This window comes from Rhodoferax sp., from assembly GCF_023701345.1.
Lineage (GTDB): Bacteria > Pseudomonadota > Gammaproteobacteria > Burkholderiales > Burkholderiaceae_C > Rhodoferax.
The window spans coordinates 1-55,126 of sequence record NZ_JAMPXE010000003.1 but is presented as its reverse complement, the minus strand read 5'-3'; the positions used below and the strand labels follow the sequence as shown (position 1 = coordinate 55,126).

61 protein-coding genes and 1 pseudogene (1 of these 62 cut by a window edge) are annotated in these 55,126 nt (G+C 55.2%); 36 read left to right on the top strand and 26 right to left on the bottom strand.

Features of this window, described 5'->3' with window-relative positions; genetic code table 11:
- Both NDI87_RS01135 and NDI87_RS01130 read right to left on the bottom strand, forming a co-directional pair.
- On the bottom strand, positions 1-1,048 hold the 5' portion of the coding sequence (locus NDI87_RS01135) for a tannase/feruloyl esterase family alpha/beta hydrolase (RefSeq protein ID WP_296272957.1). It extends 773 nt beyond the left edge of the window; 1,048 of the gene's 1,821 nt are visible here — the first part of the coding sequence; it begins with the start codon at positions 1,046-1,048; its stop codon lies off the left edge, out of view.
- Positions 1,049-1,355: 307 nt separating this feature from the next.
- Positions 1,356-2,234: an AraC family transcriptional regulator gene (locus tag NDI87_RS01130; RefSeq protein ID WP_296272956.1), complete on the bottom strand. Its 879-nt coding sequence runs from the start codon at positions 2,232-2,234 to the stop codon at positions 1,356-1,358.
- A gap of 607 nt (positions 2,235-2,841) precedes the next feature.
- Between NDI87_RS01130 and NDI87_RS01125 the strand changes: the two genes are divergently transcribed.
- The 3 genes from NDI87_RS01125 to NDI87_RS01115 all read left to right on the top strand — a co-directional run bounded on the left by NDI87_RS01125 (position 2,842) and on the right by NDI87_RS01115 (position 7,093).
- On the top strand, positions 2,842-4,590 hold the full coding sequence (locus NDI87_RS01125; RefSeq protein ID WP_296272955.1) for a GMC family oxidoreductase N-terminal domain-containing protein: 1,749 nt from the start codon (positions 2,842-2,844) through the stop codon (positions 4,588-4,590).
- Positions 4,591-4,642: 52 nt separating this feature from the next.
- Entirely contained in the window at positions 4,643-6,094 is a 1,452-nt protein-coding gene (locus NDI87_RS01120; protein WP_296272954.1) for an aldehyde dehydrogenase, read from the top strand.
- Between the two features lie 96 nt (positions 6,095-6,190).
- Positions 6,191-7,093 carry a transporter gene (locus tag NDI87_RS01115; protein WP_296272953.1) on the top strand — a complete coding sequence of 301 codons (903 nt, stop codon included), beginning with the start codon at positions 6,191-6,193 and terminating at the stop codon, positions 7,091-7,093.
- A 111-nt stretch (positions 7,094-7,204) separates the two neighbouring features.
- On the opposite strand, the gene NDI87_RS01110 is transcribed toward NDI87_RS01115, so the two are convergent.
- Both NDI87_RS01110 and NDI87_RS01105 read right to left on the bottom strand, forming a co-directional pair.
- Positions 7,205-7,387, bottom strand: a complete 183-nt coding sequence (locus NDI87_RS01110; RefSeq protein ID WP_296272952.1) for a 4-oxalocrotonate tautomerase family protein — start codon at positions 7,385-7,387, stop codon at positions 7,205-7,207.
- A gap of 34 nt (positions 7,388-7,421) precedes the next feature.
- Positions 7,422-8,051 (bottom strand): NADPH-dependent F420 reductase, encoded by a 630-nt coding sequence (locus tag NDI87_RS01105; protein ID WP_296272951.1) that lies wholly within the window; start codon positions 8,049-8,051, stop codon positions 7,422-7,424.
- Positions 8,052-8,199: 148 nt separating this feature from the next.
- Between NDI87_RS01105 and NDI87_RS01100 the strand changes: the two genes are divergently transcribed.
- Complete coding sequence (locus tag NDI87_RS01100; protein WP_296272950.1) at positions 8,200-8,328, top strand: hypothetical protein; 129 nt, start codon at positions 8,200-8,202, stop codon at positions 8,326-8,328.
- A gap of 105 nt (positions 8,329-8,433) precedes the next feature.
- Here the strand turns inward: NDI87_RS01100 and NDI87_RS01095 are convergent, their stop codons facing one another.
- Positions 8,434-9,339: a LysR family transcriptional regulator gene (locus NDI87_RS01095; protein ID WP_296272949.1), complete on the bottom strand. Its 906-nt coding sequence runs from the start codon at positions 9,337-9,339 to the stop codon at positions 8,434-8,436.
- 162 nt (positions 9,340-9,501) lie between these two features.
- On the opposite strand from NDI87_RS01095, the gene NDI87_RS01090 reads away from it, so the two are divergent.
- Together NDI87_RS01090 and NDI87_RS01085 are read left to right on the top strand one after the other, a co-directional pair.
- Positions 9,502-9,936, top strand: a complete 435-nt coding sequence (locus tag NDI87_RS01090) for a DoxX family protein (protein ID WP_296272948.1) — start codon at positions 9,502-9,504, stop codon at positions 9,934-9,936.
- Positions 9,937-10,054: 118 nt separating this feature from the next.
- Complete coding sequence (locus tag NDI87_RS01085; RefSeq protein ID WP_296272947.1) at positions 10,055-10,615, top strand: NADPH-dependent FMN reductase; 561 nt, start codon at positions 10,055-10,057, stop codon at positions 10,613-10,615.
- Positions 10,616-10,664: 49 nt separating this feature from the next.
- On the opposite strand, the gene NDI87_RS01080 is transcribed toward NDI87_RS01085, so the two are convergent.
- Positions 10,665-11,780 carry an NAD(P)-dependent alcohol dehydrogenase gene (locus NDI87_RS01080; RefSeq protein ID WP_296272946.1) on the bottom strand — a complete coding sequence of 372 codons (1,116 nt, stop codon included), beginning with the start codon at positions 11,778-11,780 and terminating at the stop codon, positions 10,665-10,667.
- Between the two features lie 54 nt (positions 11,781-11,834).
- On the bottom strand, positions 11,835-12,458 hold the full coding sequence (locus NDI87_RS01075) for an NAD(P)-binding domain-containing protein (protein ID WP_366028098.1): 624 nt from the start codon (positions 12,456-12,458) through the stop codon (positions 11,835-11,837).
- 132 nt (positions 12,459-12,590) lie between these two features.
- Between NDI87_RS01075 and NDI87_RS01070 the strand changes: the two genes are divergently transcribed.
- Positions 12,591-13,532: a LysR family transcriptional regulator gene (locus tag NDI87_RS01070; protein ID WP_296272944.1), complete on the top strand. Its 942-nt coding sequence runs from the start codon at positions 12,591-12,593 to the stop codon at positions 13,530-13,532.
- Between the two features lie 113 nt (positions 13,533-13,645).
- Here NDI87_RS01070 and NDI87_RS01065 read toward each other — a convergent pair.
- Positions 13,646-13,956: pseudogene (locus tag NDI87_RS01065) on the bottom strand (Tn3 family transposase); the annotation flags it as partial.
- Positions 13,957-14,052: 96 nt separating this feature from the next.
- Here NDI87_RS01065 and NDI87_RS01060 point away from each other — a divergent pair.
- Complete coding sequence (locus NDI87_RS01060; protein ID WP_296272943.1) at positions 14,053-14,625, top strand: antibiotic biosynthesis monooxygenase; 573 nt, start codon at positions 14,053-14,055, stop codon at positions 14,623-14,625.
- A gap of 142 nt (positions 14,626-14,767) precedes the next feature.
- On the opposite strand, the gene NDI87_RS01055 is transcribed toward NDI87_RS01060, so the two are convergent.
- The 5 genes from NDI87_RS01055 to NDI87_RS01035 all read right to left on the bottom strand — a co-directional run bounded on the left by NDI87_RS01055 (position 14,768) and on the right by NDI87_RS01035 (position 18,942).
- Positions 14,768-15,814: an alpha/beta fold hydrolase gene (locus NDI87_RS01055; protein ID WP_296272942.1), complete on the bottom strand. Its 1,047-nt coding sequence runs from the start codon at positions 15,812-15,814 to the stop codon at positions 14,768-14,770.
- Positions 15,815-15,834: 20 nt separating this feature from the next.
- Positions 15,835-16,530, bottom strand: coding sequence for a phospholipase (locus NDI87_RS01050; protein WP_296272941.1), 696 nt, complete (start codon positions 16,528-16,530; stop codon positions 15,835-15,837).
- Between the two features lie 10 nt (positions 16,531-16,540).
- Positions 16,541-17,362: a class III extradiol ring-cleavage dioxygenase gene (locus NDI87_RS01045; protein ID WP_296272940.1), complete on the bottom strand. Its 822-nt coding sequence runs from the start codon at positions 17,360-17,362 to the stop codon at positions 16,541-16,543.
- A gap of 68 nt (positions 17,363-17,430) precedes the next feature.
- Positions 17,431-18,261: an isochorismatase family protein gene (locus NDI87_RS01040; RefSeq protein WP_296272939.1), complete on the bottom strand. Its 831-nt coding sequence runs from the start codon at positions 18,259-18,261 to the stop codon at positions 17,431-17,433.
- 48 nt (positions 18,262-18,309) lie between these two features.
- Complete coding sequence (locus NDI87_RS01035) at positions 18,310-18,942, bottom strand: NAD(P)-binding domain-containing protein (protein ID WP_296272938.1); 633 nt, start codon at positions 18,940-18,942, stop codon at positions 18,310-18,312.
- A gap of 137 nt (positions 18,943-19,079) precedes the next feature.
- Here NDI87_RS01035 and NDI87_RS01030 point away from each other — a divergent pair, with 137 nt between their 5' ends.
- A complete protein-coding gene (locus NDI87_RS01030) occupies positions 19,080-19,991 on the top strand; it encodes a LysR family transcriptional regulator (RefSeq protein ID WP_296272937.1) in 912 nt (303 codons plus the stop codon).
- 304 nt (positions 19,992-20,295) lie between these two features.
- Positions 20,296-21,114, top strand: a complete 819-nt coding sequence (locus NDI87_RS01025; RefSeq protein WP_296272936.1) for an IclR family transcriptional regulator — start codon at positions 20,296-20,298, stop codon at positions 21,112-21,114.
- Positions 21,115-21,216: 102 nt separating this feature from the next.
- On the opposite strand, the gene NDI87_RS01020 is transcribed toward NDI87_RS01025, so the two are convergent.
- Both NDI87_RS01020 and NDI87_RS01015 read right to left on the bottom strand, forming a co-directional pair.
- Positions 21,217-22,422, bottom strand: coding sequence for a CoA transferase (locus NDI87_RS01020; RefSeq protein ID WP_296272935.1), 1,206 nt, complete (start codon positions 22,420-22,422; stop codon positions 21,217-21,219).
- Positions 22,412-23,176, bottom strand: coding sequence for a hypothetical protein (locus NDI87_RS01015; RefSeq protein ID WP_296272934.1), 765 nt, complete (start codon positions 23,174-23,176; stop codon positions 22,412-22,414). Before NDI87_RS01015 ends, NDI87_RS01020 begins: the two co-directional genes overlap by 11 nt.
- Positions 23,177-23,509: 333 nt before the next feature.
- Here NDI87_RS01015 and NDI87_RS01010 point away from each other — a divergent pair, with 333 nt between their 5' ends.
- From NDI87_RS01010 to pcaF, 10 genes are all read left to right on the top strand, one after another.
- Entirely contained in the window at positions 23,510-23,932 is a 423-nt protein-coding gene (locus NDI87_RS01010) for a VOC family protein (RefSeq protein WP_296272933.1), read from the top strand.
- Positions 23,933-23,965: 33 nt separating this feature from the next.
- A complete protein-coding gene (locus NDI87_RS01005) occupies positions 23,966-25,024 on the top strand; it encodes a TRAP transporter substrate-binding protein (protein WP_296272932.1) in 1,059 nt (352 codons plus the stop codon).
- A 127-nt stretch (positions 25,025-25,151) separates the two neighbouring features.
- Positions 25,152-27,032, top strand: coding sequence for a TRAP transporter large permease subunit (locus tag NDI87_RS01000; protein WP_296272931.1), 1,881 nt, complete (start codon positions 25,152-25,154; stop codon positions 27,030-27,032).
- 21 nt (positions 27,033-27,053) lie between these two features.
- The gene (locus NDI87_RS00995; protein WP_296272930.1) at positions 27,054-27,956 is read left to right on the top strand and encodes an NAD-dependent epimerase/dehydratase family protein; all 903 of its coding nucleotides are present in this window, start codon (positions 27,054-27,056) and stop codon (positions 27,954-27,956) included.
- A gap of 29 nt (positions 27,957-27,985) precedes the next feature.
- On the top strand, positions 27,986-28,756 hold the full coding sequence (locus NDI87_RS00990; RefSeq protein ID WP_296272929.1) for an SDR family oxidoreductase: 771 nt from the start codon (positions 27,986-27,988) through the stop codon (positions 28,754-28,756).
- 77 nt (positions 28,757-28,833) lie between these two features.
- Positions 28,834-29,154 (top strand): antibiotic biosynthesis monooxygenase family protein, encoded by a 321-nt coding sequence (locus tag NDI87_RS00985; protein ID WP_296272928.1) that lies wholly within the window; start codon positions 28,834-28,836, stop codon positions 29,152-29,154.
- Positions 29,154-29,705, top strand: a complete 552-nt coding sequence (locus tag NDI87_RS00980) for a hemerythrin domain-containing protein (RefSeq protein WP_296272927.1) — start codon at positions 29,154-29,156, stop codon at positions 29,703-29,705. Before NDI87_RS00985 ends, NDI87_RS00980 begins: the two co-directional genes overlap by 1 nt.
- Positions 29,706-29,802: 97 nt before the next feature.
- A complete protein-coding gene (locus tag NDI87_RS00975; protein ID WP_296272926.1) occupies positions 29,803-30,963 on the top strand; it encodes an acyl-CoA dehydrogenase family protein in 1,161 nt (386 codons plus the stop codon).
- Between the two features lie 20 nt (positions 30,964-30,983).
- On the top strand, positions 30,984-33,026 hold the full coding sequence (locus NDI87_RS00970) for a 3-hydroxyacyl-CoA dehydrogenase NAD-binding domain-containing protein (RefSeq protein ID WP_296272925.1): 2,043 nt from the start codon (positions 30,984-30,986) through the stop codon (positions 33,024-33,026).
- Between the two features lie 14 nt (positions 33,027-33,040).
- Positions 33,041-34,255 carry a 3-oxoadipyl-CoA thiolase gene (gene pcaF / locus NDI87_RS00965; protein WP_296272924.1) on the top strand — a complete coding sequence of 405 codons (1,215 nt, stop codon included), beginning with the start codon at positions 33,041-33,043 and terminating at the stop codon, positions 34,253-34,255.
- A 73-nt stretch (positions 34,256-34,328) separates the two neighbouring features.
- On the opposite strand, the gene NDI87_RS00960 is transcribed toward pcaF, so the two are convergent.
- From NDI87_RS00960 to NDI87_RS00940, 5 genes are all read right to left on the bottom strand, one after another.
- Complete coding sequence (locus NDI87_RS00960) at positions 34,329-34,946, bottom strand: 3'-5' exonuclease (protein ID WP_296272923.1); 618 nt, start codon at positions 34,944-34,946, stop codon at positions 34,329-34,331.
- A gap of 180 nt (positions 34,947-35,126) precedes the next feature.
- Positions 35,127-35,750, bottom strand: coding sequence for a hypothetical protein (locus NDI87_RS00955; protein WP_296272922.1), 624 nt, complete (start codon positions 35,748-35,750; stop codon positions 35,127-35,129).
- 262 nt (positions 35,751-36,012) lie between these two features.
- A complete protein-coding gene (locus NDI87_RS00950; RefSeq protein WP_296272921.1) occupies positions 36,013-36,375 on the bottom strand; it encodes a histone protein in 363 nt (120 codons plus the stop codon).
- Positions 36,376-36,883: 508 nt separating this feature from the next.
- Positions 36,884-37,483, bottom strand: coding sequence for a response regulator (locus NDI87_RS00945; RefSeq protein WP_296272920.1), 600 nt, complete (start codon positions 37,481-37,483; stop codon positions 36,884-36,886).
- On the bottom strand, positions 37,480-39,630 hold the full coding sequence (locus tag NDI87_RS00940) for an ATP-binding protein (RefSeq protein WP_296272919.1): 2,151 nt from the start codon (positions 39,628-39,630) through the stop codon (positions 37,480-37,482). The genes NDI87_RS00945 and NDI87_RS00940 overlap by 4 nt, the downstream gene beginning before the upstream one ends.
- Positions 39,631-39,816: 186 nt before the next feature.
- Here NDI87_RS00940 and NDI87_RS00935 point away from each other — a divergent pair, with 186 nt between their 5' ends.
- A complete protein-coding gene (locus NDI87_RS00935) occupies positions 39,817-41,286 on the top strand; it encodes a DASS family sodium-coupled anion symporter (RefSeq protein ID WP_296272918.1) in 1,470 nt (489 codons plus the stop codon).
- 33 nt (positions 41,287-41,319) lie between these two features.
- Here NDI87_RS00935 and NDI87_RS00930 read toward each other — a convergent pair whose 3' ends face one another.
- The 5 genes from NDI87_RS00930 to NDI87_RS00915 form a co-directional block, all read right to left on the bottom strand.
- Positions 41,320-41,643: a hypothetical protein gene (locus NDI87_RS00930; protein ID WP_296272917.1), complete on the bottom strand. Its 324-nt coding sequence runs from the start codon at positions 41,641-41,643 to the stop codon at positions 41,320-41,322.
- On the bottom strand, positions 41,526-41,810 hold the full coding sequence (locus NDI87_RS17455; protein ID WP_366028112.1) for a HipA domain-containing protein: 285 nt from the start codon (positions 41,808-41,810) through the stop codon (positions 41,526-41,528). The genes NDI87_RS00930 and NDI87_RS17455 overlap by 118 nt, the downstream gene beginning before the upstream one ends.
- Before the next feature lie 107 nt (positions 41,811-41,917).
- The gene (locus NDI87_RS00925) at positions 41,918-42,298 is read right to left on the bottom strand and encodes a HipA domain-containing protein (RefSeq protein WP_296272915.1); all 381 of its coding nucleotides are present in this window, start codon (positions 42,296-42,298) and stop codon (positions 41,918-41,920) included.
- Positions 42,258-42,869 (bottom strand): HipA domain-containing protein, encoded by a 612-nt coding sequence (locus NDI87_RS00920; RefSeq protein WP_296272912.1) that lies wholly within the window; start codon positions 42,867-42,869, stop codon positions 42,258-42,260. Before NDI87_RS00920 ends, NDI87_RS00925 begins: the two co-directional genes overlap by 41 nt.
- Positions 42,870-43,101: 232 nt before the next feature.
- Positions 43,102-43,464: an XRE family transcriptional regulator gene (locus tag NDI87_RS00915; RefSeq protein ID WP_296272911.1), complete on the bottom strand. Its 363-nt coding sequence runs from the start codon at positions 43,462-43,464 to the stop codon at positions 43,102-43,104.
- A 695-nt stretch (positions 43,465-44,159) separates the two neighbouring features.
- On the opposite strand from NDI87_RS00915, the gene hisB reads away from it, so the two are divergent.
- The 11 genes from hisB to tatC all read left to right on the top strand — a co-directional run bounded on the left by hisB (position 44,160) and on the right by tatC (position 50,336).
- Entirely contained in the window at positions 44,160-44,798 is a 639-nt protein-coding gene (hisB, locus tag NDI87_RS00910; RefSeq protein WP_296272978.1) for an imidazoleglycerol-phosphate dehydratase HisB, read from the top strand.
- Between the two features lie 7 nt (positions 44,799-44,805).
- Positions 44,806-45,489 (top strand): imidazole glycerol phosphate synthase subunit HisH, encoded by a 684-nt coding sequence (hisH, locus tag NDI87_RS00905; protein WP_296272909.1) that lies wholly within the window; start codon positions 44,806-44,808, stop codon positions 45,487-45,489.
- A 60-nt stretch (positions 45,490-45,549) separates the two neighbouring features.
- Positions 45,550-46,290: a 1-(5-phosphoribosyl)-5-[(5-phosphoribosylamino)methylideneamino]imidazole-4-carboxamide isomerase gene (hisA, locus tag NDI87_RS00900; RefSeq protein WP_296272908.1), complete on the top strand. Its 741-nt coding sequence runs from the start codon at positions 45,550-45,552 to the stop codon at positions 46,288-46,290.
- A 15-nt stretch (positions 46,291-46,305) separates the two neighbouring features.
- A complete protein-coding gene (gene hisF, locus NDI87_RS00895) occupies positions 46,306-47,106 on the top strand; it encodes an imidazole glycerol phosphate synthase subunit HisF (protein ID WP_296272906.1) in 801 nt (266 codons plus the stop codon).
- Positions 47,107-47,138: 32 nt separating this feature from the next.
- Positions 47,139-47,531 carry a phosphoribosyl-AMP cyclohydrolase gene (gene hisI / locus NDI87_RS00890; RefSeq protein ID WP_296272904.1) on the top strand — a complete coding sequence of 131 codons (393 nt, stop codon included), beginning with the start codon at positions 47,139-47,141 and terminating at the stop codon, positions 47,529-47,531.
- Positions 47,528-47,923, top strand: coding sequence for a phosphoribosyl-ATP diphosphatase (locus NDI87_RS00885; RefSeq protein ID WP_296272902.1), 396 nt, complete (start codon positions 47,528-47,530; stop codon positions 47,921-47,923). The genes hisI and NDI87_RS00885 overlap by 4 nt, the downstream gene beginning before the upstream one ends.
- Before the next feature lie 53 nt (positions 47,924-47,976).
- A complete protein-coding gene (locus NDI87_RS00880) occupies positions 47,977-48,345 on the top strand; it encodes a hypothetical protein (RefSeq protein WP_296272977.1) in 369 nt (122 codons plus the stop codon).
- Positions 48,342-48,716: a histidine triad nucleotide-binding protein gene (locus NDI87_RS00875; protein WP_296272900.1), complete on the top strand. Its 375-nt coding sequence runs from the start codon at positions 48,342-48,344 to the stop codon at positions 48,714-48,716. The genes NDI87_RS00880 and NDI87_RS00875 overlap by 4 nt, the downstream gene beginning before the upstream one ends.
- A gap of 67 nt (positions 48,717-48,783) precedes the next feature.
- Entirely contained in the window at positions 48,784-49,023 is a 240-nt protein-coding gene (gene tatA / locus NDI87_RS00870; protein ID WP_296272898.1) for a Sec-independent protein translocase subunit TatA, read from the top strand.
- Positions 49,024-49,065: 42 nt separating this feature from the next.
- Positions 49,066-49,539 carry a Sec-independent protein translocase protein TatB gene (tatB, locus tag NDI87_RS00865; RefSeq protein ID WP_296272896.1) on the top strand — a complete coding sequence of 158 codons (474 nt, stop codon included), beginning with the start codon at positions 49,066-49,068 and terminating at the stop codon, positions 49,537-49,539.
- Positions 49,539-50,336, top strand: a complete 798-nt coding sequence (gene tatC, locus NDI87_RS00860; protein WP_296272894.1) for a twin-arginine translocase subunit TatC — start codon at positions 49,539-49,541, stop codon at positions 50,334-50,336. The genes tatB and tatC overlap by 1 nt, the downstream gene beginning before the upstream one ends.
- A 24-nt stretch (positions 50,337-50,360) precedes the next feature.
- Here the strand turns inward: tatC and NDI87_RS00855 are convergent, their stop codons facing one another.
- Complete coding sequence (locus NDI87_RS00855) at positions 50,361-51,503, bottom strand: trypsin-like peptidase domain-containing protein (RefSeq protein ID WP_296272892.1); 1,143 nt, start codon at positions 51,501-51,503, stop codon at positions 50,361-50,363.
- Between the two features lie 182 nt (positions 51,504-51,685).
- On the opposite strand from NDI87_RS00855, the gene NDI87_RS00850 reads away from it, so the two are divergent.
- The 4 genes from NDI87_RS00850 to NDI87_RS00835 form a co-directional block, all read left to right on the top strand.
- The gene (locus NDI87_RS00850; RefSeq protein WP_296272890.1) at positions 51,686-52,444 is read left to right on the top strand and encodes a Nif3-like dinuclear metal center hexameric protein; all 759 of its coding nucleotides are present in this window, start codon (positions 51,686-51,688) and stop codon (positions 52,442-52,444) included.
- Between the two features lies 1 nt (position 52,445).
- Positions 52,446-53,534, top strand: coding sequence for a 4-hydroxythreonine-4-phosphate dehydrogenase PdxA (gene pdxA / locus NDI87_RS00845; protein WP_296272888.1), 1,089 nt, complete (start codon positions 52,446-52,448; stop codon positions 53,532-53,534).
- Between the two features lie 69 nt (positions 53,535-53,603).
- Positions 53,604-54,221 carry a ubiquinol-cytochrome c reductase iron-sulfur subunit gene (gene petA / locus NDI87_RS00840; protein WP_296272886.1) on the top strand — a complete coding sequence of 206 codons (618 nt, stop codon included), beginning with the start codon at positions 53,604-53,606 and terminating at the stop codon, positions 54,219-54,221.
- Between the two features lie 11 nt (positions 54,222-54,232).
- On the top strand, positions 54,233-55,126 hold an 894-nt coding region (locus NDI87_RS00835), incomplete at its 3' end, for a cytochrome bc complex cytochrome b subunit (protein WP_296272885.1).

Below are 55,126 nucleotides of genomic sequence, written 5' to 3'. Positions count from 1 at the left end.
CGGTGTTAATCGTCTTGCCGCTACCGAGGTCTGATGCCGGATCGGTATAACGGCCATCGCGCGTCTGGCCGTACCAGATCTTGTTGATAACCTTGGCTTCCGCCAATGTCACGCAGCTGGCTGCATCGCTGTTGGTTCCAGCCGTTGTGCCATCGATGAGCGTGGAGGTTGAGCAAACCGCAGCCGTGTCCTTTGCAGGGTCATATTGGCACGAGAGCGGGTCGAGCAACAGTCCAATGTTCAGCGTGTCGCACGCGGCAACCGCGCGGGAGCTGACCGCACTGAGCTTGGCTGGCGCGACGGGACCACCCAGGTCCTGCTGCATCACACTTTGCGTGAACAGCTCGCCCAGGATGAACTTGGGCCAGTTGAACGCTGGCGCACCGGCCAGCAAGCCATCATAGTCATCCGGGTACAACTGGGCGATCTTCCAAGCTTGGCGACCGCCCGTGGAGAAACCATCGAAGTAAGCGTATTTTTGCTGTTTGCCATAGTAGGCCTTGACCAACTCCTTGGTTTTGACAGCCGTGACGTGCATGCTGCGTTCGGAAAAGTCTTTCCATAGTTCGGTATTTGCCGTGCCATCGGCTTTCATGGCCCATTCGCCCTCACCGCCGCCGGCATTGGCAATGCCCGTGCCACCGGGGCCGCCTTGCATCCCGGAATGGCCACCATCGGAATGGCTAACAACGAAACCTTTGCCCACGGCCTGGTTCAGCTTCTGGTCGCCCTGGCCTGCGTTCTGGCCTAGGCGCGTGATATCGGTGTGGTAGCCACCCATCCAGCCGCCGCTGCCGTAAGTGCGGATGCGCTCGTTCCAGTTGGTGCTTGTAGGCAAATAAACCTCGATACCCACGCCCCGAGAATAGGAGGGCTCGGTCGTCGGCTCGGACGTATTGCCACCCTTGACCAGTAACTTGACCAAGCACAAGTCAGCAGCTGCTTTGATCGCACTGGCATCCGCCACGGGCGAGTTGGGGAGTTTCAGCAGGGCATCTTTGGTGAAAGGCTGGGCAAGCAACACCTCCGTGTCGGTGGAGCTGCCCAAAGCCGTCTTGATGCTGGCGGTATCGCAACTAGGCAATGAGACGGTTGTGGCGGTGTCGCTGCCACCGCATGCTGACAACATCATGGCAACACTGGCCGCGCTGGCTGCGGCCCATCGGCCCAGGTTCAAATGCAGGGCGGCGTGATTCTTGGTGGCAAGCGGGCCACCGGCTAAATAAAAGGTCATGAAAACTCCTCAAATTAATGTGCGATCAAAAAACCATTGACCGGATATTGAGAATATGAGTTCAGACCTCTACCGTCTTTCAAAAAACATTGACAAGCTGTCGAAATCGTGCTGTTAAGACTTAGGGTTTTCGAGCATCCGCAGGAGTTGTTCCCGCATATCGCCGAAACGCCTGGGTGAAGTGCGATTGACTGGAAAAGCCCAGCGCCAAGGCTATTTCCACGATTGGCATTGACGAGGTTGTGATGAGCTTAGTGGCCGCTTCCATGCGGCGCCGAATCACATACTGATGGGGTGATGCGCCCAAGGTCGCCTTGAAGGCGCGAGAAAAGTGGTGAGGGCTCAATCGCGCTTCAAGAGCAAGGTCGATTACGCTGATGTCGTCGCCAAGATGGGTGTCTATGTAATCCAGAACAACGCGCCTGCTTGCGTACGACAGATGCCCAACTGAAGTTTTGGGTGACCTTTTTACTGCATAAAACTCCGCCAGGCGCCCTAAGAGTGCCGACGACAGCCCTTCTACATACAGTGCACCACTGGGAGCGCCGCGCTCAGCCTCGTCGAACAACTCCTGTACCAGCCATTGAAACTTCGGGTCAAATAACTCATGTGTTGTGCGAACAGACAGGTCATCTGCTTCTGGCAGGAGGCGGGCTACATCGATTGGATCGATATATACGCCTACTGTCTGACCATTTTGCCCAGCCCAGCGGGCGCTGTCACGTTCAAAGTCACCTGAGTAAAGCTCCAACATGCCAGGTCTGGTGGACAGCTCGATTGTCTTGGCTCCAAAACGGTACCACCGACGACCAGTCCCACGAATCGCCAGCATCAGCATCGCCGATTGAACGCACGCTGGCCCCGTCTCAGCGGCGGCTGGTATGACGTTATGGGTCAAGCGCAGGCCGCGCCAGCCCTGGGGCACGCATAAAACTGGCTGGCCTGCCTCGTTGGTCACCGCAGTGGTCGAATCACAGATAAGCTTTGGAACGCTTTGCATCGTTGCTGTTGTCAGAATAAGACCTCGCTGCATCTAACGTGTCCGCGAGGCACGAAACTGAATTTAACACTTCTACACCCCGTACTCAACATCCCTTCGACACCAGTGGCACATTGCTGCTCAAAGTTTATCCAATGGCAATGCCTGATTTCTAGGCTGAACGACCGCCTTGGAAATGTTGATTTTGGCAAATGAAAGTGATCGTACAACCACCACGAATACCCGATGCTGCTCAAACGTGGATGCCCACTTTGATGAAATAGTCGTCTCAACGCTGATGTCGTCCCATGGTTGTTAAAGGCCGGTCTGGATGCTGGACTGGTAATTGGTTGATTCATATAGCTCATCTTGCACCTAACTTTTTGGTGTCTACCCGTGCGTACCCACCACGCAGGCTGTGTTCCGCCGCAGATATTGGCTTGAGTCCCGAAGTGATACAGGCCTGACGTGCCTGCAGTTGTTCTCAAATGGAACAGCCAGACCCTAGGGAAATCCCGAAGTATTTGAAACCGTAGCAAGTTTTTAAAGTTGGTATTCGGTGGCGCAGTGTGTGTGTATGGCAAGCGCCACTGGAGACAACTCTTCTACCACTACCAAATCAAATCGCATGACTATGACTACCGATTCAATAAACCAAAATGCCCCCTCGGATGGCTTGCTGGAGCAGCTTGAACGCGCCCTGATTGCCGGTCGTATGAGTCGCCGTGGCTTTATGCGTGCAGCCACCGCAGCCGGCTTCGCCACCGTGGGATTACACGCCCTGGCGGACGAACTCGATGCCATTCGCGCTAACCAGAATGAACGCAGCGCCAAGCTGCAAGCTGCTTACGACTATGTGGTGGTGGGCGCCGGTTCAGCGGCCTGTGCGTTGGTGGGCAGGCTGGCAACACGCAAGGACGCCTCCATTCTCATGATCGAGGCTGGCGACTGGGACGTGGCACCGTCGGTGATGGACCCGAGTGTCTGGTTCACCAACCTGGGCTCGGAACGGGATTGGAAGGACGTGGCCCTGTCCGCACCCAGCACCAACAACCGCGCCATTCCTGAACACATGGGGCGCGTGGTGGGTGGCGGCAGCAGCATCAACGCCACCATTTGGGCTCGCCCTTTCAAGGCCGACCTGGAGTTCTGGGCGGAGGCCAGCGGTGATCGCGCCTGGGGCTACGAGTCTGGTCTGGAAATATTCCGTCGCGTGGAAAACTGGCAAGGTGCGCCCGATGCGCGGTACCGTGGCAGTAACGGCCCCGTCTGGTGCCAGCCGGCAAAGGACCCGCACCCTGTTGCACCCGCCATGCTTAAGGCTTGTCGTGCCTTGGGCTACCCGGTGTTTGCCGACCAGAACGGCGCGCGTGAAGAAAGTGGAACTGGTTTCGCTCTGATGAACCAGATCATTCGTGACGGACGCCGTCAGAGCATGGCGCGTTCGTACCTGTACCCGGTCCTGTCGCGTCCCAATGTCACCGTTCTGGTAAACACCCATGTGGACCGTCTGACCTTTTCTGGCACCAAAGTCACTGGCGTGCAGATTGCTACACCAAGTGGTGTCAAGAACATCAGCGCCAACACCGAAGTGATTGTCAGCGCGGGTGGGATTAACACACCCAAGCTGCTGATGCTCAGTGGTATTGGCGACGAAGCGCAGCTGCGCCAGCATGGCATCAAGACACTGGTCAATGCCAAGGAAGTGGGACGCAATTTTCAGGATCACATTCTGCATGGCGGTTGCATCTGGGAGCCCAAGGAACATATTCCCCATCGCAACAGCGCGGCCAACGCAGCAGGCTTTCTCAAGAGCCAGGCATCGCTGGTATCGCCCGATGTCAACCTGGTGCAGATCGAGCTGCCCTATGCCAGCGATGTGGTTGGCAAGGAGTATTCACCTCCCGGCACCAGCTGGGCGCTGTGCGCCGGCCTGGTGGCGCCCAAGAGTCGTGGCGAGATCCGCCTGAGCTCGTCTAACCCTGCCGATCGCCCAGTGGTTGATGCCCGCTTCATGAGCCATCCGGACGATGTCAAGGCGCTGGCCTTTGGCATTGAGGTGTGCCGCGAGATTGGCAATTCAGCGGCCATGAAGGACTTCGTCAAGCGCGAAGTGGCGCCCGGCAAGACATTGACGGGCAAGGCTATGGAAGACTTTGTGCGCAACGGCGCCACCACCTACTTCCACCAGTCCGGTTCCTGCCGCATGGGCAAGGATGCGGAGGCTGTGGTGGACAGCAAGCTGCGTGTGAATGGTGTGCAGGGACTGCGCATTGCCGACAGCTCCATCATGCCGCGCATTGCCGGTGTGGCCACGATGGCGACTTGCGCCCTGATTGGCGAACGCATGGCCGACATCCTGACCCAAGGCGCCTGAATCCGCGCACACCAAGCGAACAACCCCGAACCATTAACCCAAGGAATACATCATGGAATCCCAACTCATTATTGACAACCAGACCGTGGCCGCCAAGTCCGGCGCCACATTCACCCGCAACCACCCCCACTCCGGAGAAGTGGTGACCCATGCCGCCGCGGGTGGCGTGGAGGATGCGGTGGCTGCGGTCAACTCGGCTCAGACCGCATTCCTGAGCTGGCGCCACAGCGCGCCCTCGGAGCGCCGTCGCCTGTTGCTCAAAGCCGCTGATGTGCTGGAGTCCAAGACGCCGCAATTCATCGAAGCCATGGGCGCCGAAGTGGGCGCCTCCGGACTGTGGGCCGGTTTTAACGTGCACCTGGCCGCCAACCTGTTCCGCGAGGCCGCCGGCATGGTGACCCAGATCCAGGGCGAGACCATTCCCACCGACAAGCCCGGCACACTGTCCATGACGGTGCGCCAGCCTGTTGGCGTGGTGCTGAGCATCGTGCCATGGAATGGCCCGGTGGTGCTGGCCGCCCGTGCCATTGCCTACCCGATTGCCTGCGGCAACACTGTGGTGTTCCGCGCCTCGGAAGCCAGCCCCAAGACCCACACGCTGGTGGCCGATGCCCTGGTGGAAGCCGGCTTCCCGCCCGGCGTGCTGAATGTGGTGACCAATGCACCCAAGGATGCACCAGAAGTGATCGATGCGCTGATTGCGCACAAGGCCGTGCGCCGCATCAACTTCACTGGCTCCACCCGTGTCGGTCGCATCATTGCGCAAAAGGCGGCCACCCAGCTGAAGCGCTGTCTGCTGGAGTTGGGCGGCAAGTCGCCCCAGGTGGTGCTGGACGATGCCAACATCGACGAAGCCGTGAAGGCCGCCGTGTTTGGCTCCTTCCTGTACCAGGGCCAGATCTGCATGTCCACCGAACGCCTGGTGGTGGACGAGGCGGTTGCTGATGAGTTTGTCGCCAAGTTTGCGGCCCGCGCCAAGGAACTGGTGATGGGTGATCCGCGTGTCAATCCGTCCTGCGTGATCGGCCCGATGGTGGCCAGTGAATCGGGAGCGCGCCTGAACGCCATGATTGACGATGCGTTGGCCAAGGGGGCCACCCTGGCCTGCGGTGGCAAGGCCGACGGCGCGATCATGCCCGCCACCATCGTGGACCATGTCAAACCCGGCATGAGCATTTATGGCGATGAAACCTTCGGCCCCATCACCACCGTGGTGCGCGTCAAGGGTGTGGAAGAGGCGGTGGCCGTGGCCAACGACAGCGACTATGGCCTGTCAGCGGCCGTGTTCGGGCGCGATGTGACACGGGCACTGGATGTGGCCATGCGCATTGAATCGGGCTCTGTGCACGTCAACGGCTCCACCGTGCAAAACGAGGCCCAGGCCCCTTACGGCGGAACCAAGAACAGCGGCTATGGCAAGTTTGATGGCCGCGCTGTGATCGATGAGTTCACCGAACTCAAGTGGATCACCATTGAGCCATCAGTGCAGAACTATCCGGTCTAACTAAATTATCCATCCCGCCAGTCCATCGGCTGGCATTGACTCATCGTCCCGCGTCGGGCGAGGGGCTCATCGTTTCAAAATAAACAGGAGATATCAATGAATACTTGCAACAATCTGAAATTGACAAAACTTGCCGCATCGATCCTGCTGGTGACATTGGGTAGTGCCGCGCAGGCGACAGAGGGCGGCGGTGGCGTCTACCCCAACGGCAACGAAAACTATATGGCTGGCGCATTGCCGCCCCCTGGAACCTACTATTTGACGTATGCATCCCACTATCAAGCGTCAACATTGCGCGACAACAGTGGCAACAGGATTCCCCTGGACTTTGATGTCCAGGCGGATGCCTTGGCATTGCGAGTAGTTCATGTCACGGAGCAGAAGATATTTGGTGGCCAACTGCTGTTCCATGCGGTCGCGCCGCTGGTCAACCTCAAGGTGCGGGTCGGAGGGAGCAACGACAGTTCGTCTGGTCTCGCTGACATGGTGTTCGGCACGGGCTTGGGCTACCACGCGTCAGACAAGCTCCACTATGTGTGGGCCGTGGACGTCACGGCACCCACGGGGAGTTATGACAGCAACAAGATGGCCAATCTCAGTCGGAACTACTGGAATATTGAGCCCGTATTTGCTTTAACCTATGTTCAGCCATCAGGTTTCAATGCGGATGTGAAGGTCATGTATGACTTCAACGGTATCAACCGCGCGACCAACTACCGTTCCGGTCAGGAGCTTCACGCCGACTATTCGGCGGGATGGGCACTGGGCAACGGTTGGACGGTGGGTGTTGGTGGCTTCGTCTACCGGCAAATCACGGATGACCAACAAAATGGTGCGACCGTTGCCAATAACAAAGGCCGAGCTTATGCAATCGGCCCTTCCATCAAATATGACAGCGGAAAAGGGTGGTTTTTGACGGCAAAGTTTGAGAAGGAATCTGGTGTAGTGAACCGTGCTGAAGGGTCAACTTTCAGGATCAAAGCTCTGCTGCCGTTCTAGATGATGTTCATCACCCTGCGTCCCAGCATAAGGAGGCAAGGTAAAAAAGGTGAGTACCGGCGCGATGCATGTGCAACGCGCCGGTAAGAAAGCACTTACTGGCAATCGGCGTCAGTCGCCAAACAGTTTGCCTTCTCCGGCCCAGTCCGAGGGCGCCACGTCTTCGAAGATGACGTAGATGTACTTCGGATCGGTTCCGGTGTTGCGGACAATACTTTCTGTGATTTCAGCAGCGACTGCTTGTTTGGTGGGGGTATCTTTACCTTCAAACCATGTGACACGTACGACGGGCATGACGATCTCCTTGCGTTAAAAAAAAGTGGCGTTATCAGGCACCGACCCAAGTCGGTGCAATGCCGGTTCCGCGGCCGGCGCCGTAACCGAAATAAATGTTCAGCCCAGCCAAAGGCTCCAAGTAGCGTGCGTTCTTCAGGCCGCCGGCATCGGCAGTGGCAAAGCCCAGGCTCTCAGCCAGTGCCTTGACGGATTGCTTGGCGGGTTCAGAGTCGCCCGCGTAGAAAACCGTTGCCTTGTTGCCGTCCGCCAAAGTTGCACCCTGCGCAAGTACCTGTGCGAACAGCGTGTTGAATGCCTTGACCACATGGGCGCCTGGAATGGCCTTGGCGATCTCTTCAGAGGCCGAAGTGTTATGACCCAGGGTCAAGCCCATGTAGTCCGCTGTCAGCGGATTGGTGATATCAACCACCACTTTGCCTTGCAGGTTGCCAACGGACTGCAATGCGGTCACCGCATCTGCGTATCCAGTGGCCAAAATGACCAAGTCCTTGCCTTCTGCAGCCGATGCCGACGTTACCGCCTTAACACCAGGATATTGAGCGGCCAATGTGGCGGCCTTGGACGTGTCGCGTGCGGTAACGCTGACTTCATGACCTGCTGCGCTGATTTGCTTGACGAAGGCCGAACCCATGTTGCCGGCACCGATAACGAGAACTTTCATACGATTTCCTTTCAATGGTTAATGAGTAAATTCACTGCCTTCGCACACAGTTTGAAGGCATGGGTGAACTGTATTTGTTTCAATGAAGAAGATAAATATGCTAATACGACATTAACTATTCCGATATTCACAACAAATGGATAAATTTATGGAAATGAAGACCTTTGCTGTCGTGGTGGACGGCGGCAGCTTTGTGCAAGCTGCCGATGCCTTGGACTGCAGCCGCCGTACTGGGCAACTGCGGTCCGAATGCACGATCAACCCTGCCGCCGGTTGACTGGCAGCTTGAAGCTCGCGTCGAAGACTCTTCGATTCGATTTCGCCGCTTTTATTCCCCAGATGATTTCCACCTATCTTTATCTGTTTGTACGAAGCAATGAGATCAGGACAGTCTCGCAAGCATGTCATGTAGCAAGTCGATGAAGACTCTTGTGTGCATCGGCAGCAATCGACGCCCATGTGTGACAGCCCAGGCTGTGGCGGTGGGCAGTTGCCATTGCGGCAGAACGCGTTGCAGTAGTCCTTGGCTGACCAAAGGCAAGGCGAAACGCTCAGACATGCCAAAGATTCCCGTTCCGCCCATGGCTAGCGCGCTTTGCAGTGAAATGGAGTTCGCCGCTACTGGGCCACGAGGCATTACCTCGCAGTGCTCATCCCCCCGACTGAGCGACCAGGGTTGGCTTTCGCCGTTGCTCCCAATGAGTGACAGACCAACATGGTTCGCAAGATCGCCAGGACCCTCAGGTATTCCGTGATGGGACAAATAGGCGGGGCTCGCGAACAGCCCATGCGGTAGCACGGTCAGTGGTCTGGCGACCAAGTTGGCATCGTCGGGCAGCCGGCGAGCAATGCGTACAGCGAGATCGAAACGTCCCTCCCGCATATCCACGCGATGGGGCGATATGTCCAGTTCCAAGTGGACATGTGGATACCGCGCCACGAATTCTTGTAAGAAATGCAGCAGCGACAGTTCTTGGAACTCGGGAGGAAAAGATACGCGCATGAGGCCTCTGGGAATAACTTGTCGGTTATTTGCCAGGTCGGATGCGGTAGTCAGTTCATCGAGCATGCGCTGCCCATGGTCGAGGATGCCTTCGCCGAATTCGGTCAGGGCGAGGGCGCGCCGCGTGCCCCGTGTAAGCAAGCGTTCGCCCAGCGCCGTTTCGAGCGCAGTGATACGACGCGAAAGCGTCGACTTCGGCATGCCGGTGCGCCGTGCTGCGCCCGCGAAGCTGCCGACTGCTGCCACATGTGCGAACAGGATCAGATCATTCGCTTCCAAGGTCAAGATAGGTTCCTTCGTTCCAAAAATGGAATGATGATACCCAACAAGAAGGACTAGTCAAGTCGAAACCAGCACCATAGACTACTCGAATCGGACAGGATGGAAACACCTCCGATACGTTAATTTAACCTTTACACCATACCCCTCCCCGACAAGGATTTGATCATGCTAGGCATCACTAAAGAAGACTTTACTATCCGCGCTAAAAATTTCGATTTGACCCAACCATGGAACTTGCTGCGCATCATCACAGGTGCTTTTATGTTTCCCCATGCAGCAAGCAAATTTGCTGCGGGTGGGCTGTCAGCCGGTACAGTCGGCTTTTTTGCCAAGGCAGGTTTCCAGCCGCCGGAGGCATGGGTGATTCTGGCTGCCCTGGTTGAGGCCGGCACTGGTCTAGCACTGGTTCTGGCTCTGTGCACCCGGTTTGCAGCACTGGGCGCAGCTTCCGCCTTGGCCATCGCAGTCTATGCGCTTCACTCGATCAAAGGATTCGGATGGCTCTGGAACATGGGCGGCTACGAATATCCAATTTTTTGGGGACTTACCTGTATCGCGGTGGCGTTGAACGAGTTCAACATCAGACGGGCGCAAGGCTGATGCCTGCTCGCTTCCGTGGTGGCGTGTTGTCCACACAACCTGGCGATTAGCCAAACGGACAGCCAGTTTGGCGGGCCTATCAAGCCAATCATCGATTCATTCTTCAGGGGAAACCAAGATGGCATTTAAAGTTCTGGCGATTTCCGGCAGCTTACGCAAAGCATCCACCAATTCGATGGCCTTACTGGCAGTTCGAAAATTGGCACCGCCCGATATGAGCATAGAGATCGCTGACATTTCCCAGATTCCGCTTTACAACGGTGATCTCCACGCCGGAGGAGAGCCGGCTTCCGTCATCTCGCTCAAAGACCAGATCCGCTCTGCCGATGCGGTGCTGATTGCGACGCCAGAGTACAACTTCTCTATCCCCGGCGTGCTCAAAAACGTGCTGGACTGGGTTTCGCGTCCACCCGAGCCGCCGTTCGACGGCAAACCTGTGGCCATCATGGGTGTCTCACCCGGCCCGCTCGGAACGGCCAGGGTTCAATACCATCTACGACAAGTCCTGGTGTTCATGAACACGTTTACCGTGAACAAGCCGGAAGTCTTTATTGGTCACTCGGCAAGCAAGTTCAACGCCGAAGGTGAATTGACCGATGAGACTAGCGCCAAATTTATCAACGAACTCTTGGCGTCGCTACAGTCGCTGACTAGACGCGTTGCTCCTAAGGACCAGTGAACGGCCAATCGGAAACGCCTCCAACCCGGTGATATCCGCAGTGGTAATTTTAGGGAAAGAGAATCACCGGCTTGATGGTCAGCCCCGCAGCCGAGTCGGCGAAGGCCTGGTTGATCTCTTCGAACTGATAAGTTTTGCTCAGCTTTTCGACCGGGAATCTTCCCTGCCGCCATAGCTCAATGAGTCGGGGAATGAACTCTTGGGGCACCGAACTGCCCTGAACAATGGTCTTGAATGTCCAGCCGCGCACCAGTGACGCACCGATTTCAAAAGGTGCTTCAGTGCCGGGTCGGGCCGCGCCGACAAGCGCCAACGTGCCTCGGATGCTGAGCGCCTTGGCGAGATTGGCCAGAACTTGCGGCACCGCCGTGGTGTCGAGGATAAAGTTCACGCCGTTGTCACCGGTGATCCGCATCAGTTCCTTGCCCGTGTCCACGGACTTCGCGTTGATCGTGTGGGTCGCGCCAAGCTCCTTGGCCAACGCCAGCCGGGAATCATGCACATCAATTGCGACGATGGTCGTGGCGCCGGCAATTTTTGCGGCCATGATCGCAGCCAGCCCGACGGCACCGCTGCCCGACACGGCCACTGACGATCCCGCCGGGGGACGCAGTTCGTTGAGAATGGCTCCGGCGCCGGTCTGCATTCCGCAGCCGAGAAAGGCGATGGCTTCCAGGGGTACGTCCTTGGGGACCGCAATCACGGCGCTCTCCAAGACGTTGGCATAGGTCGCAAAAGAAGACTGGCCAAAGAAGTGTGAGGACACCTGTTCGCCCTGATGCGTGCTGAGCGAAGTGGTGCCGTCACTGGTGCGGCGTCCGCCAAAATCCTCGGCGAAAAGGTTCTCGCAGTAGGCGACATGGCCGGAGCGACACTGCAAACAATGCGTGCAGTAAGCCGCCGACATGACGACGTGGTCTCCAAGATTGATAGTCTTGACCGCGGCACCAACCTGCTCGACGATGCCGGCGCCCTCGTGGCCCAGAACTGCCGGGAGCTGTGCCGGATAGACCCCGTCGCGCACGATCGCGTCGGTGTGGCAAACGCCGGTTGCCACCATCCGAACACGGACCTCATTCGGACGAATCTCATCAAGCTCAAGTTGTTCAATTGTCATCGGCGCCTTGAGCGCGCGAACGACCGCTGCGGTAATGGTTGTGGTCACTTTTTGTTCCTTGCTTGATAGTAGATCGATGGGTGTTGCGTCGCTGGTGCTTTGTTAACTGATGCCAATCCACTTTGGGGCGATGGCAGTGCCTTTGCCTGCACCGTATCCAAAGTAGATGTTCAGACCGCCAAGCGGCTCGAGATAGCGCGCGTTCTTCAGGCTGCCGGCATCTACCGCCACAAAGCCTGTACTTTGAATTAATGTCTTGACCGTTTCCTTTGCAGTGACATCATCTCCGGCGAAATAGACTGGAATGGTCTCACCGCCAAGCAACGGGCCACTTGCAAGCGTTTGGGCAAAGACGGTGTTGAATGCTTTGACGACCTTGACTGTCGGGAAGGCTTTCTGGATTTCCTCCGCTGCCGACGTGTTATGCCCAATGGTTAGACCCATGTAATCCGCAGTGAGCGGATTGGTGATGTCTATAACGACTTTGCCAGCGAGGTTGCCGACCGCACCCAATGCTGTCACCGCATCGCCGTATGCGGTTGCGACGATCACGACATCGGCACCTTCTGCTGCATTCGACGCTTTGAAAGTAGCGCCGGTCGTTTCCGCAAGAGCCGTGGCTTTTGCAGAGTCGCGGCCGGTGATAACCAGCGTATGTCCCGCTTTGGTGATATGTTTGGCCAGGCCAGAGCCCATGTTTCCAGCGCCGATTAATGTAACTTTCATATCATGCCTCTGCAAAGTGGTTTTGATCAAAGTCGGAACCATTCCGGCGTCTGATGCCCTCATTTAATCAGTTAAACCAATGCAGATAAACTAGCGAAATGACAATTCATTATTTAATTTAATAGAACAAACATGGCGATCGACATTGTGACTAGCATGCGGGTATTTAACGCCGTCGTGGATGTCGGCAGCTTTGCTGGTGCAGCGGAAAGACTTAATATCTCGCGCGGCATGTCCACGCGTTACGTGGCGCAACTCGAAGGGTATCTGGGAGTTCGGCTGCTCAATCGGACCACACGCAAGTTATCGCTCACAGAAGCAGGCAACGACTATCACGAGCGAGCCACCCAGGTACTAGCCATGATAGAGGAAGCCGAAAGTTCGGTTGCACAGGAAGAATCGGTTCCGCGTGGAACATTGCGGGTAGCCTCCTCGCATGCTTTTGGCGTTCGTCATTTAGGTTGGGCAATCACTGAATATCTGCATCGATATCCGGGCGTACAAATCGATGTCACGCTGAACGACCGCGTGGTCGATCTGGTCGAGGAGGGATTTGATCTTGGGATACGCGTCGCTTCGCAAATTCATCCGGGATTAATCGCGCGCAAGCTCGCGCGTGCGCGCATTGTGGCTTGCGCCTCACCCGATTATTTGAAAAAGCATGGCGTACCAAAATCGCCGATGGAACTCATTGACCACAATTGCCTTTCCTACGCCTATGTGAACTTGCCAAATGAGTGGCACTTCCGACGCAAAGGCTCGGCACAAAAAGTCCATGTTCCCGGAAATTTGCGCGGCAACAGTGGCGATATTCTGCGCAATGCTGCCATCGAAGGACTAGGCGTGATTCTGCAGCCCACCTTCCTGATCTATGAGGCACTACGGGAAAAGAAGTTGGTGCGTATTCTGTCGGACTGGGAGACCGACGACCTGACCGTGTTTGCGGTGTATCCGAATCGTAAGTTCCTGTCGCCGAAGGTGCGCAGCTTTATCGATTTTCTCGCCGAGCGTTTCGGTCCCGAGCCTTATTGGGATTTCGACATCAAGCCTTGTCTGGACAAAGCCAAGGCTTGAGCAATCGCGACAGTTGCGGCACCACGAGCCACGGCATCACACTAATGACCAGTATTGGACGCTTGGACTTTATCCGGTACGGTAGAAAAATCTGACCAAGCCTTCAACATAGGCTTTTTAGATTCAACTTTCCGGCGCTCGTCCGTGAAGAACAGGCGTGCACGCCCCCTGAAACTTGGGCGGTGTTCAATCCAGACCGGTCAGTTGTGTACCGCGCGGCGCAGGGCGAACAAGGTAGCCACCTCCAATCCCTGAAACGCCCGTTCTCGATCTGGGCCGAATATTGCTGCTTGCCAAACCCGTCTCAGATTTGGTGCCTTCATATGGGTAATGTTCTGGACCCGTTGAGATAGAACATTTGCAGCTTGTCTTGGTATTCTATGGCCGGATGTTCGCCAGTGGCCTGCCATGGAAGTTTGGCAATGGTGTAAATGGCAGCGAATTGGATAAAATGGCCACAGTCCAAAAGTGCGCGTTGAAATGGCACACTTACAGCTGTTGCAAACATTCATTTAACACCATGACTTCAACCTCCGAGCACGCAGTAACCGTTTTGATCAGTCGACAGGTCAAGTCAGGATGTGAGGCAGAGTTTGAACGCGTGATGAATCAAATTATGGCCGTTACGGAAACGTTCAAGGGACATCTGGGTGCTCAAATGATTCGCCCTGGTGATGAGCAGGGTGTTTACGACAGCCTGTATCACATCGTCCTCGCATTTGACAGTGAGCCCAACCTGAAAGTTTGGCAAAACTCACCGGCCCGCTCCCTTGGGTTGGCGGCAGCAGCGCCATTCATCAAGGGCCAGGAGTTGGTCAGACAAGTTTCGGGTTTGGGGCTTTGGTTCCAACCTCCAACTGGAACTAAGTTAATCCCTCCACCGCGATGGAAGGTTGCCGTAGTTACTTGGTTAGGTATCTTTCCGACTGTTTATTTGCTGTTTTTCGTGCTGGGCGATTTGCTTGCACCCTTGCCGCAACTGATACGCCTTATGTTTTTGACGGTGCTAGTTGTCGGTTTGATGACGTGGGTTGTTGCCCCGCAATTGACTCGGTTATTCAAGCCGTGGCTTTACTCCGCATCAAAGGAGTAGGCAGACGTACCTCGCAGTGGGTCCTGCACTCCAGATTTTCCTGCAGCTCGTTGAGCATGGCACTGAGCCCCTTGAGTTGAAAAAGTGGATGTTTGCTGAACCGTTGGGCTGCTTCTTATGGTTTAAGCAGTCCGACGGCTGATCAATGTTCAAGGAAGGCGCGCAGGTCTTCCGTGAACTTGAACGGGTTCTTGAACATTAGGAAGTGATCCCCTTGTTCAGCCTTGGTGTAGGTATAAAGTTTTGCATTCGGTATGACCGAGCTCATCCAGCGTTGGCTGGGCAGGTTGTTGCTGTACTCACCAGAAAAAATCGCCGTCGGCACATTGATCTTGTGGCGGATGACATCGCGCCAGTCGTTGGTGACGTGATCAAACAGAACCTTGGTTGTGAACTTCGGATCGGTCTTGATGAACTCGCCAGCGAAAGCCTGCGAGTTCACGTAATAAGGCGAATCTTTCGCCATGGCGCGCTCCACCACTTTCATGTCGACGATGAGTTGGTTGGTGGGCGCTCCCGCCGTGAATGTCGCGACCATGCGTTCCGCGGATGATGTCATGCCGCCGGCGTCGAGCCGCTCCTGTTCCGACCAGTCGGCATGCGAGTAGATCGAGACCGGCTCGTCGACGAACACGGCCTTGTGAATACCCTTGGTTCCAAAGAGATCGATGTATCCCCACAGAACTGCAGCGCCCATCGACCAGCCGCAATAGTCGGCTGATTTCAAGCCAAGATGGTCCGAGAACTCCTTGAGATCTGCGGAAAACCGCGCGATCCGCGTGCCATAGTCGACTTGTTGCGAGAGCCCCTGATTGCGCGGGTCGAGCACATAAACGTGGTAACGCTTGCTAAGGAGGTACATCACGTTGATGTACTCGGCACCGTTGGCCGACCAGCCGGGAATGAATACCAGTGGCTTGCCTGTACCGGCTTCCCAGTAGCTAAGCTTGACACCATCACTGGTTTCGAAGTTGTTGATCTGTAGTTCCTTGAAATCTGACAGCCTGGCTGGCAGACCTTCAAGCTTGTTGGGAAAAGCGTAGTCTTTGCCCAGTACCTGCATCGCCGGTGCCGCCAACGCGATGTTGGAAGCCAGGATGAGGGTCAGCGCACACAGTGCTGCACGGATACCGGTTCTGACCTGGGTGGCGCCAATCGTTACGAGTCCAGGCGATGAGGATGTTGTCATGGAATCAGACCGTTTCTATTTCACTGTGCTTTGACCACACGGGCCAGCCATGCCAGAAAGTCGGCCTGCATGGCTGGGCTGATTTCGTGATCGATGCCATACAGACGTGTCGTGTGCGTCACGCCCAGCTCAGTCAGCAACTGGTCCGCTCGCTGCGCCCAGGCCACCGGCAACTTGCTGTCATATTCACCATGGCCGATAAAGGCGTCTAGCTTTGCCAACTGATCTTTACTGGCCACATGCGGCTCCAACTCCGGCAGGATACGGCCCGACAGAAGACCAAAACCAGCCACGGACTCGGGTGAGCTCAGCGCCACGCTGGCGCTGAGAATGCCGCCTTGGCTGAAGCCGGCAATCACCGTGTCTTTGGGCGCAATGCCATGGGCTGCCTGCAGTTGCCCGACGAAGCGAATCAGGGCCAGCCGCGCCTGCTCGGCTTCGGCCGCCACAATGCTGGGTCCATTGGCCGTCAAGCTGACCCGGAACCAGCCAAATTGGCCAGGCGCAAATTGCAGTAGCCCACGGGGGAGCACCACCAGCGTGTCGGAGTCGATGGCGGCGGCAAGATTGGCCAGGTTGGTTTCGGAGCCCCCTACGCCGTGAAGCAGCACCACGCAGGCGCTGGGTTTGGTAGCTTGCGGCTGGCGCACGCGAAAGGTGAATTCAAAGGCGGCGCTTTGCTGCAGCGCGCTCAGAATGGGTTGTTGGCTGGTCATAAATTCCTTGTTAATGGGCGGTTGGGTGGGGCGTGTTGGCAGGGTGGATCGGGTTGACGCCCCAGGCATAGGACTCCATCGACAAAACACCATGGTCAATGCCCCCGTCCAGCACCTGCACAATCTCCTGGTCGCTTCGGGCCCCCAGGGCGACCAGCAGGGGCAAGAAATGCTCCTCGGTGGGGTGGGCGCGTTGAGCGTGCGGCGCCAGTTGCCGGTAATTGAGCAACCGTTCAATGTCGTTGCGGGTGACAGCCTGGCGAATCCAGTGTGTGAACTCCACTGCGTAATTTGCCGCAACCGAGCCGGACTGCCGAAACTCATACAGGTTGTGCGTCATGCCGCCTGACGCCACGATCATCACGCCTTGTTCGCGGATCGGTGCCAAAGCTCGGCCTAGCGCCAAGGCACTGGACGGATCCAGATCATGCGGCATGGACACCTGAAACACTGGCACATCAGCGTCAGGCAGCAGGTGGCGCAGGGGAACCCAGGCACCGTGGTCCAGGCCTCGTTGCGCATCGGCATTGGCAACGAACCCCGCTTGCGTCAGCAGCCGGATCGCCTCTGCCGCGTAGTGCGGCTGGCCCGATGCCGGGTAGTGCAGGGCATAGAGTGCCGCCGGGAAACCGCCAAAGTCGTGCACGGTTTCCGGTTGGGGGCTGGTCATGGCGCGCACGTGACGAGTCTGCCAGTGGGGTGACACCACCAGCACCGCCTTGACGCCCGCCAGTTGCTGCCCAAGGTTGCTCAGCGCGGGTCCGAGCACACCGGGCGCCAGGGCGAAAGTTGGGGCGCCGTGCGAGATGAAAAATGTGGGAGCTTGGTTCATGGTTGTGCCACGGGTCGACAGAAGAAGCCAGTGAAGCTGGGGCGCCATGCAAGGCGCCCCCGGGTCAATTACTTGACTATGCCAAAGGGATCAGGAACGGTACGTTTGTTGGCGTTGTTCCAGAAGCCCTGCACCACAAAGCCATACTCTGGCAGATTGTTGGTGTACGGCTCGAACATCGCATCGGCGGTCGGGCGCTTCCAGTCGGCTTGCAACTCGATGCCCAGCGGGTAAACCGATTGCAGCTCGGCGCCGGCGCGCGACATGCGGCTCATGGCGGCCTCGGCCTCATAGCGGCTCCAGGCACCCGAGGCATCAACCACCGGGAACACTTTGTAACCGTCATTGAGCATCGACAGGGTCGGCAGGGTCACGCAAGTGCCCAAGGTCACGCCCGAAATCACCACATGGTTGCGTCCGCCCTGGGTCAGCTTTTCAAAGGCGGCGCGGAAGGTCGGGTCTTCGTAGGCATTGATGATGCCGGTGCGACGATAAATTGGCTCGTTCGGGAAAATCTGCTTGAGTTCGGGCAGGATGTCGCCGTTCTGCCATTGCGCGTTGGAGGTCGTCAGCATCACCGGAATATTCAGCGCCTTGGCCATCTTGGCCAGGGCGATGACGTTGTTCTTGTATTCGGCCAGCGAGGTGAAGTCGCGCACGCCCGCCATCAGGCCGATCTGGTGATCAACGAACAGGAACACGGCGTTCTGGGGGGTCGGCTTGTCATAGACGAAGCGGCCCAGGCGACGGGCTTCGTCGGCGCTGGTCTTGAGCGCTGCGACCTGCGTGGTGATCGGGCTGACGATATCGTCGGGCCGCGTTTGCGCCGACACGGAAGTGCCCACAAAGGCGCTGACCAGGGCGGCGCTAAGCGCGGCCAATTTCAGTTTGGATGTCATGATGATTCCTTTAAAAGAGAAGAAGCAGAAAAGTGTCTGGGCAGCGCTTTAAGCGCGCTTGATCCAGGTGGGGGCAATGGAAGTGCCCAGCCCGGCGCCATAGCCCAGATAAATGTTGAAGCCAGCCAGCGGCTCCAGATAACGGGCGTTCTTGAGGCCGCCGGCATCCACCGTCGCAAAACCCATGCTCTCCGCCAGGGTCTTGGCGCTCTGTTTGGCGCGTTCGCTGTCGCTGGCGACAAACACCGTGACCGTTTGACCATTGCCCAAGTCGGCGCCGTCGGCCAGCATCTGGGCAAATACCGTGTTGAACGCCTTCACCACTTCAGCACCCGGGACGGCATTGGCGATTTCTTCCGAGGCAGAAGTGTTGTGACCGATGGTCAAGCCCATGTAATCAGCCGTCAGTGGGTTGGTAATGTCGATCACGACTTTGCCGCTGAGGTCGCCCACGCTGCTCAAGGCGTTGACGGCATCCGCATAGCCCGTGGCCAGCACGACGACATCCGCGCCCGCGCCGGCATTGCTGGCGGCTACCGCGACCGCGCCGGTATGGGCCGCTGCAACGGCTTGTGCCTTGGCCAGGTCACGCGCAGTGACGCTGACCTGGTGGCCAGCTGCGCTGAGTTGTTTAACGAAGGCCGAACCCATGTTGCCGGCACCGATAACGAGAACTTTCATACGATTTCCTTTCAATGTTTGATGAGTAACTGCACTGCCTTCACACGGTTGTTTGAAGGCATGGGTGAACTGTATTTGTTGCAAGGGATAAGATAAATATGGTTCAATGAGATGAACTATTCCGATATTGATTACAAATGGACAAATTTCTCGAAATGAAGACCTTTGCAGCCGTGGTGGACTGCGGCAGTTTTGTGCAAGCTGCCGATGCCTTGGACATGTCAAAGCCAGCGGTGTCGCGCCACGTTGCGGAGCTGGAGCAGCGCCTGGGTGTTCGCCTGCTTCAGCGCACCACCCGCAAGTTGTCTCTCACCGAAGAAGGCCGGCTTTTTTATGGAAGGTGCAAGACAGTTCTTGCCGACGTCGAGGTCGCGGAGGATGAGATCACGGCCAAGTCCATTGCTGTCAAAGGGCTGATCAAGGTCAATGTGCCGGTGTCGTTCGGCCTCTTGGAGCTGGCGCCGCTGTGGCCCGATTTCATGGCCAAGTACCCCGATGTGGAGCTGGACATCACTTTGGCCGATCGCATCGTTGATCTGGTAGAAGAAGGTTACGACCTGGCGGTGCGCATTGCACGCCTTCCGAATTCATCCCTGGTGAGCAGAAAGCTGGCCTCGACAAGAATGGTGCTCTGCGCATCGCCGGGCTACCTCAAAAAGCATGGCACACCCAAGCACCCTTCCGAGCTTGCAGAGCATACGGTGTTGTCGTACAGCCTGCTGGCCACCGGTGACCAATGGGATTTCGAAGGCCCAGAGGGGAAAGTCTCGGTCACCGTCAAGCCCGTCATGCGAACCAATAGTGGAGACACCTGTATTGCAGCGGCACGCAAAAGCAAAGGCGTGATCCTTCAGCCCTCATTCATGGTAAGTGCGGATTTGCGCAGCGGCGCACTGGTGGAGCTGATGCCCCAATACCGCTCAATTGAATTCGGTATTTTTGCTGTTTACCCGACGCGTCAGCACGTTTCTCCCAAAGTCAGAGCTATGATTGATTTCCTGGCAAAGGCGATGATGGGGGTCAGTTGGTTAGATGAAAAGCCGCACTGACAGGCAACAGAGGCGGTTCAGATGTCTGCTCAGAGCTTAAGCAGCCGCTCAACACATTTGACTGAATTCAGGCATTGGGTATAAAGCGAATAACCAGAGTGGTCAGGTTTCACGCAACTCGTCCTCGTGAATTTGGCATGCTGCATACCGGCCATCCATGACCGACGGCAACTGGTTGCTGGCTGACTAGGTCTTGACGAAACCAGTGCCACATAGCTGATGGTCGGTGTGTGTAGCACTCTGGCCAAGGGGATGTATGATTGGAAATCAGTGCGCAAATATAACTACTCTTGGTGGGGCTCTAATGGAGGATAAATTAATGGTCGCCGTTAGTACGGCAGAAGCAGAGCGACGAATTTATTCGGCACCGGCGTTAGAGAAGGGCTTGGACATTCTCGAAATACTTTGCAGGAGCGAGAGTCCGTTATCTCAAAAAGAAATTGCAAAGAAACTTGGCCGCAGTGTGGGTGAGATTTACCGTATGGTGAACTGTCTCGTAGACAGAAACTACGTTTCTCAAGTGGACGAAAGCTCATACACGATTACCACCAAGATGTTTGAGTTATCACACATCAATCCTCCAACACACAGGCTACTTTTTGAGGCAATGCCAGTAATGGAGAGACTGGCTAAGGAGCTTGATCAGTCTTGCCATCTCACTGTCTATTCCCAGGGTAAGCAATTGGTTCTGGCTAAAGTTGATGCCCCAAGTGGCATGGGATTTAGTGTCCGGACTGGATCTGAACTTGATGTTTTAATTTCAGCATCAGGTCGTGTGCTTTTGGCCTTCCAGAGTGCGGAAACTACGGGTCTATGGATAGAGGAGTCAGTTCAACGTCGTCCAGAACAATCTGATCCCCAAATCGGAGCGATTCTTAACACCATCCGCAAGATCGGCTATGAGTCAATTCCGAGTGTGCAAGTACGTGGTCTTTATGCGGTTAGTTTTCCAATTCTGGATACACAAGGGCGTGCGCTTGCTGCTCTAACTGTGCCTTACGCCGAACGCATTGATCAGCACCAACGGAAGTCAATTCCGGAAGTAACGGCTGCCCTTGGCTCGGCTGCACGTGTGGTGTCGGAAAAGGTCGGCGGATCAGTGCGACGGACCTTGTCAGTCTGAGTTTGTCAGTGTCGATCGAACCATCGTTGGTGGATGTCTGCAACAGATGTTTTAATGAGTGAAGCGAGCAGTCCTTCGTAGCGCTAACTCGCCCATTGAGTTTCAGTTTGAAGTGGATACTGCTGAGCCTGAAGCCAACAGGACATCGACTTCATTGTCTTGGTAGCCCATCTCTTTAAGCAATTGCTTTGTCTCCCAGCCTTTGGGTTGTGATGATTCACGCAGCTGAAGGTATGAATCATTGACTCTGATTGACGATCGAATGGCAGCAGTTCTGCCTTCAGTAGGGTGTTGTTCGTGTTGAATTAAACCGACCGCAGAGAGGTGTTTGTCATGCGGAAGGGTTTCAAGTGTGTGACATGGTTGGGCTGCGATATCAGCTTTTTGGAACAATTCAAGCCATTCGGTCGTTGACTTATCTGTCAGCGCCGCTCCTCTTATTTCGAACCATTCGGCTACATTTTTAGCGCGGGCTGCTACGGAATTAAATCGCCCGTCGTCAAGCAAGTGATCTCTTCCTGTAACGCTCAGGAATGCATTGACCTGAGTGTTCGTGTTCACCGTGAACGATATCCACCCATCAGCTGTTTTCACCGGCTTGTTGTGTGGACTGAGCAATCGAAGATCACCTGGCGGACCCACGGGTGGATCAAAGCTGTGCTGTGCAAGATGTTCCTGCAGTACAAATGCAGCCATTGTTTCGAACATCGGTACTTCAATGCTGCAGCCATTGCCGTTGACTTTACGTTCAACAATGGCAGCAAGAATGGCGCCTGCAGCGATTTCTCCCGCAACATGGTCGCAGATGAGCATTGGCACATAGTTTGGACTGCCGTCGCGCTGGAGGAAGAGTCCGGCCATGCCTGTCGCCCCTTGAACAACGCTGTCATATGTTGGTTGACCTGCATAGGGGCCATCGGTGCCATAGCCTGTGATCAAACAGTAAACCTTTTCTGGATGGCGGTTGCGTATTGTTTCTGAATCTATTCCCAGTTTTTTTAATGCCTGTGGGCGCATATTCGCAACGATTACGTCTGCAGAGATGATTAATCGATTCAGGACATCGCGGGCTTCCATCTTTTTAAGATCGAGACAGATGTTTCGCTTTCCCCGATTCAAATGAAGGTAGGTGCCCGAGTGTTGACCCGTGGGTGAGAGGCCACCGAGTCCGCGCATGAGGTCACCTTCGGGGTTTTCGACCTTGATGATCTCAGCCCCGTATTGACCCAATCGCCAAGTGCAGACTGGACCGACGACGACGCTTGTTAGATCCAGTATTCGAATGCCTTTTAAGGGTTTAAAGTTCATTGGTTTCTACTTCCATATCAACAGCAAGGGTGGAACGATTGTCAAAAGCCTGTAATTGCCACTTCAAGTCGTTCTTCTTGGCGACCATGGTGATTGGACTTCCACAGAACAGTGGTGCTACATGACGAGCATTGATTGACGAGGGGACAACGCCAACTTCCTGGCGCAAATACTCTGTCAGCAGTAGCGTGGCGAGGCCTCCGTTGACGACCAGGTCTGGAAACCCTTCGACGTTTCTGGCATGAGCTCTGTCAATGTGAATCTTGTGAGAGTTGAATCCGAGTGCTGAATACTGAAACAACAGGGTCTCATCCGGCACTACCGTCTTTGTCCGATGAGCTGTCATGTTTGAAGCGAAACTTGACCCGCTTACTGTTGATGCGCCCTTGGTTGCTGGAAGCAGCAAGTACGTTTGAATTTCAACCAATGCGGGTGAGATTTCACTGGTAAGTCGCAATTCATGTTGAATTGTGACCACGACCATTGGCCCCGTTTTAGTTGTTTTTGGCGTGAGGCTTTGGATTGAACTTTTTCGAATGACAGAGGCGCCGATAGGTATGTCCATCTTGTAAGAAACCGATCTACTTCCTAGCATGATCCTCGGAAGGCCGAGATCCGGCATGGTTACTCCCAGGCCCGGAAAGCCGTCCGCTCTGAGTAACGACCTTTTCGTGTCAGCCGCCATCAATATGAACTGCCATCCTCTGGGCAGTGGTGTGCCCTCAACGAACTCATCTGGATTCAGATTGAGCATGGCAGCGACTCTTCGCACGGTCGCTATGCTGCAAATCTCCGTGCGAATGGTGTCCTCTGGTGGTTGCGATGTTGAGGAAAGTTCTTGCCTTTTTGTATTCATAGGCGAATTATATCATTCATTGGCAATTTAGAAATTACTCATTTGAAACAAAAAAGATGAAAAACCTAGGGATAACCCTAATTAAACTTCACTAACAAATGCTTTTATTCACTAATGAATCGTGATATCGTATGGCCCAGGGCTGAGTAAAGCTCCCAGCTCAATCAAGAAGAGCTTCCCCGATCGGCATTAGCTAGTGGGGAGTTCGCAACCTAACCGAAAGAAAGCGCTATGGAATTCAAGTTTCACCACATGAACATTTGCACCGACAACTTGCCTCGATTGACAAAGTTCTACAAAACATTGTTTGAGTTGGGAACGATCACCGATGAGGCACACACCGTTATCAGTCGGGAACGTGACGATCGTGCTTACACCGGCAAAGTCGACTTTTTGACTGATGGCGATATCGAGTTCCATTGGTCAGAGCGTGATTTGGAAACTGGCTTCAAAATGAAGAAGTTTGTCAATCCAATGGGCCATGGGCACTTCTGTTTCCGGACTGACGACATTCAGGGCTTCATGCGCAAATGTGATGCGCTCGGCCTTCGCTATTCAGACTACGGCTGCTGGGCTATCCCTGGTTGGCATCAGGTGTTCCTTTATGACCCTGATGGCCATTGCATCGAAGTTCACCAGCCGAACGTATTCTGAGATTTCACAACAACCATTTAGAGGAGACATACCATGTCATTTAATTTCACCGCAAACAAAAATTCCTTTGATCCAGTCACAACGAATCGCCGAGCCGTACTCAAAGGAATTGCTGGCATCGCCGCCACAACGATGGTTCCCGGAGCCGCATTCGCACAGGCGGCAGGCAAGTTCAATTTGAAAATTGCAATCACCTTGCCTGATAGTCATCCGACGCCTGTGGCTCTGAAGGCCGCTTGCGCGGAAATTCAGAAGGCGTCAAACGGTCGTTTGAATATTGATGTGTACCCGAGTGGTCAGTTGGGTAGCGACACGGATGCACTCTCGCAGGTGAGATCCGGTGCGATTGATTTCGTCTGCACGGCTGGCTCAATTTATGGGAACCTCACTCCTGGCGCATCGATCAACTCGATCGGATTTGCGTTTCCCGATTACGCCACTGTTTGGAAGGCCATGGACGGCGATCTTGGCGCCTTCATTCGATCATCCTTTGATAAGGTTAACTTGATTCAAGTCGGTCAAGTCTTTGACCACGGGTTCCGTCAGATTACGCACTCATCCAAGCCAATCGTTACGCCGAATGATTTGGTTGGAATGAAGATACGCGTGCCTGCCACTCCGTTGTGGACGTCGATGTTCAAGGGACTGGGCGCTTCTCCTGCGAGTGTGCCAATTGGTGAGCTCTACACGGCACTTCAGACCAAGGTTGTCGACGGTCAAGAAAATGCATTGCCAACAATTGATGCAGTCAAGCTGTATGAGGTTCAGAAATTCTGCTCTTCCACTTCGCACATGTGGGAATATTTCGCACTCGTCGGAAATAAGAAGAATTGGAATGCATTGCCAGAAGACCTGAGGTTGTTGGCCACTCGAATCTTTGATGCCCACGCTGTTAAACAACGCGCTGCACACGATGCACTGAACGCAACTCTTGAAACCAAGCTAAAGGGACAGGGCATGCAGTTCAACCGTGTTGATACCAAACCTTTCCGTGAATTGCTGCAAAAGTCAGGTTATTACGTTGAATGGCAAAAGAAATTTGGTCCTGAGGCCTGGGCGTTACTTGAAAAGTACAGCGGCAAGCTGGTTTAACTCTGGATGGAATTTGAGCGGACCTAAGAGCAATTGACACGTACAGGCATATAGGAAGAGTCATCGACCGATATGCCAGTGATGAAGCTCAGGCCGCTCTTCTTTATTGATTATTTTCGAGATTTCTATGACCAGTCGAGACCCCACCACATCGGAATTTAACGGTGTCCAAACACCACCAACCGAGCCGCAGCTTAGCCGCGATCTTTCACGTTGGATGATGCCGATTGAAGTTCTCTGTGCCACACTGATGGTCGGCATCGTCTTGATGCTGTTTGGTGGCGTCATTGCACGTTACGTTTTCTCGCACCCCGTTGGATGGATTGACGAAGCGGTCTCGCTCTCATTCATTTGGGTTGCCATGCTAGGCGCAGTGCTAGCCATGCACCGAAACGAGCATCTTCGACTGACCATGTTTGTCGACAAGATTCCTGCTCAATGGCGTGGTTTGATCCATGCCTTTGCTCTCGTTGCAATCAGTGCCTTTCTGATTGGACTTATTGGTCCGTCGATAGAGCATGTCGAAAGTGAGTGGATGGTTACCTCACCGGCACTCGAAATACCCAGTGGGATTCGGGTCTCTGCGATCGCCGTGGGCATGATCTTGATGTTGTTGGTCATTGGCGCTTATGCGTTGAAAACTGTATCCAAGAAAAATCTATTTATCGCCATCATCGGTGTTGGATTGTTCGTGACTTTCTGCTTCGGGATCGCCCCGCAGCTTAAACAACTGGGCATGATAAACATCCTGATTTTTTTATGCGGTTTGGTTTTCTTTTGTTTGGTTGCAGGCGTGCCAATTGCCTTTTGTTTTGGTATTGGGGTGATGTCGTACCTCGCCTTTACCGGCTCCATCCCCCTGGTCGTGATCGTCGGCCGGATCGACGAAGGAATGGGCAACATTGTTCTGGTGTCAGTGCCCATCTTTGTGCTCCTTGGCTGCGTGCTTGATGCCACGGGAATGGGCAAAGCGATCGTGGACTTTCTGGCCTCGATGATTGGTCATGTCAAAGCGGGGATGTCCTATGTATTGCTGGCGTCTCTCTTCATCGTTTCGGGTATTTCCGGCTCCAAAGTATCGGACATGGCAACGGTGGCTCCGGCACTATTTCCTGAAATGCGAAGACGTGGCAACAAAAAATCGGAAATGGTGGCGCTCTTGGCAACAGGTGCGGCCATGGCTGACACAGTGCCCCCGAGCATTGTTCTGATTGTTTTGGGTTCGGTTGCAGGTGTCTCGATCGCAGGATTGTTCGAAAGCGGATTCTTTGTCGCAATGGTCCTCTTGATGGCATTGCTGGTGCTGGCCCGCTGGAAAGCGCGCAATGAAGTGACAGGCCAAGTAAAGCGCCCGAGTTTGAAGGCGATCGGCAAGCTTGCAATGATTGCATCTCCAGCGCTTGTGCTCCCCTTTCTGATTCGCAGCGCTGTAGGTGGCGGTGTCGCAACCGCAACCGAAGTCTCAACCTTGGCGGTACTGTATGCGATGCTGATTGGGCAGCTGCTATACGGTGGCATCGGCTGGAAGCGGCTATATGGGATGCTGGTGGAAACCGCTGCTTTAAGCGGTGCAATTCTGTTAATTCTGGGAACAGCTTCGTCCATGGCCTGGGCGATTACCCAGAGTGGCGTCGTTCAGCAACTATCAGCGTTTCTGACCACGCTGCCTGGCGGCTGGATGGCTTTCATGGCAGTAACAGTTGTCGTTTTTCTTATTTTGGGATGTCTTCTTGAAGGACTGCCCGCCGTTTTGCTGCTTGCGCCAATCATGTTTCCGATTGCTAAAAAACTGGGGATCCATGAAATCCACTACTCCATGGTCATTGTCTGTGCGATGAACGTTGGACTGATGATGCCACCGATAGGCGTTGGTTTTTACATAGCATGTCGAATTGGAGATGCAAAACCCGATGAAGTCATCGTTGCAATTTGGCCATATATCGCAGCTTTGCTTGTTGGTGTAATCGTTATTGCTGCGATACCTGCATTATCAACCTTTATGCTCTGATTAAATAATTAGAAAAAACAAATGAACATATTTATTACTGGTGCAAGTGGTTATATTGGTGGATCGGTAGCTACTGCATTGATTAAAAAAGATCATAAAGTACGTGGTCTAACCAGAAGTGAATCAGTTGCTGAGCAATTAAAGGCTTATGGAATAGATCCTGTCATGGGCTCACTTGACGACTTCGAACTGCTCATGGAGGAAGCAAGTAAATCCGATGCAGTTATTAATACCGCAAATGCCGATCACTTGGGTGCTGTAGAAGCTCTGATTGCAGGTTTGAAGGATACAGGAAAATCTCTGATTCATACCAGTGGCTCCAGCATTGTCGGTGATGATGCACGAGGAGACTTTTGTTCTGCTGCAGTCTATAGCGAAGACACACCATTAGTGGTTGATCCCAGGAAACAAGCCCGCCGAAATATTGATCTTCTGGTAACCGAGGCTTGCAAATTCAACATTCGATCTTCGGTAATTATTCCAAGTCTGATTTACGGGATTGGTACTGGCATAAATAAATTCAGCATACAGATTCCATTTATGACAAATAATGCGCTTGAACAGGGTGAAGTTCAAATCGTTGGTAAAGGACTTAATACTTGGTCTAATGTGCATATCGACGATTTGGTGGACTTATATTGTTTGGTTCTTGAGGATGCACCTGCTGGCTCTTTTTATTTTGCAGAAAATGGTGAGGCATCATTTCTGAGTATCGCAAAGGCCATCTCCAAGCGCCTCAATATTAATAAGATCGAACATTTGCCGCCCGATACCGCAGTTGAAAAATGGGGAATGGCCAAAGCGTTGTTTACGTTAGGAAGCAATAGTCGCGTTAGATCTGTTCATGCCCATAGAGACCTCAACTGGAATCCAAAACATGCTTCTGTGCATCAATGGATTCTGGATGAAATGACAACTAATTAAAACTTGGATAATTTAAAGGGTTATGTTATATGTTGATCAAAGATAAAGTATGTATTGTTGCCGGGGCAGCGTCCCTGCGTAGTATTGGTTATGCCACAGCCGAATTATTCGTTGAACACGGCGCAAAAGTCGTAGTCACTGATCTGGGCATGGATGAACAAGTGCTTGAAAAAATCAGAAACTCCATCGAGGGCAAACTGCAACGACCCATTTTGATTCACGGGGTCCAGTGTGACATCAGCAAGCGAGAGCAATGTGATGCCTTGGTCGAAAAGGTATTGGAGTTGCACGGAACCGTTGATTGTCTGGTTAACTCTGCAGGCATCGTTCAATCTCAACCCATCTTGGAAATTAGTGAAAGAGATCTCGATCTCATGTTTGGCATTAACCTCAAAGGCGCTTTTTTCCTCTGTCAAAGCGTACTCAAGGTGTTTGCCGAAAAACGTTCTGGCTCCATCGTCAATGTCGCGTCTCTTGCTGCGCAACGTGGGGGCGGGCTGGTCGGGGGCTCGCATTATGCAGCCTCAAAGGGTGGGATGCTGAGTATGACGAAAAGTATTGCCCGTGAATTTGGGGCTTTGGGTATCCGAGCGAATGCGATCTGTCCGGCAATGATTGAAACGCCAATGTTGGATGGCCTGTCAGAGGATCGCCTTCGGGGAATCATCGATGCGATTCCTCTAAAGCGCACAGGGACGACTCGGGAAATGGCGGGTGCCTGTTTGTTTCTTGCGTCAGAGCTTTCCGGATTTATTACAGGTGCAACTATCGATGTGAATGGTGGAACGCACATCCACTAAAGAGACCCATCAATTTTTTTATAAACATTGATCAAGAATTCTCCATTTACTAATATTAATTTCAACGGAGTTTAAAAATGATTCTAGAAGTTGCAGACATACGCGTCAAAACTGGTCAGCAAGTTGAATTCGAAAATGCGGTCAAGATTGCAATGACAACTGTGTTCACGAAGGCCAAAGGATTTCGTGAACACAATTTTCACCGATGTATTGAGTCACCTGACCGTTATGTCTTACAGTTGACTTGGGATACGCTTGAAGACCATACGGTGGAGTTTCGAGGATCACCACTGTTTACCGAGTGGCGCTCGTTGGTGGGTAGTTTTTTCGCTCAACCACCACAGGTAGAACATTTCGAACTCGTGAGCAGGTCGGACACCAAACCGGGAGTAGCTTGATGTCAACCATGATCGATAAAGAAAATGATGCACCTTTAGAATCATTTGCGGGTTGCCATATAGGTATTGTCAGCATGGTTCGCCAGATGGCGGAGTTGCCCGAACTTATTAGTCCTGTGCGTCGTTTTCAATCAATTACACACCGGATCGAGGATTTCTTTAATCATGTTGTAAAGACTCATCATTCCGAGGAAGAGGAGCAGCTTTTTGTTGCGGTTTTAGCCAGTGCTAACGCCGGTGATGAGAAGGCAGAGGTGGAAGAGCTCATTTCAAGATTGACTGACGAACATCGGGTAATTGAGAAAGCCTTCGTTTATTTAATTCCACAAATCAAAGCACTTGAGAAGAATGTAGTTCCCGAATTCGAGGCAAAAAATGTTGACTCACTGGTCGAACTTTATCTTGCACATGCACGTTTTGAAGAAGAAGTGTTTTTGCCGTTGGCAAAAATAATACTAGGAAGAAATGATAACCACATGGCGGCATTAGGCCTGGCGATTCATATGCGACATGCCGTTGATGATATTCGTGGGGAATTTGGCATTATTTAAATGTCAGGGCATCAATATTTAAGTGAAGCCGATAACCGCAACGTGCTCCAGTCGAGATGATTGGGGCGATTTTTCACCGAGCTAGATAGGGTAAGAGATGGCACTAGATGACGAAACTTTTGGCTTACTGAAGGAAAGCGTTCACCGATTTGTTCGTGATCGCTTGATGCCAGCCGAGGACCATGTTGAGGAACGCGACGAAGTCCCCCAAGAAATCATTGATGACATGAAGAATCTTGGACTCTTCGGTTTATCCATTCCTGAAGAATATGGCGGGATTGGTCTTTCCATGGCTCAGGAATGCCAGGTCGCTTATGAATTGGGACACACGGCGCTGGCCTTTCGTTCGGTCGTCGGCACCAATATCGGTATTGGGTCCCAAGGCATCTTGATGGATGGAACGCCTGAACAAAAGGAAAAATACTTGCCCGAGATTGCGTCAGGTGACCTGATCGTTGCATTCGCTTTGACAGAGCCAGATGCGGGATCCGATCCGGCTTCCTTAAAAACTCGCGGTGTCCTTGAGGGTGATGACTACGTCTTGAACGGTAACAAACGATACATCACGAATGCACCAAGGGCTGGTGCCTTCACCTTGATGGCACGAACAGATGGCCCAGGTCCGAACGGAATTTCCGCATTTATTGTCCCGGCGAACATCGATGGAATTTCACTTGGAAAGCCTGACAAGAAGATGGGCCAACGCGGAACCAAGACCTGCGATGTCAACTTGGACAATGTCCATGTTTCCAAAGACAACATCATTGGCGGTATTCCTGGACGTGGATTCAAGACAGCCATGAAGGTTTTGGATCGCGGGCGTTTGCACATCTCTGCATTGGCTTGCGGTATGGCGGACCGGATTCTTACAGAGAGTGTTCTGTATGCGCAGCAACGCAAGCAGTTCGGTCAACGTATTGGGGATTTTCAGTTGATTCAAGCCATGCTCGCTGACAGCCAGGCGGAAATTCTGGCCGGTTGGAGCTTGGTTCAAGCGGTGGCGCGTCGTTATGACGCCAAGCCCTTCGGAAGTTTTGACCCTGAAGTAAGCATGCAGGCTTCGTGCGCCAAGATGTTCACGACCGAGATGGTGGGGCGGGTGGCAGATCGTGGGGTCCAGATCCATGGCGGCGCGGGCTACATCAATGAATACAAGGTTGAACGTTTTTATCGCGATGTCCGATTACTTCGTCTGTACGAAGGCACTACTCAAATTCAGCAACTCGTCATCGGCAAGCACCTTATGCGTGCTGCCTGATGAATTTTTTCTAGTTAGATATGCTCAGTATTCAGAATGATGTCGCAGTCATTGCGATCAACAACCCGCCAGTTAACAGCCTGGGACATGCGTTGCGCGAAAAAATTGTGCAAGAAATTCAGATGGCTCAATCAGATCCAGCTGTGCTTGGCATCGTTTTGGTGGGTAATGACAAATTGTTTTCGGCAGGTTCGGATGTGACTGAGTTCGGCACAGATCTGCAATTTCGTGAACCGATACTTCGAACAGTAATTTCCACGGTAGAAGATTGTCAAAAGCCAGTGGTTGCAGCCATAGCTGGCATTGCTTTGGGCGGTGGTCTTGAACTGGCCCTGGCATGCCATGGACGCGTTGCATTGGCCTCAGCTCGAATTGGGTTTCCCGAGGTAAATTTGGGATTGATACCTGGCTCAGGCGGCACGCAAAGACTACCAAGATTGGTGGGGCCTGAAGCCGCATTAACAATTATTCTCTCTGGTCAACCTGTTGCTGTGACTGACCACAAATGCTTGGGTTTGTTCTCGGCCATTGTGGAAGATGATGTGATACCGGTGGCAGTGCAACGAGTTCTTGATCTGGTTAACTCGAAAGCATCGCTCCCGAATGTCCGTGATATTGATCTCGATCCAGCGCAAGTCAGAGAATCCGTTGACAAACAAAGATCGAAGCTTAATGGGCGTCAACGGCTGCAACCTGCCTACGGTGCGGCATTGGACGCAGTCATGGCGACGACCCAAAAGTTGGAAGCCGGTTTGCAAATCGAGCGAGCGTTGTTCCTGGACTTGGTTTCCTCCAAATCGGCACAAGCACTTCGGTACCTGTTCAAAGTTGAGCGTGAAGCAAGTCGTTTACCCCCTGATTTGCATGCCAGTCCACGTCAAGTGCAACAACTCGCTGTCATCGGTGCAGGAACAATGGGTTCAGGCATTGCGATTGCGGCGTTGGACGCAGACCTGTCCGTTCTCCTTCTGGAGCAGGATGAAAATGCACTGGAGCGTGGTCGGCAGAGAATCAAAACGCATTACCGGGAACGTGTCCAAAGCGGAAAAATAAATGAGTTTCAAGCTGCAACGAATGAATCACGACTAACGACAACGACAGATTGGTCGCGTTTGGTTGAGGCAGACTTGGTCATTGAAGCCGTGTTTGAAGACTTGCAGGTCAAACGCGAGGTTTTTGGGAAGATCGATGTCCATGCCCGACAGGGTGCTGTGCTCGCAACGAATACGTCGTATCTAGATATAGATGCAATTGCTGAGGTGACTCAACGACCGCAAGACGTAATCGGGCTGCATTTCTTTAGTCCGGCCAACGTGATGAAGTTGTTGGAGGTCGTTCGGGGTGACAAAACTTCGGCTGATGTGTTGGCGACTGCGATGGTCTTGGGCACTCGGCTTAAAAAAACTCCTGTTTTGTGCGGCAACGCGTTTGGATTTATTGGCAACCGTATCTACAACGCCTACCGACGTCAATGCGAATTCATGCTCGAAGATGGTGCTTGGCCAGAAGAGGTTGACAGCGCCCTAACTGCTATGGGTTTCGCCATGGGGCCATTCGCGGTGGCGGATCTTTCAGGTTTGGACATTGCCTGGCGGATGCGCAAGGCGCAAGCTGCGACTCGTGATCCGGGCGAGCGTTACGTTTCCATTTTGGACAAGCTGTGCGAACAAGGACGACTCGGTCGAAAGACTGGCGCCGGATATTACGTCTACACCGACGACAAGAAAGCAACTGTCACCGATCAAACGGTACGCAATCTGATCGACCAAGCAAGTGTCGAACGTGGCATTGAGAGACGCTCGCTCTCAGCTGAAGAAATTCAAAGGCGGGCCTTGTTGGCGATGGTCAACGAAGCTGCGTTATTGCTTTCGGAAGGCGTGGCGACGCGGGCAGAAGACATTGATGTCGTTCTCACTCAAGGTTATGGTTTCCCTCGTTGGGAAGGTGGACCCGTCTTCTGGGCGCGACATCAGGAAAAGCATCGTCTTGAAGCTGAATTGAGTCAGCTTGCACGTGAGGCGGGTCATGGATTTGCGCTCGGTAATTTAGAAATTTTGCTTTAGTAATGAATTGAACTATGAACACGATCAAGCAAGACGCTTTTATATGTGATGCCATTCGCACGCCTTTTGGTCGTTACGGTGGCGCTTTGAGCTCAGTGCGAGCCGATGATTTGGGGGCTATTCCCATCAAAGCGCTGATGGCACGCAACCCACAAGTTGATTGGGCAGCAGTAACCGATGTCATTTATGGTTGTGCAAATCAAGCGGGTGAAGACAACCGCAATGTTGCCCGCATGAGCAGTTTGTTAGCAGGGTTGCCGATCGAGATTTCGGGATCTACCGTGAATCGCTTGTGTGGTTCAGGCCTTGATGCTGTTGGCACGGCAGCGCGCGCGATCAAGTCAGGCGAAGCGGGTTTGATGATTGCTGGGGGCGTGGAAAGCATGAGTCGAGCACCTTTTGTCATGCCCAAAGCCGAAAGTGCATTCAGTCGCAACAACACGGTGTACGACACCACGATTGGTTGGCGCTTCGTCAATAAGTTGATGAAAGAAGTGTATGGCGTGGATTCCATGCCCGAAACAGCCGAGAACGTTGCGGTCGATTACAAAATCGAACGGGAAGCGCAGGACCGCATGGCCATGAGTAGCCAACTGCGGGCTGTGGCGGCTCAAAAGGCAGGTCACCTTGCCCGAGAGATCACACCCGTCACCATCCCTCAGAAAAAGGGCGATGCCATCATTGTTGACAGAGACGAGCACCCGCGCGAGACCAGTATGGAAACATTAGCCAAACTCAAAGGTGTGGTGCGTCCCGATGGGACTGTGACGGCTGGTAATGCCTCGGGCGTAAATGATGGCGCTTGCGCTTTGCTGCTGGCCAGCGATGCCGACGCGGCCAAATACGGTTTAACGACCAAGGCCCGCGTCGTGGGGATGGCGGCTGCCGGTGTAGCGCCTCGGGTGATGGGCATTGGACCAGCACCAGCCACCCTGAGGGTACTGGCCTTGACGGGGCTGACGCTTGAACAAATGGACGTCATTGAACTCAATGAAGCCTTTGCCGCCCAGGGTTTGGCGGTGTTGCGCTTACTTGGCTTGAAAGATGACGACGAGCGTGTCAACGCTTGGGGTGGCGCTATTGCCCTTGGCCATCCACTTGGGGCATCGGGGGCGCGACTTGTGATGACGGCGGTGAATCGATTGCATACGACTGGTGGGCGTTATGCGTTGTGCACTATGTGCATTGGTGTTGGGCAAGGGATTGCGGTAATTCTTGAAAGAGTCTAATTGAATGGGCACCTAAAGAATCTAATGATTGCCCCATCGAGCTGGAAAATAACACGCACTGGCTGCGCTGACTTCAGCAGGACGAATTTGAGCAGGCGTTCAAGAATACTGGCATTTTGGTTCGGGTTACCTTTTGAATACGCATGAGCAACTGGTGGTTGACCGACTGAATGCGGTACGTCTTGGAGACATCTTGCTGGATACGACACCACAGGTGGCTGGTCATCTCGGCATCGACCATGGCTCGGTGTGCCCGGCCGGTTTGCGGTAGCCCAAGCAACTGCACCAGCGTTGCCAGTCTGTGGTTGGGTGAATTGGGGTAAATTCTCCGTGCCAGCAACATGGTGCAGGCGAACTCGCTGGATGATGGGATTGAGAGGTGAGCCAGTTCTGCCTCCCAAAACTTCTTGTCAAAAGACGCGTTGTGGGCGACGACTGGTGTGTTGCCGACAAACTTGCAGGCTTCGCGCATGACTTTGGCTACGGGTGGTGCGGTTGCGATCATGGCATTGGTGATGCCGGTGATCTGGGTCACTTCAGCCGGAATCCTGCGCCCGGCGTTCATCAGACTCTGAAATCGATCGATGACCTGTCCATGACGCACCAGGGTAATGGCAATCTCGGTTGCTCTGTCGCCGAAATTGGGTGACAGTCCAGTGGTTTCAAAGTCCAGTACAGCGACCGTTTCCATTTTCAGGAACACCCGCCTGGTGAAGTACAGTTTAGACAATAACTGCATGGACTCGGCAACATCGTCGCAGTTGCAGCGATGGTTGACGTGCCGGTGGTGGCAAAAGCCGACAACAGTTTCCCCCACTCATTTTGAATGAAAGCTTTGACATTCCGGGACCAGTATTTCCTCATCGCTGCATCAGACCAGTTTGAACATTCCAGAATGATTAGTCTGCACAAGGCCAGCCGCCACCAGGCGTTTGAGCGCCGCCGTCATTGAGCCCATTGGAATGCCGGTTGCCTTGGCAACGGCGGTTTGGTTGACAGTCGCAAAGTCTTTGGTTTTTAAAACGTACCTCAAGTGCTTGAGCAGTCTGGCTGCATTCTTGGGTGCCGGCGCGGCTAACACTGGGCCCGGCTTGGCGGCAGCTATTCTTCTTTTCCTTTTGATCTTGACGTCCGTGGCGGCCAGACTGCTTTGTGCCACAAGAGGAACGTCCGTTGTAGCATGTGCAACAGGGGAGGGGGCTGACAGGGCGGGCATCATGTCAGGCAATGACGGCTCCACATCGCTCAAATCGCCAACCATCTGGTACACCTGTCTCAGATCTTCCTCCATGGCGGCGACCGTTCTCGACAGGCGCGCGACCATCTTCCAGTTCTCAAACAGCGTGTCATTGCCAAGGTGAAAGGGATTGGAGCCGACTGCAGCGTGGACGCGTTCGCCATAGCTCTTGACCGCCAGCTTGAGCTGGGCATCCGCATCAAACACGGCGGCACCGGCCTTTTGTATCGTGGCGAGCAGCTCTTTGTTCAGTGACATGAAATGAAGTTCCTTACATGGGGAAGAAGTGGAACCAGCATCGGATGGTGCCGGGGGGCGTACCTCGGCAACGTCCTCTGGATGATCGGTGAGGTTGCCATCTGATGGCCAATGGCTGACGATGTTGAGTCAGTGTCCATCGCTGGACAATTCCGTCGGGCAGGCCCGGTGAGTCATTTAACGCATCATCTCAAGGGTATAGAGATTGAGTTTGGCGTTTCACTGAACGACCGAGCCAGAACCGAACAGAGCCCAACAGAACCTATTTCTTTTTGACGGCCGGTTTGGCGGCTTTCGCAGGAGCAGCCGCTTTTGCGGGAGCAGCAGCTTTGGTAGGTGCCTTCGGGGCGGCCTTTGCTTTTGCAGGTGCGGTCACAGCAGGAGCTGGAGCCGCTTTCAGGGCCACACGTTGCTCACGCAGGGCTTTGATTTCGGCAGAAATCTTGTCTTTGCGCTCGGTCAATTTGGCAATATTTGCGGCGATCCTGGCAATCGCTTGAGCGGTCTTGGAGACAGCTGCTTTTTTTGCAGGTGCCTTTGCTCCAGGCTTGGAAACTTGCACTGGGGTCGCCGTTTTCTTTGGAGTTGCTGCAGCCTTGGGAGCCGCCTTTTTTGCTGTTGCCATGATCTATTGTTCCTTGGTTGTTAACTGGCGCTGAATTTTTGCCAGTGGCTTATTGTGATCAATATTTTTGGTTTTCCCAATAGACCTTCAAGTGGTTTCAGCTACGGCCAAAAAATTGCGGCCCATAAGCTGGTTATCTTTTGCGCACACCTGCAATCCCGTCCCTTTGTCTATTGCCTGGATCCTGTTTCAATGAATATCACCGTGAACGAAGGACTCAAAGTCTACATTGATCCACTGACGGCCGCCAGTGTCGGCTACGGGCAGGCCAATTTTGTGATTTTTGAGGCAGATCAACCGCTGTTCACTGACTTCGGCAACGTGCCGTTTGCCCCTGGCAATGAAAAGACAGAGCTGACGTTCATTTTCGAGTTGAGTGTGAGACAGCGGGCGTTCGAGGTTGGATTTGAGACTGATGATGTGTGCAAGTCAGCACAGCTTGGCCTACCATGTCTCTTTTCGACTACAAGGCAGTTCAATGAGGCCTACTCTAGCGCGGACGGCAGCGCTAACCCAGCCAGGTATGTCGTGTCAGCCAGCGTCCCAGTTCGTTGTCATTGGCTAGACCGAGTTTGGCAAACAGGCTGGCCCGATGCGTCTCGACCGAACGAGGACTGCAGGCCGGAACCAGCGTGCGGGCAATCTCCTTGTTCGACTGGCCCAGGCCAACCTGGCGCGCCACCTCACGCTCGCGTGGCGTCAGATCGTGCCAGAGTGCCAGCGCATCGGCACGTGCCTGCGCCTCGACCAATGCCAGCGGCAATTTCTCTAGCAACTGCTGCGTATCGGGTTTGACTACCCAGTCGAACGCGCCCTGGCCCACTGCTTCCAACGCCATCGGAATGGTGCCGTGCCCTGAAAGAAACAGCACAACCAACGGGCTATGGCGCAGGCGCAGTTGCTCCAGAACTGCCAGTCCACTCATGCCGCCCATGCGCAGGTCCAGGATGACACACCCGACCTGCCGCGCATCAATGGCCTGCAGAAAGGCTTCGCCCGATTCAAAGCCGCGTACCGCCATGCCCTGGGAAAACAACAGCAATAGCAGCGAGCGCCGTAGCGCCTCGTCGTCATCAACCACATAGAGAGTCAAGGCTGTATCGCTCATACGCTCAGCGCCAGGGTAAAGGTAAACACCGCACCACCGCCGAGGCGGTTGGCCACTGTCAAGTGACCGCCGTGCGCCTCAACGATAGTGCGACAGATGTTGAGTCCCAGGCCCAGGCCTTCGGGCTTGGTGCTGAAAAACGGTGTGAACACCTGCGCCAGCAAAGCCTCGGGGACACCAGGGCCGGCGTCCCGGACCTGAATCTGGACGGTACGCCCGAGCAGCATCGTCTCGATGTCGATCACGCGCTCGGCCACTGGCAGATCCTGCATCGCCTGCACAGCATTCTGTAACAGATTGATCAGCACCTGCTCCAGCAGCACGCGGTTGCCGCGCACCGACGGCAAATGCTCGGCCAGACGCTGCGTCACCGTGACCGCCTGACGTTCCAGTTCGGACTTGAGCAGAACCAGCGAATGCGCAATCACCGCATGCACATCACAGGCCTCGTAACTGCCACGGCTCGGATTGATAAACCCACGCACGCGCTGCACGATCTCGCTGGCGCGCTGTGACTGCTCGACCATGTCGTCCAGCGCCGAGACCAGCACGTCCATCTGTGCCTGGCTGGCGATTGTGCGCGCGGCCAGTGCGAAGTTCGACAAGGCCATGAGCGGTTGATTGAGTTCATGTGCCAGCGTGGAAGCCATCTCGCCGACGCTGGCCAGGCGCGCGCTGCGCTGCAATTGGAGTTCCTGTTCGTGTTGGCGGTCCTCAGCCTGTTTTTGCGCCGTGATGTCGACCACTGAACTCATCCAGCCCTGGTTCTGGCCCTGGGCGTCGATCAGGGGCGCGGTGTAAACCCGGGTGATCACGTCATGCCCGTCGCGATGGCGAATGCGCGACTCAAATCCGTAGGGCTGCGCCTCGGCCAGCATGGAGCCCTCGCGATCGCGCCGGTATTTGTCCAACTCGTCCGGATGCCAGTAGGGATAGGGCGGCGCGCAGCCCAGCAATTCATCGTCGCGGTAGCCGACCATGTCGCAAAAGGCACGGTTGACATAACTGATACGCCCCTGCGGGTCGCGTGCACGCATGCCCACCAGCAGCGCGTCTTCCATCGCCTTGCGGAAAGCCTGCGCCTGCTCCAGGTCATGCGTACGCTCCTGCACCCGGCGCTCCAGTTCAAGCTTGGCCTGACGCTGCTCGGAATAGCGACGTTCGTGCAATTGCCAGTACAGGCCCGCCAGCAGCAGCACCGCAGCCAGCAAGGCGGCCAGCGCCAGCGCCTCGCGCCGGGCTTGCGTCACACCCTTCAGATCGCTGGTGACAACCAGCGTCCAGCCCAGTTCGGGCAGCACGCTCTCCAGCGCCAGGAATGACCGCAACTGTCCCTTGACCACCGCGTGCAGCTCGTAGGCGGGCGAGCCCGCCGTACGCAGCACGCGCCACGGCAGCACGTCGTAACCCGTGCGCTCACCGTATTGCCAGTTATGGGCCAGCCAAGCCAAATCTTCGCCAGAGAGGGGAGCACGACTTCTATACCGCCATTCGGGCTCCGAACTCAGGAAAACAATGCCGCGACTGTCCTGCAGCACAACCGGGTCGGCGCTGTCGGCCCAGGAGTGCTCTAGCGTATCGAGGCTGACCTTGATCACCATGACGCCAATCACCTCGTCGCCACTGCGCACCGGTTCGGAAATGAAAAAACCCGGCGTGCCGGTGGTCAGACCGACGCCGTAAAAATAGCTGTGCCGGCCTTGCAAGGCCTGCCTGAAATAGGGACGCTGGCGGTAGGACTGGCCAACAAAGCTGCCGGCGCTGTTCCAGTTGCTGGCGGCCAAAGTCAAGCCATCGACACTCATCACGAACAACGCGGCGGAATCGGTACGCGTCTGGAAATCGGCCAGATATCGGTTCACCCGGTCGCGCAGCAAGGGATCAGCAGGATGCCTGAGCAAGGCCTGCACATCCGGGTGGCGTGTTGCCGCATACGGCAGATAGCCATGTTTTGCGGCAATGCCGCCGAGTCCCAGCACGGTCGACTGCGCTGTCTGTTGCAGGGCCTGAATACGGTTGTGCAACTCGCGTCGTTCGGCCCACTGACCGACCAAACCGATCGCCACCCCAGTGACCAGCGCCAGCAGGCTCCAACGCAACCAGCGCTGCCAGGATAGACGACGCAGCAAGGACAGGGACAAGGTCAAGGATTTCAACGCAACCAAAGAATGAGCAGGCATGACAACATGGGTCAACGATACCGCAATCCGGCATCGTGCGGCACAGACCGCAGCGCTTCTGCGTATTTCTACGCAGGCGCGGGAGGCGAATCGCACGGATGCGCGAGCGGCACCGGTCTTCGATACTCGTCAGAACAAAGGAGTCGTTTGATCATGAAGCAAGAATCATCCATCCGGCCGGGTAGCGCTCTGCTGGCCATCGCCATCACGCTCATCATCTGGTTCGTGGTTCCCGTTCCGCAGGGCGTCACGCCGCAAGCCTGGCATCTGTTGGCCCTGTTCATCGGCACCATCGCCGCCATCATCGGCAAGGCCATGCCGATCGGCGCGCTGGCGATGATCGCGATCGCGCTGGTCGCCCTCACCGGCGTCACCAACAGCAAGCCGTCGGCAGCCATCGCCGACGCCCTGAGCGGCTTTTCCAACTCGCTGATCTGGCTGATCGGCCTGTCGATCATGATCTCGCGCGGCCTGATCAAGACCGGGCTGGGCGCGCGCATCGGTTACTTCTTCATCCGCCTGTTCGGCAAGAAGACGCTGGGCATCGGCTACGCGCTGGGCCTGTCGGAGCTGGTGCTGGCGCCGGTCACGCCCAGCAACACCGCGCGCGGCGGCGGCATCATGCACCCGATCATGCGCTCGATCGCGCTGAGTTTTGACTCTGTGCCGGAGCAGGGCACGTCGGGACGGATCGGGCGCTACCTGGCGCTGGTCAACTACCACGCCAACCCGATCACCTCGGCCATGTTCATCACCGCCACCGCGCCCAACCCGCTGGTCGTCAAGTTCGTGGCCGAAGCCACCGGCGCGCAGATTTCCCTGAGTTGGAGCACCTGGGCCCTGGCGATGCTGCTGCCGGGCCTGGCGGCCATGCTGCTGATGCCGCTGGTGCTGTATTGGCTGTCGCCGCCGGAGATCAAGGACACGCCGCAAGCCCGCCAGTTTGCGCAGGAGCGGTTGACCGAACTCGGTCCGGTCAAGACCAGCGAGAAAATCCTGCTCGGCGTGTTCGCACTGCTGCTGCTGCTGTGGGCCGGTGTGCCGGCCATGGTGCTGGGCAAGGGCTTTGAGGTGGACGCCACCGCCGCCGCCGCCCTCGGTCTGGCGCTGCTGCTGGCCAGCGGTGTGCTGGAATGGGACGACGTGCTCAAGGAAAAGGGCGCCTGGGACACCATCACCTGGTTCTCGGCCCTGGTCATGATGGCCACTTTCCTGAACAAGCTCGGGTTGATCAGCTGGTTCGCCAAGGCCGTTGAGACCGGGATTCTCGGACTCGGCATGAGCTGGGTCGGCGCCGTGGCATTGCTGACACTGATCTACCTGTATGCGCACTATTTCTTTGCCAGCACCACGGCGCACATCACCGCCATGTTCGGCGCCTTCTTTGCCGCCGGCATCGCGCTGGGCGCACCGGCCATGCCGTTTGCGCTGCTGCTGGCGGCGGTGTCCTCGATCATGATGACGCTGACGCATTACGCCACCGGTACCTCACCCATCATCTTCGGCTCGGGCTATGTCTCGCTGGGAGAATGGTGGAAGATCGGTTTCGTGATGAGCCTGGTCAACCTGACGGTCTGGATCGTAGTCGGCGGCATCTGGTGGAAGGTGTTGGGATACTGGTGAGATCAAGGCCAATCGCTGGTCCGGGGTGAGAGATCAATGATGATTCGCTGGTCTGCCTTTAGAAATCTGACCGTATAGTGTCATTGGATGCGGACTTGTTAAGCAAGCAAGCAAGTGCCCCCGATTGAACTGCTCCAAGTGTCGGCGCACGCCCTGAAATACAGTGTGAGCCATCGCCATGGGAAAGTCGGCCGGCAAGCGCTGTTCAACTGTGGTCAGCGCCGCGTCCAAGCGGTGCGTCATGCCCTGCATGGCGTCCCAGGCACCTTCGACTGCGCTGCGCCTGGCCAGCGCTTCCCAGTGGCGATGCTGGGTTTCCGACAGTTTGTAATGCGCCGTCTTGCCACGCACGGCCATGCCGAGAGCACATCGTACAAGGGCGTCATCCGGTAACGACCGCCAGGCAGCACAAAGAGGGAAAAATTCTTGGCATGCCCGTCAATGGCCGCCAGATACCAGAACAGCAGCTGGGCGCGCAAAAAGTTTCGCCTGTCTTCATGAAAAGCCTCTCCCCCTTTAAGCACCTCCAGGCAGGCCTCGATACCAGGCCGCCCTTTTGCTCGTACTTCTGGTCGCTGGCAACACCTTTCGCCTGGCAAAAGTCTTCCTGGGGCAATCGGGTGCAAGGCCTCTACGCAAGCTTAGAGCCAGACTGACGTTGGTCTCGCAGAAACGGCCGATCGATCTGGCTGGACAGCGACTCAATGTCCTCTGCCAAAACCCCCGCTCGCGCGAAGTGCTCCTTCCATTTGACTACCACCACACAAACCTTCTTCACCTGATCGGCGGCCTCAGATTTCTTCAGGCCAAACTGGCCACACTCGGACATTGCGTTCTCTAAGGTAGAGTCTGCGCCGTCCGCGCCAACGCGCATCTGTTGGTAACTCAGTGCCTGGCCAGACGGGAAGACATCGAAGGCCGGCGAAAGCTCATACTCACCGCTGTCAGTCATCAGCAGCGCATGGTTTTTCTCATGGTCGTCGGTGTTGTCGATCAGGATGTTGAATACCATGCGCCGGAACAGCTCTGATGTGCTCCCTGTTCAGGCCACCATCAGCGACGCCGCGTCGGCGCAGCAACTGCGCTAGCTCCGGGTAACCCAAACCCTCCCCTGACGCCCTGAGCGCCACATTGGCGGACAGCGCGTGCCGGCGAAGTCCCCCCGCGCGATCGAAACGCTTGACGGCCACCGCATGCCCTTTGAGGACTTTCACCGGTATGGTGGGCGCTACCCGGATGCCGGCCTGCTCAGACAGTGTCATGGTTGCGTGCTCGACCAAGGGCATGTCGATGGGCTCACCGGGCTCGTTGAACTTCAGCACCCACTGGTGACGTTTCCGCTCATCGATCGGCTCACCGGCAAGGATTTGGCGAACAAGCTGCTCGATCTCCTGGGCGTCCGCGAGTTGCGGCAATGCTCCCATATGACGTGCAAGGTACGCATCGGGCGACACTGAAACGCCCAAGGCCCCGAAGCGTTCGTCACCGGCGTAGAAGAGGAAGTCCAGCACAGACAGGCGCGCCGGCTTGTCAAGAAAGCGGATGACCCGTTCACCCCAGCGGTCCGGGCGGGCGTCATCCACTGCGCCTAGGGCCGTCTCCTTCTCAATGGAGAAGAACTCTTTCTCGACCAGGGGGGAGATCTTCGCTCAGCGCAAACCCTGATTTGATCCAGGCCTGGCTGTACAGCAGCGACACCACCTTTGGTGGCGCGAGCCATTCGCAGCTCGCCGATAAACACTGGGGTTTCGGGATGGCCGAGCCTCCAGAGGTAGAGCGAGTCGCCGGGCTGGTAGTTCTTGATGTCGAACTCGATCATGATTTGCCTTCTTCAGCAGAGTCATGCTGCAGGCGATTCGGTGCCTGTGCCGTCCCATACAAGGATGGACGCTTGCGCACAGCGCGAGCCTTGGCCACTCGCACGGTCTTCTCCAAGGCACCCTGGTCGTGCGCCGGGGCCGCCAGGTCGGCAATGGCCTGGGAGCGTCCCATCAGCCACAGGGCGGTGGCATAAACACCTATCGACACGCTCGGGTCGCCCTTCTCCATGCGCATCAGCGTGGGTTCGGACACGCCGATGCGCTGCGCCCAGGCTTTCAGTGGCTCACGTCGGCGTTTGCGGGCAACGGCCAGGTTCTCGCCGAGCTCGCGCAGGTGCACGAGCACGACAGAAGGCATCGAATCGAGGGCATTTGATCTTTTTGACATTACATATTTATATGTGTTTTTCAAATGTGGTGCGACCCCCGAAAGGGGGTCCATATAGCCCTGCATGCGTTCCAACACCAGTCATTAAAGTACCGCAAGCCGTCTTTTGCCTGCTTACCGCACTGCAGTTTCACGGTCTGACGACTCAACTGCCGCGTCAGATCTGGATCGCAATGAAGTGGACCCCAGAGTCAGCTGGCGCACCTTCTCAATGTTGCCAAGGCCGACAAGAGTTGATTCGACTTATACTCAGCAAGCTTTTAAAAGTTGAAAGAAGCGACCCAACGGTCACTAAACTAAATTTTGTGATCGTGGTAGAACCAATGTTTTGGCGGCCAGGTGTGACAAAAAAGTAAAATGGTGGCAAAAGGTGTCGTGGTTGTCGCAGCGGGCTTGAGCTAGGTATTTGATTTATGTGGTGGACGTCAATTGGCGCCAAAAGGGAAGACGTTGGATCGATGAACATATACAACGAAATCTTTACCCTCATAACCGAGCAAATTCTTTTCGCGTAACCAAACAATAAAAACCTACATTAGTGGGCTTTTATTTTGTAACTTGGGGTATTGATCTTCCATTTGCATCAACTGTTTTTGAGTTCTCTACAATTCATTTGCTGATTGTTTTCTTGTTGTGCTTCTGTTTTTTGCTGTGCGCCAGCTCCCATGACAAATTATCCATTGACAGAATTGCCTGAGTCCTTGTCGACATGCTTGCCACGATGTGCCGAGCTTGTGCGTCAAACGGCAGAAACAAAAATCACTGTGCGTGTCAATCTGGACGGCACAGGGGTTTCGCATTTGCACACAGGCATTGGTTTTTTTGATCACATGCTGGATCAAATTGCCCGCCATGGACTGATTGACCTTGATATTGACGCTGATGGTGATCTCCATATTGATGGCCACCACACGGTGGAAGATGTAGGCATTACGCTGGGTCAAGCGGTTTACAAGGCTGTGGGAGACAAAAAAGGGATCCGCCGCTATGGTCATGCCTATGTACCACTGGATGAGGCGTTGAGCCGGGTTGTGATTGATTTTTCAGGTCGTCCGGGTTTGGTGATGGATGTGCCGTTTACCAGCGGCATGATCGGCAACTTTGACAGTCAATTGATGCATGAATTTTTCCAGGGCTTTGTTAATCACGCATTGGTGACGCTGCACATTGACAACCTTAAGGGTGTCAACGCCCATCATCAGGCTGAGACGGTGTTCAAGGCCTTTGCGCGTGCCATGCGCGCGGCACTCGAAATCGACCCCCGCGCGGTGGGCAGCATCCCTTCGACCAAGGGCTCACTCTGATCTTGCCATGAATTCGGCTCTCCGTTACGAATCTGGGCGAATGGTTGCTGTCGTGGATTACGGCATGGGCAATTTGCGTTCGGTTTCACAAGCGGTCAAGACAGCGGCGGTGGGCACGGCGTTCAATGTGCAAATCACCCAGGACCCGGATGTGGTGCGTGCCGCCGAGCGTGTGGTATTGCCAGGGCAGGGTGCCATGCCCGACTGTATGCGGGAGTTGCGTGAATCCGGCTTGTTGCAATCGGTGCTGGAAGCCGCAGCCAGCAAGCCCTTGTTTGGTGTGTGTGTGGGCATGCAAATGCTGCTCGATCACAGTGCTGAAGGCGATACCCCCGGCCTGGGCTTGATTCACGGTGAGGTTGTCAAATTTGAGTTGGCGGGTCAAACTCAGCCTGATGGCAGTCGCTACAAGGTGCCGCAAATGGGCTGGAACCAGGTTTGGCGCAACAACCATGGCGCGTCACCGCATCCGATCTGGGGTGATGTCCCCGATGGCAGTTATTTCTACTTTGTGCACAGCTTTTATACCAAACCGTCTGATCTGCGCCACAGCGTCGGTGAAACCGACTATGGCCAGCGCTTTAGTTCCGCCATTGCCCGTGATAATATTTTTGCGACCCAGTTTCATCCTGAAAAAAGCGCCGAGCATGGCCTGAGCCTCTACCGTAATTTCCTCCATTGGAATCCCTGATTTTTTCACCTTTCGTGCTGCGCTAGCCGAAGTCTATTCACTCCCTCTCATTGAAGCATCATGCTTTTAATTCCAGCCATTGATCTCAAAGACGGCCATTGTGTGCGCCTGCAACAAGGCGATATGTCGCTTTCAACCACCTTCAGCGAAGAACCGTCAGTGATGGCGCGGAACTGGGTTGACAAGGGGGCGCGCCGGGTTCATTTGGTTGATTTGAACGGTGCATTTGCCGGGCAACCCAAAAATGAGGCGGCCATTCGCAAGATACTCAAGACCATTGGCAGTGAGGTTGATGTCCAGTTGGGTGGCGGTATTCGCGATCTGGACACCATCGAACGGTATCTGGATGCGGGTCTGCGCTATGTCATCATTGGCACGGCCGCTGTAAGAAATCCGGGCTTTCTGCAAGATGCCTGTACGGCTTTTGGCGGCCATATCATCGTTGGCCTGGATGCCAAGGATGGCAAGGTGGCCACCGATGGCTGGAGCAAACTGACGCGTCACGATGTGGTGGACCTAGCCAAAAAATTTGAAGACTTTGGTGTTGAATCCATCATTTACACCGACATTGGTCGCGATGGCATGTTGACAGGTATTAACATCGAAGCCACCGTGCGCTTGGCCCAGGCCTTGACCATTCCGGTCATTGCCTCCGGTGGTTTGTCCAAACTGGCTGATATCGAGGCTTTGTGCGCGGTCGAGGATGAGGGTATTGAAGGCGTGATCTGTGGTCGGGCCATTTACAGTGGCGATTTGGATTTTGAAGCGGCGCAAGAGCGGGCCGATGAGCTCAATGGCTAAGAGGCGGGGAACTTAGTGCTAGCCAAACGCATCATTCCCTGCCTTGACGTTACTGGGGGACGGGTCGTCAAAGGCGTCAATTTTGTTGAGTTGCGCGATGCTGGTGACCCGGTAGAAATTGCCGCACGTTACAACGAACAAGGCGCTGACGAGCTTACCTTTTTGGACATCACGGCCACCAGCGATGGACGTGATCTGATATTGCACATCATCGAAGCCGTCGCCAGTCAGGTGTTCATTCCCCTGACGGTGGGCGGCGGCGTGCGTACCGTGGATGATGTGCGCCGCCTGCTCAACGCCGGTGCTGATAAAACCAGTTTCAATTCGGCCGCCATCGCCAATCCTCAAGTAATTCGCGATGCTTCCGGTAAATATGGTGCGCAGTGCATTGTGGTCGCGATAGATGCCAAACGACGCTCTGGCGCCGATGTTTCCCGGTTGAACGCGCAAGGCCTGCCGGTCGGAGAGGGCTGGGACGTTTACAGTCATGGTGGGCGCAGAAATACCGGCCTGGATGTGGTGACCTGGGCGAGTCAGATGGCCGATTTTGGCGCTGGTGAAATCTTGCTCACCAGCATGGATCGTGACGGCACCAAGGCTGGCTTTGATTTGGCTCTGACCCGTGCTGTCAGTGATGCGGTCAGCGTGCCCGTGATTGCCTCGGGTGGCGTTGGCACGCTGGACCATCTGGCCGATGGCATTCAACTGGGCGGGGCCGATGCCGTACTGGCCGCCAGCATCTTTCACTACGGAGAATTTACCGTGGCACAGGCCAAAGCCCATATGGCGGCACGCGGTATCCCAGTCAGACTCTGATTTTCGCCAGTTAAATCATCGACAATGGGCCAATGAACTGGTTAGACACACTCAAATGGGACGCGAACGGCTTGGTGCCTGCCATCGCGCAAGAGCAGGGTACGGGCGATGTGCTGATGATGGCCTGGATGAATCGCGAAGCCCTGCAAAAAACGGCCGAGTTGGGTCGTGCGGTGTATTTCAGTCGCTCGCGCAACAAACTGTGGTTCAAGGGCGAAGAATCCGGCCATGTGCAAACCGTCCATGAGATTCGCCTGGATTGTGACAGCGATGTCATTTTGCTCAAGGTTACACAGACTGGCCACACGCCGGGTCTGGCATGTCACACGGGCCGCCACAGCTGTTTCTACAGCGTGTATGACAATGGTGCCTGGAAAGTCGTTGACCCGGTCCTGAAGGACCCTCATACCATTTACAAGCCTTGATGCGCCCTGACACAAACTCTGCTGACTCCCTGGCTGCGCTGGCTATTGTGATCGAGTCACGCCTGCCCGCCAATGGTGGTAATCCGGCCGCAAGTTATGTTGCACGGCTGTTGCACCAAGGCCCGGATGCTTTCCTGAAGAAAATTGGTGAAGAAGCCACCGAGGTGGTGATGGCGGCCAAAGACGCGGACCACGGCGGCGACAAAGCCAAGATCGTCTATGAGGTGGCCGACCTGTGGTTTCACAGCATGATCGCGCTGGCCCATTACGGCCTGAGTCCTGCCGATGTGATTGCCGAACTCCTGCGTCGCGAAGGAACCAGCGGCCTGGAAGAAAAGGCCATGCGCAAGGTCAAGGCACGCGAAGCATCTTCTCAGGGAGACGCCTCGTGAACGAGGACTTCACTACGCCCAAAGCGCCAGATGATCGCACCCAGTGGCGTGAACTGGACCAGCAAACGCTCAACGGGCTCAATGCCTGGGGCACTGTGAGCTACGTTTTGCACTTGATCGTGGCGGTGGGAGCCCTGATTCCTGGTGGTCAGTTTGGCCCAATGCTGCTCATCATTGCGCTGGTGATTGATCTCGTCAAACGTGACGATGCTGCAGGCACCTGGCATGCCACGCACTTCAACTGGCGCATTCGCACCGTCATCATCGCGGCACTGCTGTATTTGGTTACGGCGCCCCTGTGGCTGCTGTTTTTCCTGCCCGGCTGGTTGGCCTGGCTGGCCATTTCAGTCTGGTTTTTATACCGCATTGTCAGCGGTATGGTGCGTATGAACAAAGGTTTGCCGATGGAGATCCCTGCATGATTGAACGGGTGGTCCACAGTGACCCGGATTGCCTATTTTGTAAGATAGTCTCCGGGAAAATTCCCTCCCGACTGGTTTATCAGGACGACGATTTGTATGCGTTTCACGATATCCACCCCTGGGCACCGGTGCATTTTTTGATCATCCCCAAGCTGCACATCCCCTCTATGGCGCTGCTCACCGAGGCGGATGCCGCGATGATGGGGCGCATGATGGTATTGATTCCCAAACTGGCTCTGCAGGAAGGCTGTAATCCCTACCCGGAAGGCGGTTTCCGGATGCTGGCCAATACCGGTGCGGAAGGCGCCCAGGAGGTGCACCATTTGCATGTGCATGTGATGGGTGGGCCTCGTCCCTGGTTGCGGGGTTAAATTTCGATTAATCGCCACGCCAAGCAGGCGCGCCGATTAAAATTCACAGATTCTTTAGGAGACCAAGATGGGTTCATTTTCTATTTGGCATTGGTTGATCGTTCTGTTGATCGTCATCATGGTGTTCGGCACCAAAAAGCTTAAAAATCTTGGCAGTGATCTTGGCGGAGCGGTCAAGGGGTTCAAGGAAGGCATGAAAGACGGCGGAGCTGCGCCTGAAGACAAGGCAGCTGATGCTGCCAAAGTGAGTAATGCTGCCGCTGCCGATAAAACCACGATCGACGTGGAAGCCAAGCAAAAGTTGTGATGCGTGCATGGTTGGCGGCTGGTGGCATTGCGCTAGGTTTGCATGATTGATCTCGGTATTTCCAAGCTGGCCATGATTGGCGCCGTGGCATTGATTGTCATTGGCCCTGAAAAATTGCCGCGGGTGGCGCGCACGGTTGGCACCCTGATTGGCAAGGCGCAGCGTTATGTGACCGATGTCAAGGCAGAGGTCAGCCGCTCCATGGCGCTGGACGAGCTCAAACAAATGAAAGACTCCGTGGAAAGCGCGGTCAAGGACGTCAGCCAGTCAGTGCAGACCAGTGCGGACGACTTTGAGAAAACCTGGGCGGAAGCCACCCATGTGGCATCCGAACCCGCTTCGGACTATCACCTCTCACTGCCTGAGGTGATTCCAGAGTACCGACACCCCAAGAAAAATTGGCGCCTAAAACAAGGAGCCACGCCCAACTGGTTCAAAGCCCGCACGGGTGTGCGTACCAAGGCCTTGTCGGGCGCCGCCCGGGTTGCGCGTTTTCGTCCCACCAAATTCAATTGATGACTGATTCCCCTGAAAAAGACGACGAACTGGCTGGTTCCGAGCAGCCGTTTGTGGCGCATCTGGTTGAGTTGCGTGACCGTTTGGTGAAAGCGACGTTGGCCGTTGCCGTGGTGGCAATTGCGCTTGGCATTTTTCCAGGTCCCGGGGCCTTGTATGACCTGATGGCCGCGCCTTTGGTAGCCCATTTGCCCAAGGGCGCAACCTTGATTGCGACCTCGGTTGTGTCGCCGTTCATGGTCCCCCTCAAGGTGTTGTTGATGGCGGCCTTCATGATCGCCTTGCCGGTGGTGTTGTACCAGTTGTGGGCATTTGTGGCGCCTGGCTTGTATTCTCACGAGAAAAAACTGGTGCTGCCGTTGGTGGTGTCAAGTACCCTGCTGTTTTTCATGGGGGTGGCGTTTTGTTACTTTTTCGTTTTTGGCCGCGTCTTTGCTTTCATTCAGAGTTTTGCCCCGGCCAGCATCACAGCTTCGCCCGATATTGAGGCCTACCTGGGTTTTGTGCTGTCGATGTTTCTGGCTTTTGGTATGGCGTTCGAGGTGCCGGTGGTGGTGGTCGTGTTGGCGCGCATGGAAATTTTCAGTATTGAAAAACTCAAGGAATTCCGGGGTTATTTTGTCGTGCTGGCCTTCATCATTGCGGCCATCGTGACGCCGCCTGATGTGGTTTCCCAACTGGCGCTCGCGATTCCCATGTGTCTGTTATACGAAGTGGGTATATGGGCTGCTCAAATTTTCATCCGGCACACCAAAAAACCGGACGACAGTCCGGAAACAAGCAGCAGTCCAAACTAACACGAGGCTTGTCTTCAGACTGGCCTACTGCGCTTGCCGACGCGCTTTGGGGCGCACGCCCGGCGTCACTTGCAAGCTTGTTTTTCCCTGGGTGCGTTGCACCTCAAAAGACGCTACTTTTCCAGGCTTGAGTGCTGCCACCTGGGTCAGCAATTCGGCCACGTTGTGAATTTCCGTCTCACCAATGCGGGTCACGACATCGCCTGGCTTCATGCCAGCCTGCGCCGCAGGGCCGTTTTGTAGCACGCCGGTGATAATCACGCCCTGCTGTGCTGCCACGCCAAAGGTTTGCGCCAATTCAGGCGTGAGTTCATTGGGTTCAACGCCAATCCAGCCGCGTGTGACCTGACCGTCCTGCACAATGCCCTCCAGCACCATTTTGGCGGTGGACACGGGGATGGCAAAACCAATGCCCATGCTGCCGCCCGAGCGTGAATAGATGGCCGTGTTGATGCCTAGCAGGTTGCCGTTGATGTCCACCAGTGCGCCGCCCGAGTTGCCCGGGTTGATGGCTGCATCGGTTTGAATGAAGTTCTCAAAGGTGTTGATGCCGAGCTGGTTGCGCCCCAGGGCACTGACAATGCCACTGGTCACAGTTTGACCCACGCCAAACGGGTTGCCAATGGCCAGCACCTGATCACCCACCTGCAAGCTGTCAGAGTTACCCAACACCATCACCGGCAGTCGCTCCAATTCAATTTTGAGAACGGCCAGATCAGAATCAGGGTCTGTCCCGATCACTTTGGCGGGAGCACGGCGACTGTCGTTGAGAATCACTTCAATCTCGTCGGCACTTTCCACCACATGGTTGTTGGTCAGGATGTAGCCGCTGGCGCTCACGATCACGCCACTGCCCAGACCCACCTGCGGAGCATTTTCCTGGTCACCAAAAAAGAACCTGAACCAGGGGTCGCTGCTTTGTGGACCCGATCGGGCATTTTTGCTGGTGTTGATGCTGACCACGGCCGACGACGACCTTTGCGCCGCCAGTCGAAAACTGCCGGGAGGCACAGCGGTTGCATCACTTGCCGGCGCCTCGATCAAGGCAACGGCAGCCGGGCGGACATTGATGCCTTCCAGCCAGACGGGCTTGAGCGTGTGCACGACGAAATAGGCGGCCAGCAACACCGTGACAGACTGGGAAAATAACAACCAAATTCTTTTCATGAGAAGGCAAGCGCGAGCTTGGTGAATGTGGATTGGCAATAAGCCATTAAATTGTAGGTGCCCTGGCCCATTTCAAGACCTGTCTATGGCTGCATGTCCATAGATTTAGCTAGCAGACGGGCAAAAGGCTATGTTCGCCTTGTCCGCGTATCATCAAAGCCCCTGAAGGACTTGACCCAGACATGTGTGAACGAGCAGAATTTTTGCGCACCCTTGACGACCTGTTGCAGCCCGAGCGCTTTAAAGACTATGGTCCCAATGGACTGCAGGTGGAGGGCCGGGCGCAAGTGGCCAAAGTTGTTTCGGGTGTCACTGCCAGTCGTGCCTTGATCGAGGCCGCCATCGCAGCCCGCGCCGACACTATCTTTGTTCATCACGGCCTGTTTTGGCGAGGCCAGGACGGCTGCGTGACCGGCTGGATGAAACAGCGGCTGGCATTGCTGCTGGCGCATGACATCAACCTGTTTGCCTACCATTTGCCGCTGGATGCCCACCCCACATTTGGCAACAATGCACAGCTCGGATTGCAATTGGGTTTGGTGGCGCAGTCGTATTTTGGCGAACAAGAGCTTGGCTGCCTGGGGCAGCGCGCGGATGGTCGGTCTTTTGAGTCACCGCAAGACCTGGCGGCGCACATCCAAAGGGCACTCGGACGCTCTGTAGCGCTGGCGGGCGACCAGAACAAAACGATTCGAAAAATAGCCTGGTGCAGCGGTGGCGCGCAAAGCTATTTTGAGGCCGCCATCGCTGCCGGTGCCGACGCCTTCATCACCGGTGAAATCTCTGAGCCGCAAGCTCACTACGCGCGCGAGTGTGGTGTGGTTTATCTGGCCTGTGGTCACCACGCCAGCGAGCGTTACGGGGCGCCCGCGGTGGCGGCCCATGTCGCCGCCCAACTGGGCCTGGCGCATGAATTCATTGACATCGACAACCCGGCCTGACATGAATGAATCAACACTTGCTTCGCCCATTGCAATTACCTTGGGTGACCCCGCCGGCATTGGTCCCGAGACAATTGTCAAGGCGTTTTGCGATGCGCCTGACCTCACCCGCGGCTGTTTTGTGGTGGGCGATGTGGCCACCCTGCGCCGGGCGGCCAGTGTGGTGGCGAGGGCCGGCGTGGCCTTGCCGGTGGCGGCCCTGGCCAATGTGCAAGAGGCGCTGAACTGTCCTCCACGTTGTATACCGGTGTGGCAAATCAGCTCGGCGGCTTTGGAGGGGGCCCAACTTGCCCCATTTGGCTTGGTCAGCGCCAAAGCAGGACAGTTGGCCGGTGACTGTGTGGTCTGGGCGGCCAATGCCGCCTTGCGTGGCGAGGTGGCGGCCATGGTCACGGCACCCTTAAACAAGGCTGCGCTGTCGATGGCGGGTGCGCCTTATGACCGTTTTCCAGGGCACACCGAATTGCTGCAAGCCCTGGCGGCGGCGCACCTGAAGACGCCAGTGGCGCAATTGCCGGTGCGCATGATGCTGGCCAACGATGAATTGCGCGTGGTGCTGGTCAGTATCCATGTGTCGCTGCGCGAGGCCCTGGCAGCGGTTACCTTTGACCAGGTGCTGGAGTCCTTGTTGATCACGCACCGTTCCCTGCTGGCCATTCTGGGGCGTGCACCCCGGATTGGCGTGGCGGGCCTGAACCCGCATGCCGGCGAAGGTGGCCTGTTTGGTCGCGAAGAGCTGGACATCATTGCGCCGGCCGTGCAGGCGGCGCGGGCGCAAGGGGTGCTGGCCAGCGAACCGCTTGCCCCCGATACCGTTTTCATGCGCGCGCGCGCGCAGCCCGGCCAGTCCGGTGAATTTGACGTGGTGTTGGCCATGTACCACGATCAGGGACTGATCCCGGTCAAATACCTCGGGGTGGACAAGGGGGTGAATGTGACGCTGGGCTTGCCACTGGTGCGCACCAGCCCGGACCATGGCACCGCCTTTGAAATTGCGGGCACGGGACTGGCCGATGCTTCAAGTCTGAAGGCTGCCATTCGCATGGCACGCCAGCTCATTCCTCAGGCTGCGGATGCAGGCAGTTTTTAATGTGAGTCAAAGGGCTCCGTTAGAATCAAGGGTTGTTAATAGTATTCATCTTTTCCATTGAGGATTCTCATGAGTGAAACGCTTGCCGCAAGCGGCCCCAACGACCCAAGTAAAAGGACCTGGCTGATTGCATCCGGTTGTGCCGGCGCTGTGGGTGGTATCGCTGCTGCGGTTCCCTTTGTCAGCTCTTTTCAGCCGTCTGAGCGCGCCAAAGCTGCTGGTGCAGCGGTCGAAGCCGACATTTCAGCCCTCAAGCCTGGTGAAAAAATGACAGTGGAATGGCGTGGCAAGCCGGTCTGGATCGTGCGTCGTACGCCAGAGCAACTGGCTGCCTTGCCAACACACAACGATCAGTTGGCTGACCCGCTGTCGCAGCGTAAGCCCACCGAGCAAGCTCCTGAATACGCCCGCAAGGACGAAACCCGTTCCATCAAACCGGAATATCTGGTGGTCGTCGGTATCTGCACACATCTGGGTTGTTCTCCCTCGGACAAGTTCAAGGCCGGCCCCCAGCCCTCATTGCCCGACGACTGGCAAGGTGGCTTTTTCTGTCCCTGCCATGGTTCCACCTTCGATCTGGCGGGTCGTGTGTTCAAAAACAAGCCGGCACCAGACAACCTCGAAGTGCCGCCGCACATGTACCTTTCAGACACCAAATTGCTCATTGGTGAAGACAAAAAAGCCTAAGGACCATCAACATGGCTACTTTTCACGAAATCTCCCCCAATGCCTCGGCTGGCGCCAAAACCCTGAACTGGATTGACAACCGTTTTCCGCTCTCCAAGCTCTTCAAGGAGCACATGAGCGAGTATTACGCGCCCAAAAACTTCAATCTTTGGTACATCTTTGGTTCGTTGTCGCTGCTGGTGCTGGTGATCCAGATCGTCACCGGCATTTTCCTGGTGATGCATTACAAGCCTGATGCTGCCCTTGCTTTCGGCTCGGTGGAATACATCATGCGTGATGTGCCCTGGGGCTGGTTGATTCGGTACATGCACTCAACTGGCGCCTCTGCTTTCTTTGTGGTGGTGTACCTGCATATGTTCCGTGGCCTGATGTATGGCAGCTACCGCAAGCCGCGCGAACTCATCTGGCTGTTTGGTTGCGGCATCTTCCTGGCCTTGATGGCCGAAGCTTTCATGGGCTACCTGTTGCCCTGGGGCCAGATGAGCTACTGGGGTGCGCAGGTGATCGTTAACCTGTTTTCAGCCATTCCGCTGATTGGCCCGGACCTGGCGCTGCTGATTCGTGGCGACTTTGTGGTGGGTGATGCGACCTTGAACCGTTTCTTCAGCTTCCACGTGATTGCTGTGCCGCTGGTGCTGCTGGGCCTGGTGGTGGCGCACATCATTGCCTTGCACGAAGTGGGCTCCAACAATCCGGACGGCATTGAGATCAAGGCCAACAAGGATGCCAATGGCATCCCGCTTGATGGCATTCCTTTCCATCCCTACTATTCAGTCCACGACGTTTTTGCGGTCAGCATGTTCCTGTTTGTGTTTTCTGCGATCGTGTTTTTTGCGCCGGAAATGGGCGGCTATTTCCTGGAATACAACAACTTCATTCCGGCTGATCCGTTCCAGACACCTTTG

Excerpts from the sequence above, each read along its gene's own strand:
- NDI87_RS00975 (WP_296272926.1), top strand. The coding sequence starts at position 29,803 with ATGGCACTAGATGACGAAACTTTTGGCTTACTGAAGGAAAGCGTTCAC.
- NDI87_RS01055 (WP_296272942.1), bottom strand. The coding sequence starts at position 15,814 with ATGACAACATCCTCATCGCCTGGACTCGTAACGATTGGCGCCACCCAG.
- NDI87_RS01035 (WP_296272938.1), bottom strand. The coding sequence starts at position 18,942 with ATGAAAGTTCTCGTTATCGGTGCCGGCAACATGGGTTCGGCCTTCGTT.
- NDI87_RS00960 (WP_296272923.1), bottom strand. The coding sequence starts at position 34,946 with ATGGAAACGGTCGCTGTACTGGACTTTGAAACCACTGGACTGTCACCC.
- NDI87_RS01010 (WP_296272933.1), top strand. The coding sequence starts at position 23,510 with ATGGAATTCAAGTTTCACCACATGAACATTTGCACCGACAACTTGCCT.
- NDI87_RS00990 (WP_296272929.1), top strand. The coding sequence starts at position 27,986 with ATGTTGATCAAAGATAAAGTATGTATTGTTGCCGGGGCAGCGTCCCTG.
- NDI87_RS01085 (WP_296272947.1), top strand. The coding sequence starts at position 10,055 with ATGGCATTTAAAGTTCTGGCGATTTCCGGCAGCTTACGCAAAGCATCC.
- NDI87_RS01120 (WP_296272954.1), top strand. The coding sequence starts at position 4,643 with ATGGAATCCCAACTCATTATTGACAACCAGACCGTGGCCGCCAAGTCC.
- NDI87_RS00980 (WP_296272927.1), top strand. The coding sequence starts at position 29,154 with ATGTCAACCATGATCGATAAAGAAAATGATGCACCTTTAGAATCATTT.
- NDI87_RS01100 (WP_296272950.1), top strand. The coding sequence starts at position 8,200 with ATGGAAATGAAGACCTTTGCTGTCGTGGTGGACGGCGGCAGCTTTGTG.
- NDI87_RS01060 (WP_296272943.1), top strand. The coding sequence starts at position 14,053 with ATGACTTCAACCTCCGAGCACGCAGTAACCGTTTTGATCAGTCGACAG.
- hisH (WP_296272909.1), top strand. The coding sequence starts at position 44,806 with ATGAATTCGGCTCTCCGTTACGAATCTGGGCGAATGGTTGCTGTCGTG.
- NDI87_RS01105 (WP_296272951.1), bottom strand. The coding sequence starts at position 8,051 with ATGAAAGTTCTCGTTATCGGTGCCGGCAACATGGGTTCGGCCTTCGTC.
- NDI87_RS01000 (WP_296272931.1), top strand. The coding sequence starts at position 25,152 with ATGACCAGTCGAGACCCCACCACATCGGAATTTAACGGTGTCCAAACA.
- NDI87_RS00875 (WP_296272900.1), top strand. The coding sequence starts at position 48,342 with ATGATTGAACGGGTGGTCCACAGTGACCCGGATTGCCTATTTTGTAAG.
- pdxA (WP_296272888.1), top strand. The coding sequence starts at position 52,446 with ATGAATGAATCAACACTTGCTTCGCCCATTGCAATTACCTTGGGTGAC.
- NDI87_RS00945 (WP_296272920.1), bottom strand. The coding sequence starts at position 37,483 with ATGAGCGATACAGCCTTGACTCTCTATGTGGTTGATGACGACGAGGCG.
- NDI87_RS00935 (WP_296272918.1), top strand. The coding sequence starts at position 39,817 with ATGAAGCAAGAATCATCCATCCGGCCGGGTAGCGCTCTGCTGGCCATC.
- NDI87_RS01040 (WP_296272939.1), bottom strand. The coding sequence starts at position 18,261 with ATGACATCCAAACTGAAATTGGCCGCGCTTAGCGCCGCCCTGGTCAGC.
- NDI87_RS01090 (WP_296272948.1), top strand. The coding sequence starts at position 9,502 with ATGCTAGGCATCACTAAAGAAGACTTTACTATCCGCGCTAAAAATTTC.
- NDI87_RS00915 (WP_296272911.1), bottom strand. The coding sequence starts at position 43,464 with ATGCCTTCTGTCGTGCTCGTGCACCTGCGCGAGCTCGGCGAGAACCTG.
- NDI87_RS01110 (WP_296272952.1), bottom strand. The coding sequence starts at position 7,387 with ATGCCCGTCGTACGTGTCACATGGTTTGAAGGTAAAGATACCCCCACC.
- tatB (WP_296272896.1), top strand. The coding sequence starts at position 49,066 with ATGATTGATCTCGGTATTTCCAAGCTGGCCATGATTGGCGCCGTGGCA.
- NDI87_RS01130 (WP_296272956.1), bottom strand. The coding sequence starts at position 2,234 with ATGCAAAGCGTTCCAAAGCTTATCTGTGATTCGACCACTGCGGTGACC.
- tatA (WP_296272898.1), top strand. The coding sequence starts at position 48,784 with ATGGGTTCATTTTCTATTTGGCATTGGTTGATCGTTCTGTTGATCGTC.
- hisA (WP_296272908.1), top strand. The coding sequence starts at position 45,550 with ATGCTTTTAATTCCAGCCATTGATCTCAAAGACGGCCATTGTGTGCGC.
- NDI87_RS01030 (WP_296272937.1), top strand. The coding sequence starts at position 19,080 with ATGGACAAATTTCTCGAAATGAAGACCTTTGCAGCCGTGGTGGACTGC.
- NDI87_RS01015 (WP_296272934.1), bottom strand. The coding sequence starts at position 23,176 with ATGCTCAATCTGAATCCAGATGAGTTCGTTGAGGGCACACCACTGCCC.
- NDI87_RS00930 (WP_296272917.1), bottom strand. The coding sequence starts at position 41,643 with ATGGCCGTGCGTGGCAAGACGGCGCATTACAAACTGTCGGAAACCCAG.
- NDI87_RS00995 (WP_296272930.1), top strand. The coding sequence starts at position 27,054 with ATGAACATATTTATTACTGGTGCAAGTGGTTATATTGGTGGATCGGTA.
- hisB (WP_296272978.1), top strand. The coding sequence starts at position 44,160 with ATGACAAATTATCCATTGACAGAATTGCCTGAGTCCTTGTCGACATGC.
- NDI87_RS01115 (WP_296272953.1), top strand. The coding sequence starts at position 6,191 with ATGAATACTTGCAACAATCTGAAATTGACAAAACTTGCCGCATCGATC.
- NDI87_RS01075 (WP_366028098.1), bottom strand. The coding sequence starts at position 12,458 with ATGAAAGTTACATTAATCGGCGCTGGAAACATGGGCTCTGGCCTGGCC.
- NDI87_RS00955 (WP_296272922.1), bottom strand. The coding sequence starts at position 35,750 with ATGTCACTGAACAAAGAGCTGCTCGCCACGATACAAAAGGCCGGTGCC.
- NDI87_RS01045 (WP_296272940.1), bottom strand. The coding sequence starts at position 17,362 with ATGAACCAAGCTCCCACATTTTTCATCTCGCACGGCGCCCCAACTTTC.
- NDI87_RS01070 (WP_296272944.1), top strand. The coding sequence starts at position 12,591 with ATGGCGATCGACATTGTGACTAGCATGCGGGTATTTAACGCCGTCGTG.
- tatC (WP_296272894.1), top strand. The coding sequence starts at position 49,539 with ATGACTGATTCCCCTGAAAAAGACGACGAACTGGCTGGTTCCGAGCAG.
- NDI87_RS00855 (WP_296272892.1), bottom strand. The coding sequence starts at position 51,503 with ATGAAAAGAATTTGGTTGTTATTTTCCCAGTCTGTCACGGTGTTGCTG.
- NDI87_RS01050 (WP_296272941.1), bottom strand. The coding sequence starts at position 16,530 with ATGACCAGCCAACAACCCATTCTGAGCGCGCTGCAGCAAAGCGCCGCC.
- NDI87_RS01125 (WP_296272955.1), top strand. The coding sequence starts at position 2,842 with ATGACTATGACTACCGATTCAATAAACCAAAATGCCCCCTCGGATGGC.
- NDI87_RS00950 (WP_296272921.1), bottom strand. The coding sequence starts at position 36,375 with ATGGCAACAGCAAAAAAGGCGGCTCCCAAGGCTGCAGCAACTCCAAAG.
- pcaF (WP_296272924.1), top strand. The coding sequence starts at position 33,041 with ATGAACACGATCAAGCAAGACGCTTTTATATGTGATGCCATTCGCACG.
- NDI87_RS01025 (WP_296272936.1), top strand. The coding sequence starts at position 20,296 with ATGGAGGATAAATTAATGGTCGCCGTTAGTACGGCAGAAGCAGAGCGA.
- NDI87_RS00970 (WP_296272925.1), top strand. The coding sequence starts at position 30,984 with ATGCTCAGTATTCAGAATGATGTCGCAGTCATTGCGATCAACAACCCG.
- petA (WP_296272886.1), top strand. The coding sequence starts at position 53,604 with ATGAGTGAAACGCTTGCCGCAAGCGGCCCCAACGACCCAAGTAAAAGG.
- NDI87_RS00925 (WP_296272915.1), bottom strand. The coding sequence starts at position 42,298 with ATGGTATTCAACATCCTGATCGACAACACCGACGACCATGAGAAAAAC.
- NDI87_RS01005 (WP_296272932.1), top strand. The coding sequence starts at position 23,966 with ATGTCATTTAATTTCACCGCAAACAAAAATTCCTTTGATCCAGTCACA.
- hisI (WP_296272904.1), top strand. The coding sequence starts at position 47,139 with ATGAACTGGTTAGACACACTCAAATGGGACGCGAACGGCTTGGTGCCT.
- NDI87_RS00985 (WP_296272928.1), top strand. The coding sequence starts at position 28,834 with ATGATTCTAGAAGTTGCAGACATACGCGTCAAAACTGGTCAGCAAGTT.
- NDI87_RS00850 (WP_296272890.1), top strand. The coding sequence starts at position 51,686 with ATGTGTGAACGAGCAGAATTTTTGCGCACCCTTGACGACCTGTTGCAG.
- NDI87_RS01020 (WP_296272935.1), bottom strand. The coding sequence starts at position 22,422 with ATGAACTTTAAACCCTTAAAAGGCATTCGAATACTGGATCTAACAAGC.